Source organism: Streptomyces sp. NPDC032091 (genome assembly GCF_055580265.1).
This window is the reverse complement of sequence record NZ_JBVILR010000017.1, coordinates 74,922-128,864: the sequence shown is the minus strand read 5'-3', so window position 1 is coordinate 128,864 and position 53,943 is coordinate 74,922. Positions and strand designations below refer to the sequence as shown.

Annotated in this window: 54 protein-coding genes and 1 riboswitch (2 of these 55 running past the window's edge); of the genes, 28 read left to right on the top strand and 26 right to left on the bottom strand. The window is 74.2% G+C overall.

All coding sequences use genetic code 11. The annotated features are described in order from the left end of the window. Together cdgB and ACZ5NJ_RS25665 are read left to right on the top strand one after the other, a co-directional pair. Window positions 1-1,065 carry the 3' portion of a diguanylate cyclase CdgB gene (cdgB, locus tag ACZ5NJ_RS25670; protein WP_468767548.1) on the top strand. The gene continues 636 nt to the left of window position 1, outside the view, so the window shows 1,065 of its 1,701 coding nt (coding positions 637-1,701); its start codon lies beyond the left edge, outside the window; it ends in the stop codon at window positions 1,063-1,065. 68 nt (window positions 1,066-1,133) lie between these two features. Further along, a complete protein-coding gene (locus ACZ5NJ_RS25665; RefSeq protein WP_468767546.1) occupies window positions 1,134-2,156 on the top strand; it encodes a CBM35 domain-containing protein in 1,023 nt (340 codons plus the stop codon). A 9-nt stretch (window positions 2,157-2,165) separates the two neighbouring features. On the opposite strand, the gene ACZ5NJ_RS25660 is transcribed toward ACZ5NJ_RS25665, so the two are convergent. From ACZ5NJ_RS25660 to ACZ5NJ_RS25650, 3 genes are all read right to left on the bottom strand, one after another. Beyond that, on the bottom strand, window positions 2,166-3,098 hold the full coding sequence (locus ACZ5NJ_RS25660) for a 1-phosphofructokinase family hexose kinase (protein ID WP_468767544.1): 933 nt from the start codon (window positions 3,096-3,098) through the stop codon (window positions 2,166-2,168). A 104-nt stretch (window positions 3,099-3,202) separates the two neighbouring features. Continuing rightward, window positions 3,203-4,354 (bottom strand): N-acetylglucosamine-6-phosphate deacetylase, encoded by a 1,152-nt coding sequence (gene nagA, locus ACZ5NJ_RS25655; protein ID WP_468767543.1) that lies wholly within the window; start codon window positions 4,352-4,354, stop codon window positions 3,203-3,205. Then, window positions 4,354-5,286, bottom strand: coding sequence for an ROK family protein (locus ACZ5NJ_RS25650; RefSeq protein ID WP_468767649.1), 933 nt, complete (start codon window positions 5,284-5,286; stop codon window positions 4,354-4,356). The genes nagA and ACZ5NJ_RS25650 overlap by 1 nt, the downstream gene beginning before the upstream one ends. A gap of 219 nt (window positions 5,287-5,505) precedes the next feature. Between ACZ5NJ_RS25650 and ACZ5NJ_RS25645 the strand changes: the two genes are divergently transcribed. From ACZ5NJ_RS25645 to ACZ5NJ_RS25630, 4 genes are all read left to right on the top strand, one after another. Further along, the gene (locus tag ACZ5NJ_RS25645; protein ID WP_468767542.1) at window positions 5,506-6,810 is read left to right on the top strand and encodes an extracellular solute-binding protein; all 1,305 of its coding nucleotides are present in this window, start codon (window positions 5,506-5,508) and stop codon (window positions 6,808-6,810) included. A gap of 53 nt (window positions 6,811-6,863) precedes the next feature. Next, the gene (locus ACZ5NJ_RS25640; RefSeq protein ID WP_468767541.1) at window positions 6,864-7,145 is read left to right on the top strand and encodes a DUF3263 domain-containing protein; all 282 of its coding nucleotides are present in this window, start codon (window positions 6,864-6,866) and stop codon (window positions 7,143-7,145) included. 79 nt (window positions 7,146-7,224) lie between these two features. Beyond that, a complete protein-coding gene (otsB, locus tag ACZ5NJ_RS25635; RefSeq protein ID WP_468767540.1) occupies window positions 7,225-8,079 on the top strand; it encodes a trehalose-phosphatase in 855 nt (284 codons plus the stop codon). Between the two features lie 93 nt (window positions 8,080-8,172). Then, complete coding sequence (locus tag ACZ5NJ_RS25630) at window positions 8,173-8,709, top strand: GNAT family N-acetyltransferase (protein ID WP_468767539.1); 537 nt, start codon at window positions 8,173-8,175, stop codon at window positions 8,707-8,709. Here ACZ5NJ_RS25630 and ACZ5NJ_RS25625 read toward each other — a convergent pair. Then, on the bottom strand, window positions 8,706-10,163 hold the full coding sequence (locus tag ACZ5NJ_RS25625; RefSeq protein ID WP_468767538.1) for an alpha,alpha-trehalose-phosphate synthase (UDP-forming): 1,458 nt from the start codon (window positions 10,161-10,163) through the stop codon (window positions 8,706-8,708). The two genes, ACZ5NJ_RS25630 and ACZ5NJ_RS25625, sit on opposite strands and share 4 nt — an antisense overlap. A 96-nt stretch (window positions 10,164-10,259) precedes the next feature. Continuing rightward, on the bottom strand, window positions 10,260-11,210 hold the full coding sequence (locus tag ACZ5NJ_RS25620) for a glucosyl-3-phosphoglycerate synthase (protein ID WP_468767537.1): 951 nt from the start codon (window positions 11,208-11,210) through the stop codon (window positions 10,260-10,262). Window positions 11,211-11,411: 201 nt separating this feature from the next. Then, window positions 11,412-11,550: riboswitch (SAM riboswitch) on the top strand. Between ACZ5NJ_RS25620 and thrC the strand changes: the two genes are divergently transcribed. From thrC to groL, 4 genes are all read left to right on the top strand, one after another. Then, window positions 11,544-12,869, top strand: a complete 1,326-nt coding sequence (thrC, locus tag ACZ5NJ_RS25615; RefSeq protein ID WP_468767536.1) for a threonine synthase — start codon at window positions 11,544-11,546, stop codon at window positions 12,867-12,869. (Overlaps the previous riboswitch by 7 nt.) A 36-nt stretch (window positions 12,870-12,905) precedes the next feature. After that, window positions 12,906-13,184, top strand: coding sequence for a ubiquitin-like small modifier protein 1 (locus tag ACZ5NJ_RS25610; RefSeq protein WP_385874960.1), 279 nt, complete (start codon window positions 12,906-12,908; stop codon window positions 13,182-13,184). A 394-nt stretch (window positions 13,185-13,578) separates the two neighbouring features. Continuing rightward, window positions 13,579-13,785, top strand: coding sequence for a cold-shock protein (locus ACZ5NJ_RS25605; RefSeq protein ID WP_008743607.1), 207 nt, complete (start codon window positions 13,579-13,581; stop codon window positions 13,783-13,785). 321 nt (window positions 13,786-14,106) lie between these two features. After that, a complete protein-coding gene (gene groL, locus ACZ5NJ_RS25600; RefSeq protein WP_045950713.1) occupies window positions 14,107-15,726 on the top strand; it encodes a chaperonin GroEL in 1,620 nt (539 codons plus the stop codon). A gap of 93 nt (window positions 15,727-15,819) precedes the next feature. Here the strand turns inward: groL and ACZ5NJ_RS25595 are convergent, their stop codons facing one another. Continuing rightward, window positions 15,820-16,398: a Uma2 family endonuclease gene (locus ACZ5NJ_RS25595; protein ID WP_468767535.1), complete on the bottom strand. Its 579-nt coding sequence runs from the start codon at window positions 16,396-16,398 to the stop codon at window positions 15,820-15,822. A gap of 59 nt (window positions 16,399-16,457) precedes the next feature. Continuing rightward, window positions 16,458-17,354: a hypothetical protein gene (locus ACZ5NJ_RS25590; protein ID WP_468767534.1), complete on the bottom strand. Its 897-nt coding sequence runs from the start codon at window positions 17,352-17,354 to the stop codon at window positions 16,458-16,460. Between the two features lie 262 nt (window positions 17,355-17,616). Here ACZ5NJ_RS25590 and ACZ5NJ_RS25585 point away from each other — a divergent pair, with 262 nt between their 5' ends. The 3 genes from ACZ5NJ_RS25585 (at window position 17,617) to ACZ5NJ_RS25575 (ending at window position 20,159) form a co-directional block, all read left to right on the top strand. Further along, on the top strand, window positions 17,617-18,243 hold the full coding sequence (locus ACZ5NJ_RS25585) for a phosphoribosylanthranilate isomerase (protein WP_468767533.1): 627 nt from the start codon (window positions 17,617-17,619) through the stop codon (window positions 18,241-18,243). Window positions 18,244-18,285: 42 nt separating this feature from the next. Continuing rightward, window positions 18,286-19,026 carry a beta-glucanase gene (locus ACZ5NJ_RS25580; RefSeq protein ID WP_468767532.1) on the top strand — a complete coding sequence of 247 codons (741 nt, stop codon included), beginning with the start codon at window positions 18,286-18,288 and terminating at the stop codon, window positions 19,024-19,026. Between the two features lie 77 nt (window positions 19,027-19,103). Then, entirely contained in the window at window positions 19,104-20,159 is a 1,056-nt protein-coding gene (locus ACZ5NJ_RS25575; protein ID WP_468767531.1) for a hypothetical protein, read from the top strand. A 46-nt stretch (window positions 20,160-20,205) separates the two neighbouring features. On the opposite strand, the gene ACZ5NJ_RS25570 is transcribed toward ACZ5NJ_RS25575, so the two are convergent. Beyond that, complete coding sequence (locus tag ACZ5NJ_RS25570; RefSeq protein ID WP_468767530.1) at window positions 20,206-20,544, bottom strand: protease inhibitor I9 family protein; 339 nt, start codon at window positions 20,542-20,544, stop codon at window positions 20,206-20,208. A 398-nt stretch (window positions 20,545-20,942) separates the two neighbouring features. Here ACZ5NJ_RS25570 and ACZ5NJ_RS25565 point away from each other — a divergent pair, with 398 nt between their 5' ends. Further along, window positions 20,943-22,124: a S8 family peptidase gene (locus ACZ5NJ_RS25565; RefSeq protein ID WP_468767529.1), complete on the top strand. Its 1,182-nt coding sequence runs from the start codon at window positions 20,943-20,945 to the stop codon at window positions 22,122-22,124. A 49-nt stretch (window positions 22,125-22,173) separates the two neighbouring features. Here the strand turns inward: ACZ5NJ_RS25565 and ACZ5NJ_RS25560 are convergent, their stop codons facing one another. Continuing rightward, window positions 22,174-23,652 carry a PTS transporter subunit EIIC gene (locus ACZ5NJ_RS25560; RefSeq protein WP_468767528.1) on the bottom strand — a complete coding sequence of 493 codons (1,479 nt, stop codon included), beginning with the start codon at window positions 23,650-23,652 and terminating at the stop codon, window positions 22,174-22,176. 30 nt (window positions 23,653-23,682) lie between these two features. Then, a complete protein-coding gene (gene murQ / locus ACZ5NJ_RS25555) occupies window positions 23,683-24,606 on the bottom strand; it encodes an N-acetylmuramic acid 6-phosphate etherase (protein WP_468767527.1) in 924 nt (307 codons plus the stop codon). Window positions 24,607-24,767: 161 nt separating this feature from the next. Between murQ and ACZ5NJ_RS25550 the strand changes: the two genes are divergently transcribed. Both ACZ5NJ_RS25550 and ACZ5NJ_RS25545 read left to right on the top strand, forming a co-directional pair. After that, on the top strand, window positions 24,768-25,151 hold the full coding sequence (locus tag ACZ5NJ_RS25550) for a hypothetical protein (protein WP_468767526.1): 384 nt from the start codon (window positions 24,768-24,770) through the stop codon (window positions 25,149-25,151). A gap of 7 nt (window positions 25,152-25,158) precedes the next feature. Then, the gene (locus tag ACZ5NJ_RS25545) at window positions 25,159-25,428 is read left to right on the top strand and encodes a DUF4031 domain-containing protein (protein ID WP_468767525.1); all 270 of its coding nucleotides are present in this window, start codon (window positions 25,159-25,161) and stop codon (window positions 25,426-25,428) included. A gap of 56 nt (window positions 25,429-25,484) precedes the next feature. Here the strand turns inward: ACZ5NJ_RS25545 and ACZ5NJ_RS25540 are convergent, their stop codons facing one another. Together ACZ5NJ_RS25540 and ACZ5NJ_RS25535 are read right to left on the bottom strand one after the other, a co-directional pair. After that, window positions 25,485-26,708: a Cmx/CmrA family chloramphenicol efflux MFS transporter gene (locus ACZ5NJ_RS25540; RefSeq protein ID WP_468767647.1), complete on the bottom strand. Its 1,224-nt coding sequence runs from the start codon at window positions 26,706-26,708 to the stop codon at window positions 25,485-25,487. An 88-nt stretch (window positions 26,709-26,796) separates the two neighbouring features. Next, complete coding sequence (locus ACZ5NJ_RS25535; protein WP_468767524.1) at window positions 26,797-27,432, bottom strand: HD domain-containing protein; 636 nt, start codon at window positions 27,430-27,432, stop codon at window positions 26,797-26,799. A gap of 108 nt (window positions 27,433-27,540) precedes the next feature. On the opposite strand from ACZ5NJ_RS25535, the gene ACZ5NJ_RS25530 reads away from it, so the two are divergent. Beyond that, window positions 27,541-28,227, top strand: a complete 687-nt coding sequence (locus ACZ5NJ_RS25530) for a copper homeostasis protein CutC (protein WP_468767523.1) — start codon at window positions 27,541-27,543, stop codon at window positions 28,225-28,227. Between the two features lie 5 nt (window positions 28,228-28,232). On the opposite strand, the gene ACZ5NJ_RS25525 is transcribed toward ACZ5NJ_RS25530, so the two are convergent. Further along, window positions 28,233-30,215 (bottom strand): HelD family protein, encoded by a 1,983-nt coding sequence (locus ACZ5NJ_RS25525; RefSeq protein ID WP_468767646.1) that lies wholly within the window; start codon window positions 30,213-30,215, stop codon window positions 28,233-28,235. Between the two features lie 407 nt (window positions 30,216-30,622). Between ACZ5NJ_RS25525 and ACZ5NJ_RS25520 the strand changes: the two genes are divergently transcribed. Beyond that, a complete protein-coding gene (locus ACZ5NJ_RS25520) occupies window positions 30,623-30,808 on the top strand; it encodes a hypothetical protein (protein ID WP_468767522.1) in 186 nt (61 codons plus the stop codon). A gap of 90 nt (window positions 30,809-30,898) precedes the next feature. Next, window positions 30,899-31,753, top strand: a complete 855-nt coding sequence (locus ACZ5NJ_RS25515) for a glycosyltransferase 87 family protein (RefSeq protein WP_468767521.1) — start codon at window positions 30,899-30,901, stop codon at window positions 31,751-31,753. Here ACZ5NJ_RS25515 and ACZ5NJ_RS25510 read toward each other — a convergent pair. The 3 genes from ACZ5NJ_RS25510 to ACZ5NJ_RS25500 form a co-directional block, all read right to left on the bottom strand. Beyond that, on the bottom strand, window positions 31,719-33,362 hold the full coding sequence (locus ACZ5NJ_RS25510) for a DNA repair helicase XPB (protein ID WP_468767520.1): 1,644 nt from the start codon (window positions 33,360-33,362) through the stop codon (window positions 31,719-31,721). The genes ACZ5NJ_RS25515 and ACZ5NJ_RS25510 overlap by 35 nt on opposite strands. A 100-nt stretch (window positions 33,363-33,462) precedes the next feature. Then, a complete protein-coding gene (locus ACZ5NJ_RS25505) occupies window positions 33,463-34,062 on the bottom strand; it encodes a DUF4291 domain-containing protein (protein WP_468767519.1) in 600 nt (199 codons plus the stop codon). Window positions 34,063-34,123: 61 nt separating this feature from the next. Then, entirely contained in the window at window positions 34,124-36,523 is a 2,400-nt protein-coding gene (locus tag ACZ5NJ_RS25500; RefSeq protein WP_468767645.1) for a helicase-associated domain-containing protein, read from the bottom strand. A gap of 281 nt (window positions 36,524-36,804) precedes the next feature. On the opposite strand from ACZ5NJ_RS25500, the gene ACZ5NJ_RS25495 reads away from it, so the two are divergent. After that, a complete protein-coding gene (locus ACZ5NJ_RS25495) occupies window positions 36,805-37,815 on the top strand; it encodes a hypothetical protein (protein WP_468767518.1) in 1,011 nt (336 codons plus the stop codon). Window positions 37,816-37,935: 120 nt separating this feature from the next. Further along, a complete protein-coding gene (locus ACZ5NJ_RS25490; protein ID WP_468767517.1) occupies window positions 37,936-38,574 on the top strand; it encodes an HAD family hydrolase in 639 nt (212 codons plus the stop codon). A gap of 22 nt (window positions 38,575-38,596) precedes the next feature. On the opposite strand, the gene ACZ5NJ_RS25485 is transcribed toward ACZ5NJ_RS25490, so the two are convergent. Continuing rightward, complete coding sequence (locus ACZ5NJ_RS25485) at window positions 38,597-38,866, bottom strand: hypothetical protein (protein WP_468767516.1); 270 nt, start codon at window positions 38,864-38,866, stop codon at window positions 38,597-38,599. Between the two features lie 177 nt (window positions 38,867-39,043). Here ACZ5NJ_RS25485 and ACZ5NJ_RS25480 point away from each other — a divergent pair, with 177 nt between their 5' ends. Further along, window positions 39,044-39,427, top strand: coding sequence for a cold-shock protein (locus ACZ5NJ_RS25480; protein WP_351891093.1), 384 nt, complete (start codon window positions 39,044-39,046; stop codon window positions 39,425-39,427). Window positions 39,428-39,510: 83 nt separating this feature from the next. Here the strand turns inward: ACZ5NJ_RS25480 and ACZ5NJ_RS25475 are convergent, their stop codons facing one another. The 4 genes from ACZ5NJ_RS25475 to ACZ5NJ_RS25460 all read right to left on the bottom strand — a co-directional run bounded on the left by ACZ5NJ_RS25475 (window position 39,511) and on the right by ACZ5NJ_RS25460 (window position 43,142). Next, window positions 39,511-40,392: a 1,4-dihydroxy-6-naphthoate synthase gene (locus tag ACZ5NJ_RS25475; RefSeq protein ID WP_468767515.1), complete on the bottom strand. Its 882-nt coding sequence runs from the start codon at window positions 40,390-40,392 to the stop codon at window positions 39,511-39,513. Further along, entirely contained in the window at window positions 40,376-41,104 is a 729-nt protein-coding gene (locus ACZ5NJ_RS25470) for a futalosine hydrolase (RefSeq protein WP_468767514.1), read from the bottom strand. The genes ACZ5NJ_RS25475 and ACZ5NJ_RS25470 overlap by 17 nt, the downstream gene beginning before the upstream one ends. 16 nt (window positions 41,105-41,120) lie before the next feature. Next, window positions 41,121-41,624: a DUF2771 domain-containing protein gene (locus ACZ5NJ_RS25465; protein ID WP_468767513.1), complete on the bottom strand. Its 504-nt coding sequence runs from the start codon at window positions 41,622-41,624 to the stop codon at window positions 41,121-41,123. 135 nt (window positions 41,625-41,759) lie between these two features. Beyond that, window positions 41,760-43,142 carry an MFS transporter gene (locus ACZ5NJ_RS25460; protein ID WP_468767643.1) on the bottom strand — a complete coding sequence of 461 codons (1,383 nt, stop codon included), beginning with the start codon at window positions 43,140-43,142 and terminating at the stop codon, window positions 41,760-41,762. A gap of 337 nt (window positions 43,143-43,479) precedes the next feature. On the opposite strand from ACZ5NJ_RS25460, the gene ACZ5NJ_RS25455 reads away from it, so the two are divergent. From ACZ5NJ_RS25455 to ACZ5NJ_RS25445, 3 genes are all read left to right on the top strand, one after another. Further along, window positions 43,480-44,406 carry a DUF3027 domain-containing protein gene (locus ACZ5NJ_RS25455; protein WP_468767512.1) on the top strand — a complete coding sequence of 309 codons (927 nt, stop codon included), beginning with the start codon at window positions 43,480-43,482 and terminating at the stop codon, window positions 44,404-44,406. A gap of 39 nt (window positions 44,407-44,445) precedes the next feature. Further along, window positions 44,446-44,652 (top strand): hypothetical protein, encoded by a 207-nt coding sequence (locus tag ACZ5NJ_RS25450; protein WP_468767642.1) that lies wholly within the window; start codon window positions 44,446-44,448, stop codon window positions 44,650-44,652. Between the two features lie 133 nt (window positions 44,653-44,785). Further along, window positions 44,786-46,312, top strand: coding sequence for an SPFH domain-containing protein (locus tag ACZ5NJ_RS25445; protein ID WP_468767511.1), 1,527 nt, complete (start codon window positions 44,786-44,788; stop codon window positions 46,310-46,312). A 37-nt stretch (window positions 46,313-46,349) separates the two neighbouring features. On the opposite strand, the gene ACZ5NJ_RS25440 is transcribed toward ACZ5NJ_RS25445, so the two are convergent. After that, window positions 46,350-47,138 (bottom strand): helix-turn-helix domain-containing protein, encoded by a 789-nt coding sequence (locus ACZ5NJ_RS25440; protein WP_468767510.1) that lies wholly within the window; start codon window positions 47,136-47,138, stop codon window positions 46,350-46,352. Between the two features lie 121 nt (window positions 47,139-47,259). After that, complete coding sequence (locus ACZ5NJ_RS25435; protein ID WP_468767509.1) at window positions 47,260-48,312, bottom strand: WD40 repeat domain-containing protein; 1,053 nt, start codon at window positions 48,310-48,312, stop codon at window positions 47,260-47,262. 107 nt (window positions 48,313-48,419) lie between these two features. Between ACZ5NJ_RS25435 and ACZ5NJ_RS25430 the strand changes: the two genes are divergently transcribed. The 3 genes from ACZ5NJ_RS25430 (at window position 48,420) to ACZ5NJ_RS25420 (ending at window position 51,333) form a co-directional block, all read left to right on the top strand. Next, complete coding sequence (locus tag ACZ5NJ_RS25430) at window positions 48,420-49,115, top strand: GDSL-type esterase/lipase family protein (protein WP_468767508.1); 696 nt, start codon at window positions 48,420-48,422, stop codon at window positions 49,113-49,115. Between the two features lie 59 nt (window positions 49,116-49,174). Continuing rightward, window positions 49,175-50,173 (top strand): aldo/keto reductase, encoded by a 999-nt coding sequence (locus ACZ5NJ_RS25425; protein WP_468767507.1) that lies wholly within the window; start codon window positions 49,175-49,177, stop codon window positions 50,171-50,173. Between the two features lie 176 nt (window positions 50,174-50,349). Further along, a complete protein-coding gene (locus ACZ5NJ_RS25420; RefSeq protein ID WP_468767506.1) occupies window positions 50,350-51,333 on the top strand; it encodes an MmcQ/YjbR family DNA-binding protein in 984 nt (327 codons plus the stop codon). A gap of 61 nt (window positions 51,334-51,394) precedes the next feature. Here ACZ5NJ_RS25420 and ACZ5NJ_RS25415 read toward each other — a convergent pair whose 3' ends face one another. The 3 genes from ACZ5NJ_RS25415 to ACZ5NJ_RS25405 form a co-directional block, all read right to left on the bottom strand. Further along, window positions 51,395-52,138 carry a hypothetical protein gene (locus tag ACZ5NJ_RS25415; RefSeq protein WP_468767505.1) on the bottom strand — a complete coding sequence of 248 codons (744 nt, stop codon included), beginning with the start codon at window positions 52,136-52,138 and terminating at the stop codon, window positions 51,395-51,397. A gap of 159 nt (window positions 52,139-52,297) precedes the next feature. Then, window positions 52,298-52,858 (bottom strand): RNA 2',3'-cyclic phosphodiesterase, encoded by a 561-nt coding sequence (gene thpR / locus ACZ5NJ_RS25410; RefSeq protein WP_468767504.1) that lies wholly within the window; start codon window positions 52,856-52,858, stop codon window positions 52,298-52,300. 28 nt (window positions 52,859-52,886) lie between these two features. After that, on the bottom strand, window positions 52,887-53,943 hold the 3' end of the coding sequence (locus ACZ5NJ_RS25405; protein ID WP_468767503.1) for an HAD-IC family P-type ATPase. The gene runs 1,397 nt beyond the window's last position; 1,057 of the gene's 2,454 nt are visible here — the last part of the coding sequence; its start codon lies beyond the right edge, outside the window; the stop codon is at window positions 52,887-52,889.

Genomic DNA, 53,943 nt, shown 5'->3' with positions numbered 1-53,943 from the left:
CGGCAGGCCTTCGAGTACGCGCCCAGCGGCATGGCCATCGCCGAGATGGGCGGCGACCAGCACGGGCGGCTGCTGCGCACCAACGACGCCCTCTGCCGGCTGCTCGGGCGGCCCGCCTCCGTGCTGCGCCGCTACTCCTTCTCCGACCTCGTCCACCCCGAGGACATCGGCACCCTGCTGCGCACCTCCGCCGAGGGCGGCCGGGCCGAGCTGCGGCTGGGGCGGCGCGACGGGACGTACGTGTGGGTCTCGCTGCGCAACTCGGTCGTCGCCGACGCCGCCGACGGGCCCCGGTTCCTGCTCACGCACGTCGAGGACATCGAGGAGCGCAAGCGGCACGAACTCCAGCTCGCGCACCGCGCCAGCCACGACTCCCTCACCGGCCTGCCCAACAGCGCCGAGCTGCGCGCCCGGCTCGGCGCACGGCTGTGCCGGCGGCCCCAGTCCGTGCGGGCCGGCGCGGTGGAGGCGCTGGACGCGGCCTTCGAGGGCCGGCCGGAGGGTGTCGGCCCCGGCGAGCACGGCTACGACGGCTTCGCCGCCCCCGTGGCGGGACCGGCACCCGGCGAGGGCTTCGACTTCGCCCCCGGCTTCCCCGGACAGCCCGAGGGGCCGTACGACCACCACGTGCACACCGCGGCCCCCGCCTCGGACATCGACGACGGCACCAAGGGCCTCGCGGTGCTCTTCTGCGACCTCGACGGCTTCAAGTCGATCAACGACCGGTTCGGGCACCACACGGGCGACGCCGTCCTGATCGAGGTGGCCCGCCGGCTGACCACGTGCGTCCGGGACGGGGACACCGTCGCCCGGCTCGGCGGTGACGAGTTCGTCGTCCTCGCCGACGGCCTGGGCGCCGCCGACGCCGCCGACCTCGCCGTCCGGCTGCGCAACGCGATCATCCCGCCGATCCGGGTGGACGGGCGGGCCGTGCGCGTCGGGGCGAGTTTCGGCATCGGCTGGGCCAGCTGCGGGATGTCGGCGGACGAGGTGCTGCGCTCCGCCGACCAGCGGATGTACATCGAGAAGAGGTCCCGCTCCAAGGCCCACCGCCGGGCCGGGTGATCGGATCGGCCACCCGTGGGAGCACGTGTTCGGGGTAGGCTCCCGTGGGTCGAAAGGAGTGACCTGCGATGACGACGCCCGCGAACAACGGCCCGCACGGTGGGGCGAACCAGCCCGAGGACGACGACCCGTTCGGATACCTCTACGCGGACGGCCAGGCCGCCGGAGCCACCCCGCCCGGTCAGGGCGGCGGATACGGCTACCCCGGCCCCGCGGTCGGAGGGCAGCCCGGCGCGCAGCCCGGGGTCCCCCGCACCTCGTACAACCAGGTGCGCACGGTCGGCGAGCGGACCTACGGCGGCCAGCGCGGCGCCGTCCCGCAGCAGCAGCAGCCGCCGCAGGCCTACCAGGCCCAGTACCAGGCCCCCGAAGCCCTCCAGGCCAGCGGCTACGGCGTCCCCCAGCAGCCGGCCCCGCAGCACCAGACCCAGCAGATGACCCACCCGGGCGGCCGCGGTCGCGCGGGCGGCGGCGGGGGCTCCAGCCGCAAGGGCCTGCTGATCGCGGCGGTCGCGGTGGTGGCGGCGGTGGCGATCGGCATCGGAGCCGCGCTGACCTTCGGCAACAAGGACGACGACAAGAAGAACCAGACGAAGGGCCCGTCCCAGTCGGTCGCCCCCTCGCAGCCCGACGGTTCCCCGGAGCCGAGCGCCTCGCCGGAGCCTTCGCAGAGCCCGCTGCCGAAGGCGGACGCCTCGGGCGCCGGCATGGCGCTCACCGGTGGCGCGACGCTCCAGACGACCGTGCCGGGGGCGAAGAGCGCGGGCGGCCAGTACGTCGGCAACTTCAACCAGACGGGCGCGGCGGTCACCTGGACCCTGGACGTCCCCAAGGACGGCCAGTACAAGCTCAAGATGACCTACGCGGTGCCGGGCAAGGACGCGAGCACCACGCTGACCGTCAACGGCGACAAGCAGGACCGCCCGATAAACATGAAGAACTTCGCCCTGGCCAAGCCGGGCGAGTGGGGCTGGACGAACACCTACTCGCTGGTGCAGCTGAAGAAGGGCTCCAACACCGTCAAGATCTCGTGCGAGACGGGCAACCAGTGCGAGATCAACATCGACCAGCTCTGGCTGGAACGAGGCTGACCCGCCTGCTCACCGCCCGCCCGCCGGGACGGCCGTGACCTTCACCGACCCCCGTACCTCCGCGTAGGTGCGGGGGTCGAACTCTCCCGCCGTGGGGGCGTGGACCGTGGCCGTCGCGAGGGCCACCGCGCGGGTGAGGCGGTCCGGCCAGGGGAGGGCTTCCGTCAGGGCGGACAGCAGGCCCGCCACCGCCGAGTCGCCCGCGCCCGTCGGGTTGCCGCGCAGGGTGCGGGGCGGGGTTGCCTGCCAGGTGCCGTCGGGGGTGGCGGCCAGGAGGCCCTCGGGGCCCAGGGAGGTCACCACCGCGTGCGCGCCCCGGCGGCGGGCGTCGCGGGTGGCGGGGAGCGGGTCGCGCGAGCCCGTCAGCTCGGCCAGCTCCGCCGCGTTCGGCTTGATGATCTCCGGCCGGGCGGCGACCCCGCGGCGCAGGGCCTCGCCGCTGGTGTCGAGGAGGACGGGGGCGCCGGCCGCGCGGGCCGCCCGTACCAGGACCGCGTACGCCCCCACCGGCACGCCCGGCGGCAGGCTGCCGCACAGGGCCACCGCCCGGGCCCCGGAGACGAGTTCGGTGTACCGGCCGAGGAACGCCGTCCATTCGGCGGCCGTGATCTGCGGGCCCGGCTCGTTGAACTGGGTGGTGTCGCCGGAGCTTTCGTCGACGACGGCCAGCGTGCGCCGGGTGGTGCCGGCGCAGGGGACGAGGGCGTCCACCACGCCGCGGGAGCCGGCCAGCAGCTCCCGTACGAGCGCGCCCGACGGGCCGCCCGCGAAGCCCGTCGCCGTCACCTCGTGGCCGAGCGCGGCGAGGACCCGGGCCACGTTCAGCCCCTTGCCGCCCGCCCGTTCGGTGACGGCGGAGACCCGGTGGGAGGTGTGCGGCAGCAGTCGCGGCACCCGGTGGGTGACGTCGAGCGCGGTGTTGAGCGTGACGGTGAGGATCATGGCCAGTCCCGGTCTTGGTGTGTGCCGGGATCATGCCAAATGGAGGGCGGCCAGCCCAGTCCTCCGGGTCGGCCGCCGCGCGTCCGTACGGCTGAAAGGCCGGTTCAGCCCAGCGGGCTGACGACCCATTCGCCCCGTCGCATGACGCCCTTGACGTCGAACTCCGCATCCAGGACCACCAGGTCGGCGTACTTGCCGGGCTCCAACGAGCCCACCTCGTCGTAGAGGCCGAGCAGCTTCGCCGGGTTGGCGGAGATCGCCTGCACCACCGACTCGACGGGCAGTCGGTCGACGCTCACCGACCGCTTGAAGGCGGTGTCCAGGGTGAGCGTGGAGCCCGCGATGGAGCCGCCCTCCACCAGCCGGGCGACCCCCTCCTTGACCTCGACCTCCAGCGGGCCCAGGTGGTAGGTGCCGTCACCGAACCCGGCCGCGTCCATCGCGTCCGTGATCAGCGCGACCCGGTGGGCGCCCGCGTGGTGGAAGGCCAGCTCCAGCATCGCCGGGTGCAGGTGCGTGCCGTCGTTGATCAGCTCGACGGTGACCCGTTCGTCCTCCAGCAGCGCCGCGATCGGGCCGGGCGCGCGGTGTTCCAGGCGGGGCATCGCGTTGTAGAGGTGGGTGGCGACGGTCGCGCCCGCGTCGATGGCCTGGCGCGTCTGGTCGTACGTGGAGTCCGTGTGGCCGATCGCCGCGATGACGCCGTGCTCGGCGAGCAGGCGTACGGATTCCAGCCCGCCCGGGAGCTCGGTGGCGAGGGTGACCATGCGGGCGGCGCCGTGCGCGGCGTCGACCAGCTTGCGGACCTCGGCCGGGTCGGGGTCGCGCAGCAGGTCCTCCTTGTGCGCGCCCTTGCGGCAGGGGTTGATGAACGGGCCCTCGAAGTGGATGCCGGCGATCTCGCCCTGCTGCGTGAGCTCGGCGAGCAGCGCGGCGCGGCGGGCCAGCTCGTCGAGGTCGCCGGTGACGGTGGAGGCGACGAGGGTGGTGGTGCCGTGCTCGCGGTGCGTCCGTACGCCGGTGAGGACGTCCTCGGCGGTGCCGGAGGTGAAGGAGGCGCCGCCGCCGCCGTGGTTGTGCATGTCCACGAAGCCGGGGACGATCCAGTGCCCGGAGAGGTCCACCAGCGCGGAGTCCTCGTGGGCGCTGCCCGCGATCCGGGTGCCCTCGACGATGACGCGGCCGCCCGCCACGATGCCGGTCGGCAGCACCACCCTGGCGCCGGAGAGAACGGTGCTGTGTGCGCGTCCGGACATCAGGCAGGTACCTCCGTGGCGAGTAGGTCCCAGGCGAGCAGCCCTGCGCCCAGGCATCCGGCGGTGTCCCCGAGGGCGGCCGGAACGATCTCGGGCAGCCGCTGGAACGTCACGCGTTCCCCGACGGCCGTCCGCAGTGGTGTGAACAAGGTTTCCCCCGCCTCGGCGAGCCCGCCACCGATGATCAGCGTGCTCGGGTCCAGCAGGGTGAGCGCGGTGACGAGTCCGTCGGCGAGCGCGCCGATCGCGGCCAGCCAGACCTCCGCGGCGTGGGCGTCGCCGGACTCCACGGCCTTGGCGCAGTCGGCGGCGTCCGCGTCGGGATCGCCGGAGGCGGCCGCCCAGGCGCGGGAGACGGCGGACGCGGAGGCGAGGGTCTCCAGGCAGCCGTACTGGCCGCACCCGCAGGCGGGGCCGCCCGGGCGGACCACGATGTGGCCGATCTCCCCGGCGTAGCCGTGGGCGCCGGCCTCGATGCGGCCGGCGATGCCGATGGCGCCGGCGATGCCGGTGCCGAGGGGGACGAACAGGAAGCGGTCGGCGCCCTGGCCGGCGCCGATGCGGCCCTCGGCGAGCCCGCCCGTGCGGACGTCGTGGCCCAGGGCCACCGGGATGCCGCCGAGGCGCGCGCTGAGCAGCTCGCGCATCGGTACGTCGCGCCAGCCCAGGTTCGCGGCGTACACGGCGATGCCGCGCTCGGCGTCGACGATGCCGGGGACGGCCACCCCGGCGGCCGAGGCGGCCGTGCCGAAGCGCTCCCGGCCGAGGACGAGGAGCTCGGCGGCGAAGTCCAGGATCGTCTCGACGACGGCTTCGGCGCCCCGCTCGCGGCCGGTGGCGCGGCGCGCCTCGTGCAGCAGGGTGCCGTCCCCGGCGATGAGGGCGGCCTTCATCCCGGTGCCGCCCACATCGAGGGCGATGACGTGTTTCACGGGTTTCACAAAGACAGTCTCGCGTGCTTCGAGGGGAAAGGTCTAGTCCATTGGGCGGGATTGTTGAGCGGCCATACAAATCCGGAAGGCCGGTCGGGCCCCGCCCGGAGACGGTTTGGAAACAGTCCGCCCGCGAGGCCGCCGTCGATGTGGAGGAGCCGCCAAAGTGGTGTAGACCTTACGTGGATCGTACGTACAACCTGGGGTGGATCGAGAACTGTGAAGGGCCGTTACCTGAGGCTGGCCGCGTCCGGAGCCGCACTGTGGCTGACCGGCGTGACACTGACCGGCTGTGGAGCCGTGCCGGGCCTCTCCGGGGACAACGAGGTGACCCTCCGGGTCGTGGCGGCCGACTACGGAGACAATCCGCAGAACTCCTCCGCCGCCTACTGGAAGAACCTCGCCACCGCCTTCGAGAAGGACAACCCCGGCGTCAAGGTCGAGGTCAGCGTCTACTCCTGGTCGGAGGTCGACGCGAAGGTCGCCGCGATGGTCAAGGCCGGCAAGGCCCCCGACATCGCCCAGATCGGCGCCTACGCCGACTACGCCGAGGCCGGCAAGCTCTACACCGCCGACGAACTGCTGTCCGTCAAGACCGAGGCCGACTTCCTCGCCCCGCTCGCCGACGCCGGCAAGGTCCGCCGCGTCCAGTACGGCATGCCGTTCGTCGCCAGCACCCGGCTGCTCTTCTACAACACCAAGCTCCTCGGCGACGCCGGGATCATCCCCAAGGACGGCTCCACCCCCTGGCAGCCCAAGAGCTGGGCGGAGGTCGAGGCGGCCGCCAAGAAGCTCAAGGCCGCCGGCGTCCCCACCCCCTTCGCCCTGCCCCTGGGCCGCGAGGAGGCCCAGGCCGAGACGATGATGTGGATGCTCTCCGGCGGTGGCGGCTACACCGACAACGAAGAGGCGTACGCGATCGACTCCGCGGAGAACGTCAAGACCTTCGAGTTCCTCCGCGACCGGATGGTCGGCCAGGGCCTCACCGGCCCCGTCGAACCCGGCAAGCTCGACCGCCAGGCCGCCTTCGACGCCTTCACCCGGGGCGAGGTCGGCATGCTCAACGGCCACCCGACGCTGCTGAAGCAGGCGGCCGGCAAGGGCGTGAAGTTCGGCATGGTCGCCATGCCCACCGCCGACGGCACCGACCACTCCACGATGGGCGTCGCGGACTGGGTCATGGCCTTCAAGAACGGCCACAAGAAGGAGGCCGGCAAGTTCCTCGACCAGCTGTACTCGGCGAAGAACGTGACCACCTTCACCAACCAGTACGACCTCCTGCCCGTCACCACCAGCGGCTACCGCGCGATGGAGTCCGCGAACGGCGGCCCGGCCGCCCAGCTGCGCACCTTCCTCACCGCCCTGCCCAACTCCCGCCTCTACCCGGCGGGCAAGAAGTCCTGGGCGCAGGTCAGCGAGGACATCAAGCAGAACATCGGCAAGGCGGTCCAGCCGGGCGGCCAGCCGGCCAAGGTCCTCGAAGGCATAGCGGACTCGGCGCGCAAGGCGGACGGGGAGAAGTAGCCGGCCCCCGCACCGCGCCGGGCGGTGTCGGTGGGCCGCGTTAGTGTGGCGGTATGACAGACGGCGGCCAGGCGGGTGAGACGGGCGGGGCGGCAGAGCAGCCGGCCGAGGCCCGGCTGAGCGCCGCCGAGGCGGCCGTGCTCGCGTACGAGGGCCGCAGCTGGCCCGGCCCCGGTGCCAAGGAGCGCGCGATACGCGAGGGGCTCGGGCTGAGCCCCGTCCGGTACTACCAGCTGCTCAACGCCCTCATGGACGACCCCCGGGCCCTCGCCCACGCCCCCGGCACCGTCAACCGCCTCCGCCGCATCCGCGAGGCCCAGCGGGCCCGGCGGTAGGCCCCGCCGGGAGCCGGTGGTGGATCACGAGCGGAGGGGGTCTGGGCGGCGTCCCGGTGACGCCGGTAGGGTCGGTGCCATGGGGAGCCATCCGCAGCAGCCGCCGATGCCCGTGCCCGCCACCGCCGCCGGACGCGAGGGACTCGAAGCCCTCCTCCGCACACCCGGCAGAGCCGTCGTCGCCCTCGACTTCGACGGCACCCTCGCCGACATCGTCCCCGACCCCGACCAGGCCCGCGCCCACCCCGACGCCGTGCCCGCGCTCGCCGCACTCGCGCCCCGGGTGGAGGCCGTGGCCGTCGTCACCGGCCGGCCCGCCGGCGTCGCCGTGCGCCACGGCGGCTTCGCCGGGGTACCCGGGCTGGAGCACCTCGTCGTCCTCGGCCACTACGGGGCCGAGCGGTGGGACGCCGTCACCGGCGTCGTGCACGCCCCCGCCGAGCACCCCGGCGTCGCGGCGGTACGGGCCGAGCTGCCCGGCTTCCTCGACGCCATCGGGGCGTGGCGCGGGACCTGGATCGAGGAGAAGGGCCGCGCGCTGGCCGTCCACACCCGCCGCGCGGAAGACCCCGAGGCGGCGTTCGAGGCCCTGCGCGAACCCCTCGCGGAGCTCGCCGCCCGCCACGGGCTCATCGTCGAGCCGGGGCGCGCCGTACTGGAACTGCGCCCGCCGGGGATGGACAAGGGCGTCGCCCTGACGGAGTTCCTGCGGGAGCGGGACGCGGGGCCGGTCCTGTACGCGGGGGACGACCTGGGCGACCTCGCGGCGTACTCGGCGGTCGAAAAGCGCCGGGCGGAGGGCCTGCCGGGGCTCCTGGTGTGCAGCGGCTCGGCGGAAGTCCCGGAACTCGCCTCCCGAGCCGACCTGGTCCTCCCGGGCCCCGGCGCGGTGGCGGCGTTCCTGGGCCGGCTGGCGGTGGAGCTGCGGGGGTAGGGGCCGGGCGCTGGTCCGGGAGGGGGAGCCCGCAGGACGATGGCATCGTCATCCGGCGTACGCGGGACGACACACCGAGGAGAGAGCCCGGACATGATCGACATCAGCCGACTCGACGGTGCGGCCGTGACGGCCGCCGAGGACTCGTTCCGTCTGATCTACGCCGAGGTGTTCGGCGGCCCCCCGTACTACGAGACCGAGGAGAACGTCTTCGCCGCCTTCCAGCGCTTCCGTGCTCAGACCACCCTCGTCGCGGCCCTGGCCACCACCGCTGACGGCGAGCCGGTGGGCATGGCCTACGGGTGGTCGCTCCGCCCGGAGACGGACTGGTGGGACCGCTTCACCACGCCGGTTCCGGAGGACGTGCGCCGCGAGGACGGCCACCGCACCTTCGGCCTGATGGAACTCGCCGTGCGCGCTGCCTGGCGCCGGCAGGGCGTAGCGCGGCGCCTGCACGACGCCCTGCTCGCCTCCGTCGACAACGAACGCGTCCTGCTCAACGTCCACCCCGACAACCAGGCCGCCGTGACGGCCTACCGGGCCTGGGGGTACCGGAAGGTCGGTGACGCCCACCCGTGGCCCGGGGCTCCGCTGCACGACGTGATGCTGCTCGGGATGGTCGCCGGCTAGCCCAGGGCCTCCAGTTGGGCCGTGAACCAGAGCTTCGGGGGGAGGGCCGTGGCCGCCGCCGCCAGGCGCTTCGTGCGTTCCGTGCGTTCCGGTTCCGGCATCGACAGGGCCGTGTGGAGGGCTTCGGCCGTCGCCGTGACGTCGTACGGGTTGACCGTCAGGGCGTCCTGGCGGAGTTCCTCGTAGGCCCCCGCGCCCGTCGACAGGACCAGGACGCAGCCCGCCTCCGAGACCACGGGGATCTCCTTGGCGACCAGGTTCATGCCGTCCCGGACCGGGTTGATCAGGGCCACGTCCGCCATCCGGTACGCCGCCAGAGAGCGGGCGAAGTCGTCCTGGACGGAGAGCAGGACCGGTGCCCAGTCCCGCGTCCCGAACTCGGCGTTGATCTCCTCCGCCAGGGACCGGACCGCGGCCGTGTAGGTGCGGTAGACCTCCAGGTCCTGGCGGGAGGGGTAGGCGGAGGCCAGGTGGACGACGCGGCCCCGCCACTCGGGGTGGACGGTCAGCAGCTCCCGGTAGGCGGCCAGCCCGCGCAGGACGTTCTTCGACAGCTCGGTGCGGTCGACCCGCACGATCGTCCTGCGGTCCCCCACCTCGGCGCGCAGCGCGGCCAGCTTCTCGTCGACCTCCGGGCGGTGGGCCAGGGCCCGCAGGTCGTCGCCGTCGACGCCGAGCGGGTACTGGCCGACCCCGGTGAAGCGCACCTCCCCGTACCGGCCGTCCTGCGTCAGCCGGCGGTGGTGGACGCCGCCCTGGTGGTCCTCGCGGGGGACGAAGCCGTCCGCGACGCCGTGCACGTCGTCCACCGTGGCGCCGCTGATGAAGGCGGAGGCCCAGGCCGCGGTGTGGAAGCCCAGCTGGTCGGCGCCGAGCATGCCCCAGACCAGCCGGCTGCGGATGTCGTCCGGGAGCATGTGCAGGAAGTCCGGCGAGGCCCACGGGGTGTGGGTGAAGTGCGCGATCCGCAGGTCGGGGCGCAGCTCCCGCAGGGCCCCCGGCACGAGGGCCAGGTGGTAGTCCTGGACGAGGACGCGGGCGCCCGGCGCGGCCTCCTCGGCCAGTGCTTCGGCGAAGGCCTGGTTGTAGGCGGTGTACGAGTCCCAGCGCCGCCGGAACTCCGCGTCGAAGACGGGTTCGCGGGGGACGTCGTAGAGGTGGTGGTGGGTGAACCAGAGCACCGAGTTCGCGATGCCGTTGTACGCGTCGTCGTACACCGCGGGATCGATGTCCAGCATCCGCACCCCCGGCTCGGAGACCCCCCGCCGGACCGCTTCGCGGTCGGCGTCGGAGAGGGCGGCGCAGATCCACAGGGCCTCCGGCTGGGCCGCGAGGGCCGCGGACAGGCCGGAGACCAGACCGCCCCCGCCGCGCCGGGCGCTGAGCGCGCCGTCGGCGGCGAGGGCGTACGAGAGCGGGCCGCGGTTGGCGGCGACGAGTACCTGAGAAGCCATGCCGCGAACCTAGCCCGGGGCCCGCTCGCTCAAACGTCCGGGAATTGTCCGGTTCGTCACGTACGGACGGATGGCGCGCGGCGGGGCCGCCCCGCCTCAGGCCACGCGGCGGACCGCGTACTCCTCGATCTCCAGCATCGGCGGCCGCTCCTCCGTGTCCACGGGGTGGGTCCGCGGAACGAACCCGTCCGGCCCCCTCTCGAACTGGGTGAGGACGGGGCGTACGAGGTGCCCGCGCGAGAGCCGCAGCTGCGCGGTGCGGTAGATCGCCGCGGCCATCCGGCCCAGCGCCTGCCCGCTCTGGTGCTTGTGCAGCCGCACCCCGACGTCCACCTGGGCCATCGCGTCCAGCCCGACGGTGTGCAGCGCGTCGACCAGCAGGCCGAGTTCGACCCCGTACCCGACGGGGAAGGGCAGGCGTTCCAGCAGGGAGCGGCGTACGGCGTACTCACCGCCCAGGGGCTGGACGAAGCCGGCCAGCCGCGGCCAGTGGAGGTTGAGGAGCGGGCGCGCCACCAGCTCGGTCACCCGTCCGCCCTGGCCGGGGGCGTCCCCGAGCGGGCGGTCGTACATCGCCTTGACGAACTGCACCTGCGGGTCGGTGAGCAGCGGGCCGACGATGCCGGAGACGAAGGCGGACGAGAAGTCGCGCAGGTCGGCGTCGATGAAGCAGACGATCTCCCCGGTGGTGGCCAGCAGCGAGCGCCACAGCACCTCGCCCTTGCCGGGGACGGCGGGGATGCGGGGCAGGATCTCGTCCCGGTGGACCACGCGGGCGCCGGCCTTGGCCGCGACCTCGGCCGTACGGTCGGTCGAGCCGGAGTCGACCACGACGAGCTCGTCCACCAGGGGGACGGGCAGGCCGTCCATGAGGTCGCGCCGGATCACGGCCACGATCTCCCCGACGGTGGCCTCCTCGTCGAGGGCGGGGAGCACCACGCTCACGGTGGTCCCGGCCGCCCGTTTCCGGTCGAGCAGCTGGTCGAGCGGTCGGTCGGCGGCGGACCAGGAGCGGTCGGCCAGCCAGCGCTCCACCTCATCCAGCACTCTCGGTACTCCCTGGCTACTCGGCGGCGTCACACCCGGCGGATTTCGGCCGAATTGTGATCCATCTCGCGGTTCGGACGGCTGTCTCAACCCGCCGTCCCTTCGGTTACAGTCTTGAACAACGCGAAGGTCCGCCGCATGCCGGGGGGCCTCGTGACAAACGCACCGGCGCGCCATCGAGCGCGTGTGCCGGTGCCATACCGCTCATCCAGAGGGGCAGAGGGACACGGCCCGTTGAAGCCCCGGCAACCCTCCAGTCGGTTCTCGCTCGCGCGGGGCCCCGGCTAGGGAAGGTGCCAATTCCGTCTCATGGCGAAGTGCGCCATGGGGAAGATGAGGAGAAAGGGCCTCGCCATCATGGCTGCACAGTCTGTCGCCACCTCTGCCGCTCCGGGATCCGACACCGCCGGTTCCGTTGATCTCGGCCCCGCCACCGGCCTTTCCTGTCGTGAGTGCGGCACCCGTTTCGAGCTCGGCCCCATCTTCGCGTGCGTCGAGTGTTTCGGTCCGCTGGAGGTCGCCTACGAGCTGCCGACCGGTGACCCGCAGGCGCTGCGCGCGGCGATCGAGGCCGGCCCGAACAACATCTGGCGCTATGCGCCGCTGCTGCCCGTCCCCGCGGACGTGGCGTCCAAGCCGAGCCTGAACCCGGGCTTCACCAAGCTCGTGGACGCGCGGAACCTGGCCAAGGAGCTGGGCGTCACCGGCAAGCTCTACGTCAAGGACGACTCCGGCAACCCGACGCACTCCTTCAAGGACCGCGTCGTCGCCATCGCCGTCGAGGCCGCCCGCGCCTTCGGCTACACCACCCTCTCCTGCTCCTCCACCGGCAACCTCGCCGGCGCCGTCGGCGCCGCGGCCGCCCGGGCCGGTTTCCGCTCCTGCGTGTTCATCCCGCACGACCTGGAGCAGGGCAAGGTCGTCATGGCCGGTGTCTACGGTGGCGACCTGGTCGGCATCGAGGGCAACTACGACGACGTGAACCGCTTCTGCTCCGAGCTCATCGGCGACCCGCTGGGCGAGGGCTGGGGCTTCGTCAACGTCAACCTGCGCCCCTACTACGGCGAGGGCTCCAAGACGCTGGCCTACGAGATCTGCGAGCAGCTCGGCTGGCAGCTGCCCGACCAGCTCGTGATCCCGATCGCGTCCGGCTCGCAGCTGACGAAGATCGACAAGGGTCTGCAGGAGCTGATCAAGCTCGGTCTGGTCGAGGACAAGCCGTACAAGATCTTCGGCGCCCAGGCCGAGGGCTGTTCCCCGGTGTCCACCGCCTTCAAGGCCGGCCACGACGTGGTGCGCCCGCAGAAGCCGAACACGATCGCCAAGTCCCTGGCCATCGGCAACCCGGCGGACGGCCCGTACGTGCTCGACATCGCGCGCCGCACCGGCGGCTTCGTCGAGGACGTCAACGACGAGCAGGTCGTCGAGGCGATCCGGATCCTGGCGCAGACCGAGGGCATCTTCGCCGAGACCGCGGGCGGCGTGACCGTCGGCGTGACGAAGAAGCTCATCGAGAACGGGGTCCTGGACCCCTCGCTCACCACCGTCGTCCTGAACACCGGTGACGGCCTGAAGACCCTGGAGGCGGTGTCCGGCAGCGGCCAGACCGCCACCATCCGCCCGAGCCTGGACGCGTTCCGCGCCGCCGGCCTGGCCTGACCCTTCCCTCGCACTCCCCGGAAAGGCGGTAGCGCCATGAGCGTCAACGTCCGCATCCCCACCATCCTGCGCACCTACACCGGCGGCGCCGCCGAGGTCCCGGCCGAGGGCGCGACCCTCTCCGAGGTGATCGACTCCCTGGAGGCGAACCACCCGGGCATCGCCGCGCGCGTCCTGGACGACCAGGGCAAGCTGCGCCGCTTCGTGAACGTCTACGTCAACGACGACGACGTGCGCTTCGAGGGCGGCCTGCAGACGGCGACGCCGGACGGCGCCGGCGTCTCGATCATCCCGGCGGTCGCGGGCGGCTGCTGAGCCGGCCGACGTCCCGACCGAATCTGAATTGCCCCCTCCGCTAAAAGCGGAGGGGGCAATTCTGCTTGATTGGGCGCGGTAGAGTTGGGGAAGTCCCCTCCGTTGTTCTTGCCCGCCGCATATGAGCGGGCCGCGAGAGGGTTGACATTGAGTCAACATGCGCGTGCCTTTTGGGGCATTGGTGCGGCTTGTCTGGCCCGACTTGCCCAGGAATAGGACAACTTTTCAGCCCATTTCCTTGTTTGCGCGTGTCCAGATTTCTCGTCGGAATGACCTGTTGCAGACAGCAGCGGTGCAGATACATTCAGCCCCGGTCGAGGCGTTCCGGCGCAAGTTCTGACCCGGGTCCGCGAAGTGCGGACCTGCGCAAGGGCCAGTAATAGGGGAGTTAGGCATGGCTCAGGGCACCGTCAAGTGGTTCAACGCGGAGAAGGGCTACGGCTTCATCGCGGTCGACGGTGGTGCGGATGTGTTCGTCCACTACAGCGCCATCCAGATGGACGGGTACCGCACCCTTGAAGAGGGTCAGCGGGTCGAGTTCGAGATCTCGCAGGGCCAGAAGGGTCCGCAGGCGGACATGGTCAAGCTCGCGGCCGGCTGAGTCGAAGCGCGATCGGCCACCGACGCACGCACCAACACGTGAGGGGCCCACATCCTGGACTGGGATGCGGGCCCCTCACGTATGTGCCGCACCGGCGCGGCGCGCGCGGTGGCCCGGCATGACGCGAAGCCGCTTGCACTCGTGGGGGCCGAGTGCTAATCATTGGCGTTAGCACTCTCCGGGTGAGAGTGCTACAAGACGAGGACCGGGCCGGTGAGGCCCGCAGGGTCCGGCGGGAAGGAACCGCCGGGTCGGCAGGCCGTCCGTCGCGGGCGCGGGCGCGGTCCGGAGCAATCCACCCCTCCTGGAGGACCACTTCAGATGGCCAAGATCATTTCGTTCAACGAGGAGGCCCGGCGCGGCCTTGAGCGTGGCATGAACCAGCTCGCCGACGCCGTCAAGGTCACCCTTGGCCCCAAGGGTCGCAACGTCGTCCTTGAGAAGAAGTGGGGTGCGCCCACGATCACCAACGACGGCGTCTCCATCGCCAAGGAGATCGAGCTCGAGGACCCGTACGAGAAGATCGGCGCCGAGCTGGTCAAGGAAGTCGCCAAGAAGACGGACGACGTCGCCGGCGACGGTACGACCACCGCCACCGTCCTCGCCCAGGCGCTCGTCCGCGAGGGTCTGCGCAACGTGGCCGCCGGTGCCAACCCGATGGCGCTCAAGCGCGGTATCGAGAAGGCCGTCGAGGCCGTCTCCGCCGCCCTGCTCGCGCAGGCCAAGGATGTCGAGACCAAGGAGCAGATCGCTTCCACGGCCTCCATCTCCGCCGCCGACACCCAGATCGGCGAGCTCATCGCCGAGGCGATGGACAAGGTCGGCAAGGAAGGCGTCATCACCGTCGAGGAGTCCCAGACCTTCGGTCTGGAGCTTGAGCTCACCGAGGGCATGCGCTTCGACAAGGGCTACATCTCGGCGTACTTCGCCACCGACATGGAGCGTATGGAGGCGTCCCTCGACGACCCGTACATCCTGATCGTCAACTCCAAGATCGGCTCGGTCAAGGACCTGCTGCCGCTCCTGGAGAAGGTCATGCAGTCCGGCAAGCCGCTGCTGATCATCGCCGAGGACGTCGAGGGCGAGGCCCTGTCGACCCTGGTCGTCAACAAGATCCGCGGCACCTTCAAGTCCGTCGCCGTCAAGGCCCCGGGCTTCGGCGACCGCCGCAAGGCCATGCTCGGCGACATCGCCATCCTCACGGGCGGCACGGTCATCTCCGAGGAGGTCGGCCTCAAGCTGGAGAACGCCGGTCTCGACCTGCTCGGCCGCGCCCGCAAGGTCGTCATCACCAAGGACGAGACCACCATCGTCGACGGTGCCGGTGACAGCGACCAGGTCCAGGGCCGCGTCAACCAGATCCGCGCCGAGATCGAGAACTCCGACTCGGACTACGACCGCGAGAAGCTCCAGGAGCGCCTCGCGAAGCTGGCCGGCGGCGTGGCCGTCATCAAGGCCGGTGCCGCGACCGAGGTCGAGCTCAAGGAGCGCAAGCACCGCATCGAGGACGCCGTCCGCAACGCCAAGGCGGCCGTCGAAGAGGGCATCGTCGCCGGCGGTGGCGTGGCCCTGCTCCAGGCCTCCTCGGTCTTCGAGAAGCTGGAGCTCACCGGTGACGAGGCGACCGGCGCCAACGCCGTGAAGCTCGCGCTGGAGGCCCCGCTCAAGCAGATCGCCGTCAACGGTGGCCTTGAGGGTGGCGTCGTCGTGGAGAAGGTGCGCAACCTGGCCGTCGGCCACGGTCTGAACGCCGCCACGGGCGAGTACGTCGACATGATCGCCGAGGGCATCATCGACCCGGCGAAGGTCACGCGCTCCGCGCTGCAGAACGCCGCGTCCATCGCCGCGCTCTTCCTGACCACCGAGGCCGTCATCGCCGACAAGCCGGAGAAGGCCGCCGCCGCTCCGGGCGGCATGCCGGGCGGTGACATGGACTTCTGATCGGCCCCGCGCTGATCGGCTGTTCTCGAACGAGGGCGGCACCCCTTCCGGGCGGAGGGGGTGCCGCCCTCGGGCGTTTGCGGGGGCGGGGGGTCAGTGGGCGTAGTCCCTGAGCGCCTCGGTGGCGAGGGAGAACCCGACCGGCTGGGGAAGGGCGAGGGTTCCGCCGTAGGGGCAGGACTCCCGCCGACGGTAGCGTCCGTCTTCCGGCTTGCTGTAGACCGTGACGGTGTCGCAGTCGCGGTCGATCAGCAGGAACACGGGGATGCCCGCCTGCGCGTAACCGTCACGCTTCTCCCGCCTGTCGCGGGCCTCGGTGTCGTGGTCGTGCGACGTGACCTCGACGGTCATCAGCACCCCTGCGGGATCGGACCACTCGCCGTGCCCGGCGAAGTGCCGTTGCGGGGCGAGTGCACCATCGGGCCGGGCGCGGCCGTTGCGGTACTGCTCGGTGCGGAGCCCGCGCTCGCGGTACAGGCGCAGGTCGGGGCGGTGTGCCATGCACTGGTCCGCGACCCACATGATGATCTCGTCGTGGTCGCCGTCGGGCACCGACTTGACCTCCAGCTTTCCGTTGATGAATTCGAGCGTGACCGTCTCGGGTGCGCGGCGGGCCAGTGTCTCGAAGTCCGTCAGGGACATCTGGGCGTGCGCGGCGGTGCTGGGGGTCATGGGGTCGCCTCCTCGACTCCATGGTGCCCGTGTTCGGCGCCGGTGGAGCGGCGGACTGGTCATCGGCGGTTCCCTTCGCGGATGCGGGTCGCGTGGGCGCGGACCTCGGCCGGGGTGAGGGGCGGGGTGAAGACCGGCGGGCGGGGGTCTTCGGGGCGGCAGGCGCGGCAGCGGCCGTCGGTGAAGGCTGCGGGCGGGCCGGGCGCGCGGCATTCGGTGCACTCGGCGCGGGCCGGGGGTGGGGCTGCCGGGGCGGGGGCGGGTGGTGCGGCGGGGAGTTTGGACTCCAGGCGCTTGCGGAGCAGGGCCGCCGGGTGGTGGACGACCGGCGGCAGGCCGGCGGTCAGGGCGAGCCGGATGCGGTCGGGGGTGGCGCCCCGGGCCAGCCAGGGTACGAGGAGCGGGGCGAGGGCCGTGCAGTCGGCCTTGGAGAGCGCGAGGGCGGGGGCGGCGCGGCCGAGCGAGGCGAGGATGCCGTACGCGTCGGGGCGGACGTCCGCGTCGGCGTCGGCGTCGGCGGCGGGGGCCGGGGCCGGGGCCGGGGGTACCTGTGCGGGTGGCGGCGGGGCGGTCGGTGCGGGGGCATCCCTCTGGGTGAACCGGGCCCACCAGGCGCCGTCGCGGGGCGTGCGGGAGAAGAAGGTGCGGGTGACCCACCGGGTGGTCTCGCCGGGCAGCCGCTGCCGGACCCGGTGCAGGTGCCCGGCGGTGGCCAGCCGGTTGAGGGCGGTGCGCAGGGCGCACTGGCCCCACAGGGGCAGGACGGCGGCGAGGGTCTTCACGCTGATGTCGGCGCCGTCCGGCAGCCGGTCGACGTACCCGGCGACGGCCGCCTCCCGGGCCGGGAGGTGCGCGAAGTCGCGGGCGGTGCGGGGTGCCTGCTCCGGTGCGGTGATTTTGCCGTAGCCGGGCTTGGCGAGGGGGTGCGGGGCAGCACTAAGCTGAACGTCATCCATGGGGATCGATGTTTCCGATCTCTTTTGGTCAGGCCCTCGTTCGGTGTTGGCGCACCGGCGGGGGCCGATTTTCGTTTCCAGCCGCAAGGTAGGGCTTCATGCCCCTGTGTGGCAAGCCGGTCACGGATCGTCATCACGGCTGGTATGGGCGGCGGTTGGGGAGGGTGGTGGGTGGTGGTGGGCTCCGCCCACCACCCTTTCCACAGACAGAGCGCTCGGACCCTCGGGACTTGAGCTCCGGGCGGGGTGGTTGACTGGCGGTATGAGCGACGGGAAGAGCGTGTTCGTCAAGATCTGCGGGCTCAAGGCGCCCGAGGACGTCGACGTGGCGGTGGAGGCGGGCGCCCACGCCGTCGGGTTCGTGCTCGCGCCGAACAGCCCCCGTACCGTCGGCGGCGCGCGGGCGCGCGAGCTCGCCGCGCGGGTGCCGGAGCGGGTGCTCACCGTCGGGGTGTTCCGGGGGCAGTCCCTGGAGGAGGTGCGCCGGCTCACCGAGGAGAGCGGCGTGCGCGGGGTGCAGCTCCACGGCGACGAGGGCCCCGAGTTCTACGACGCGCTGCGCGCGCCCGGCCGGACCCTGCTGCGGGCCACCGCCGAACACGTGGCGCGCTGCGGGGAGTACGGCGAGGACCTGCTGCTGATCGACGCCCCCGACCCCGGCTCCGGCAAGCCCTGGAACTGGGGATCCGCGCAGTTCACGGCCCCGGAGGGGCGCTGGCTGCTGGCCGGCGGGCTCGGCCCGGCCAACGTCCGCGAGGCCGTCCGGGCCACCGGCGCCTGGGGCGTGGACGTCTCCAGCGGCGTCGAGCGCGAGCGCGGGGTGAAGTCCCCGGAGCTCATCCGGGCCTTCATCGACGCCGCCACGCAATCATACGATTACTCTGAGTGAGAACATGGGGGTGGCGGCCCGTACGGCGGGCAGGACACTCCCATGGAATCGGACCACCCCGGATGGCTGCGCCGCCTGACCCGCCGCCTCCTCCCCGCGGCCGGCGGCGGGGGCCTGCCGGTGTTCACGCCGCGCGGCGCCCCCGTCTTCACCGCCGACTTCGCCTCCCCCGCCCAGTGGGTGGCCGGCCGCTCCTGGGCCTATCCCGACGGCGGCCCGGTCAACCCGGGCGACAACAAGCTCGACCACCTCGTCACCGACCCCGCCTACAGCCGCGGCGGCACTTTCCGGGCGACCCGCCGCCCCGACGGCAACTGGGACACCGGACTGCTCACGACGGAGGGCAGCGACCAGGGGTTCACCGTCCGCACCGGTGACGTCCTGGAGGCCCGGGTCCGCCTGCCCACCGAGACCGGAGCCTGGCCCGCGATCTGGACCTGGCGCGACGGCGGCCAGGAGATCGACGTCTTCGAGTACCACCCCGACAACCCGGACCTGCTGGAACTGTCCAACCACGTCCGCGAGGCCCACCGCTACTACCGCGACCCCACCATCCGGCCCGGGGCCTGGGTCGACCTCAGGATCGAGTTCGGCAAACGGTCGGTGGTCTGGTGGGTCAACGGGTCCCGCGCCTTCTCCGACGGGCGGGGCGTGGGGCGCGGCTGGCGCGCGTACCTCATCGTCAACCTGTCCGTCTCCGCGGGCCGGTACCACCCGGCGCCGGGGCCGGAGCAGACGGAGATGTCGTACGAGGTGTCGGAGCTGCGCGTCTATCGGGCCTAGGCACCCCGGTCCGGGGTCCGGGCCGGCCCGTCCGGCTCCCCGGGCGGCGGTCGGCCCGGCCGCCGATAATGGGTGCCGTGGACTCGCCGCACAGGTCGACCCGGGCGAAGGCCACGGCCCGCCCGACGGGGTCCGGCCTGGCGTTCTGGCCGTTCGGCGTACGGACGGCCGTGGTGCTGGTGCCCGTCCTGCTGGCTGTCCTGGCCGTGGCCTGGGGTGTCGGGCGGACCGCGCTGGGCCTGGCGTCCGTGCCCGCCGGATGGGCGCTGCTGGTCATCGTCGCGCTGAGTCTGCTGCCCGTCCTGCTGGTGGTGCTCAGCGGGCTCGCGCCGGGCGGGACGGGGGTCGAACCGGCCGCCGTGAAGGCCGCCCTGACGGCGGCGGCCGCGTCCCGGCGCGGCCTGGCGGTCCCCCGCAACGTGGTCCCCGAACGGGGCGTCACCCCGGCCGGCTCCGGTGCGGCCGAGGCCGTCACCTCGCTGCGGGGCCTGCGCGGGGCCGAGGTGGTGGTCGTCGACCTGGAGGACGGCCACGCCTGGTGGGAGCACCGGCTGCTGCTCCTGTGCGCCGCGGCCGCCCGGCTCGCCCGGCCCGCGGTGGTCGTCTTCACCGCCCAGCGGCAGGGCCGGCCCGGCCGGTTCGTGGGCTGGGCGGCCCCGGCCGACCTGCTGCGGTGCCTCCAGGACGCCGACCCGGGGCTGCGCAAGGCCTGCCTGGAGGCCTCCGGTCAGGCCGCCGGGGTGCGTCTCGCCGAGGCGTCGGGGCCGGGGCCGTCGGCGCGGCTGATGAAGGAGCTCGGGCTGGAGGGCATGCGCCGCCTGACCCACCCGCCGCCCCGCGAGGCCCTCCACCCGTTCCTGGAGGAACAACTGCTGGCCCGGTGCGTGGACCGGTTCGACGGTTCGCCCGACGAGATCGACGTGACCCGCCTCCAGCAGTTGTTCACCCCTGTCCTGCACACGCGGGCGCTGGAGCACGACGACGAGGACGCGGCCTGGCTCCGCGCGGCCCTGCGCGACGAGGGCGACCACATCGCCTTCACCGAAGCGGGCCGCTACACGGGCATCCTTCCGTCCGCAGCCGTGGCCCGGGCGGCGCTGCTCGCCCTGCTCCCGCCGGACCCGGGGACGTAGGGGAGCGCAAGGGCCGTGCCGCCGGGGCTCGGGGGCCGGGGCCGCGTCAGGCGGGTCCCGCCGAACCGTCGGCCTCCACCGCCAGGACGCCCGGCAGCGCGGCCACGTCGGCGACCTGCTCCGGGCTGAGCCGGGCCGCGAAGCCGTTCAGCGCGTGGTGGAAGTAGCGGTCGGGGCGTACGCCGCCGACCTGCGCGGCGACGGCGGCCGGATCGACACCCCGGCGCACGGTGACGATGTACGAGGGCCAGTCGGCCGGAGCGGTCCGCGATGCGGCGGCAGCGGGGGCGGGTGCGGTGGCGGCGGCGGACAGGGGCGGGACGGCGGCGACGGCGGCCAGGACGGCGACGGTCACGGACAGGGCTCGGCTCACACGGGCGGTCATGCGGCGAGGCCATCACGCAGACGGGGGCCGGTCAACGACGTCCCGGGGTGTGGCGGGGGCACGGGGCGTCCCGCACGCGCGCTCCCCGAAGTGGTGGCGGGCCGTACGGGTGGTCTCGCCGCCCGGCCCGTGACCCGGCGGCCGGCACGGCGGGCGCGGCGGGCGGCCGCGGGCCCCGGCGCCCCAAGGCGGCGGCTCCCCGGCGGTGCGGGCGGCGCCGTCCCGCGGCACGGCCGCACGGCGACTGGGCCGGGCGGGTGCCCGGCGGTCAAGCCGCGCCGGCCCGCCGCCCGATGGAAGGGAGGGCAGCCGTCCCGCCCGGAGGATCCCCCGCGCGGGAGCGGCCCGCTCGTGCCGACCGTCGCCGTCCCCGCCCCCGCTTCCAGGGAGTCTCCTCCATGCGCCTGCTCGTCCGCCTGGCCGCCGCCGCCCTCCTCACCGCCACCCCGGTCACGGCCGGCACGGCCGTGGCCGCCGGCCCCGAACCGACCCCCGTACCGCTGTACACCGCGGCGGACGCCGTGCCCGGCCGGTACATCGTGACCCTGGAGAAGGGGGTGGACGCGGCCAAGGCGGCGCAGAAGCTGGGCCTCAAGCCCTCGTTCGTCTACACCTCGGCGATGAACGGCTTCGCGGTCCCGATGACCGCGGCCCAGCTGGCGGCCGTGCGCAGCAGCGCGGGGGTGAAGTCGGTGGAGCAGGACGGGCGGGTGGCGTCCGTGCCGGTGCCGTCCGCGCCCGCGGGGGTGCGGGCACCGGCCGCGTCGTGGGGCCTGGACCGGATCGACCAGCGGCGGCTGCCCCTCGACAACGACTTCACCACCGGGGGCAACGGCGCCGGGGTGACCGCGTACGTCCTGGACACGGGCATCGACTACGAGCACCCCGAGTTCGGCGGCCGGGCCGTACCGGGCTTCGACGCGATCGGAGACGGACGCAACGGCCTGGACTGCCAGGGCCACGGCACGCACGTGGCGGGCACGGTGGCGGGTGCGACGTACGGGGTGGCGCGCAAGGCGAACCTGGTCAGCGTCCGGGTCCTCGGCTGCGACGGCAGGGGCGCCTGGTCGGGCATCATCGCGGGCATGGACTGGGTGGCGCAGAACGCCCGGCAGCCGGCCGTGCTGAACGCCTCGCTGGGCGGCGACCGGTCGGAGGCGGTGAACGCGGCCGCCACCGCGCTGTCCGACGCGGGCGTCCTGCCGGTCGTCGCGGCGGGCAACTCCGCGGCGGACGCCTGCAACGTCTCGCCCGCCTCGGCCCCGCGCGTGACGACGGTCGGGGCGACCGACCGGTGGGACCAGGAGACGAGCTTCTCCAACTACGGGCCCTGCCTGAGCCTTTACGCCCCCGGCCAGGACATCGTCTCGGCGAAGCTCGGCGGCGGCAGCGTCGCCCTGAACGGTACGTCGATGGCCGCACCGCACGTCGCCGGTGTCGCCGCCCTCTACAAGGCGGCGCACCCGAAGGCGGACCCGGCGGAGGTCCGCGGGTACCTGGAGGCCGCGTCCACCAAGGACGTCCTGAGCAGCCTCGGCAACGGCAGCCCGAACCGGCTGCTCTTCACCGGCGGGCTGTGACCGCCCGGACCGTCGGACCGGACGGGCAGCGACCCGTCCGGTCCGGGGGTCAGGGTCGGGCCAGTGCCGGTTCCCCGGCGCTCTGGCCGGGGGCGGCCGGCCCCGCCGGTTCGGGCGCGGCGTTCAGCTCGTCGAGCATCGCGCGGGTGAAACCGAAGAAGTACGTCGCGGCGAACCCCGTCACATAGCCCGTGAGCAGGCCGCCCGCATAGACGGCGAGGGCCGCGGCCATCCCCCGCGTGCCCTCCAGCAGGGGGAACAGGGCCCAGCCGGAGGGGCCGATGGCGGTGGAGCCGAAGGCGACGCCCAGCTGGTGGAACAGGCCGATGAACGCCCCGCCCGCCGCGCCGCCGACGCAGGCGGTGACGAACGGGCGGCCCAGCGGCAGCGAGACCCCGTAGATCAGCGGCTCGCCGACGCCCAGCAGGCCGGCCGGGAGCGCGGAGCGGATCGTCGCGCGCAGGGACGGGTTGCGGGGGAGGCGGCAGTAGACGGCCAGGGCCGCGCCGACCTGGCCGGCGCCCGCCATCGCGAGGATGGGGAGGAGGACGGTGTAGCCGGTCTGGTCGATGAGGGTGGTGTGGAGCGGGATCAGGGCCTGGTGCAGGCCGAGCATCACCAGCGGGAGGAACAGGCCGCCCAGGACCATCCCGGCGAAGGCGCCGCCGGTGGCGAGGAGCCGGTCGGCGAAGGTGCCGATGCCGGAGGAGACGGCCCCCGCGACGAACATCAGCCCGTAGAGGGTGACCAGGCCGGGGACGAGCACGGTGAGGGTCGGGGTCACCAGTACGTCGAGGGCCTCGGGGACCCGGCGCCGGCACCAGCGCTCCACGCGGACGGCGAGCAGGGCGGCGGCGAGGGCGCCGAGGACCCCGCCCTGGCCGGGGGAGAGGTGCTGCCCGAAGGCGTCGATCTTCGCGACGCCCGGGAAGACGATGACGGCCGCGACCGCCCCGCCGAGGACGGGCGTGCCGCCGAACTCCTTGGCGGTGTTGTGGCCGACGAACACGGCGATCAGGGACATGAACCCGGAGCCGATCGCGGTTAGCGCCGGGACCAGGGCGGGGACCCAGCCGAGGTTGGCGAGGAGCCCGCCCAGGCCGGCGATGATCCCGCAGCCGATGAGGGCGGGGATCAGCGGGACGAAGACGTTCGCGATCCGGCGCAGGAACAGCTTGAAGGGGGTGGCGTTGCGGGCCTTGCGGGCGTCCTTGAGGGCCGCGCCCCGGGCTGCCAGCGCCTCCGCCGTGACGGGCGGCGCCGTACGGGCTTCGGCGACGAGGGCCTCGAACGCGGGAGTGACGCGGGCGACGGCGCCCGGCCCGAGCACGATCTGGCAGGTGGCGGCGTCCTCCACCACGCCGAGGACCCCGGGGACGGCCCGCAGGGCGGCTTCGTCGACGAGGGAGCGGTCGTGCAGGCCGATCCGCAGGCGGGTCATGCAGTGCGCGATCGAGCCGATGTTGTCCGGGCCGCCGACCAGGGGCAGGATCGCGGCGGCGGTGGCGCGGTTCTTGTCTGTGGACATGCGGTCGCCTTGCTGTGGGGGGCCGGGGTGTCAGCGGGCGGCGGCGAGCGCCTCGCGCAGGTGGCCCCGCGCGGCGGTGAGGAGGGCGGCGGCGGTGGGGCCGTCGACCCCGCCGAGGAGGACCAGGACGGCGTCCTTGACCTCGCCGCCGGTGGCGGTGAGCGCGGCCTCGATCTCCGCGTCGGGTGCGCCGGTGGCCAGGGCGAGGATGCGGCGGGAGCGGGCGCGCAGCTTCTCGTTGGTGGCGCGGACGTCGACCATGAGGTTCCCGTACGTCTTGCCGAGGCGGATCATCGTCACCGTCGAGATCAGGTTCAGTACGAGTTTCTGCGCGGTGCCGGCCTTCAGGCGGGTGGAGCCGGTGAGCAGTTCGGGGCCGACGACCACCTCGATGCCGTGGTCGGCGGCCGCGGCGAGGGCGGAGCCGGCGTTGCAGGACAGTCCTACGGTGAGCGCGCCGCGGGTGCGGGCGTACTCGACGGCGCCGACCGCGTAGGGGGTGCGGCCGGAGGCGGAGACGCCGACGACGGTGTCCTCGGTGGTCAGCGCGAGGGCGGTGAGGTCCTCGGCGGCCAGTTCCCGGGAGTCCTCGGCGCCTTCGACGGCCTGGAGGACGGCGCTCGGGCCGCCCGCGATCAGGCCGACGACCTGCCGGGGGTCGGTGTTGAAGGTGGGCGGGCATTCGCTGGCGTCCAGGACGCCGAGCCGGCCGGCGGTGCCGGCGCCCGCGTAGACGAGCCGGCCGCCGCGGGCCATCCGTGCGGCGATGGCGTCGACGGCGGCGGCGATCGGCTCCAGCTGCGCGGCGACGGCGGCCGGGACGGTGGCGTCCTCGGCGTTCATCAGCCGGACGATCTCCACGGTCGGGAGCCGGTCGATCTCGGCCAGCTCGGGGCGGAAGGCCTCGGTGGTGAGGGTGTCGAGCTGGGCGCGGAGGTCGGGGTGCGCGGTCATGGGCGGCTCCTGCGGGCGGGCGGTGGCTCGGCGGGCCGGGGCTTCCCGGCTTCCCGGTGGGAGCCATGGTGGCACCGGCGGCGACCGGGGGCCGGTGCGCCGGGCCGGGCGGGCGAGGCATCCCCTCCCCTTTTGCGGGGGTGAGGGTCCAGAATGACCCCATGGACCACGCGACCCCCCTGGAACAGGCGCTGCATGTCGCCCGTGCACTGGTTCTCGCCGATCTCGCCGCCGGTGAGGTCGCCGATGCCGATGTCGTCTCCCTCGTCGAGGACTCGGTCACGCACCGCCGGTGGTGGGTGGAGCAGTGGCCGGAGGGGGTCGACTACCTCGCCGGACTCGTCGCGCAGGACGTGAAGGACGCCCTGCTGGAGAAGTACGGGCGCTGGCCGCTGTGTCCGGTGTGCGGGCAGGGGGAGCCGCACGCGCTGGACGTGGAGCCGGAGCTGGGTCCCGATCCGCACTGGGTGTGCTCGGAGGCCGGGGTGAAGGTGGCGGCGGTGGGCGGTCTCGGCCCCGTCTTCCACCCGGGCCCGGGCCGGTGAGCCGCCGGTGACGGTGTACATCGACCCGCCGGTCTGGCCGGGGCACGGGCGGATGTGGTCGCACATGGTCAGTGACGTCTCCTACGAGGAGCTGCACGCCTTCGCGGCGGCCATCGGCTGTCCGCCGCGGGCGTTCGAGCGGGACCACTACGACGTGCCGTCGCACCGGTACGCGGACGCGGTGGGGGCGGGGGCGGTGGAGATCGGCAGCAAGGAGCTGGTCCGTCGCCTGACCGAGGCGGGCCTTCGCCGCCCGAAGGGCCGCCCGGCGGCGTAGGCCGCGGCCGCGTAGGCCGCGCGGCGGACCCGGGCCGGCCGCGCGGCGGAGCCGGGCTAGCAGGACGCCGGCTGGGCCTCGGACGGGGCCGGGGCGGCGCCCGAGCCGGTGACGACGCGGGTCGTGTCGGTGCCCGAGCGGCGGTCGAGGCGGAGGGCGACGACCGTCAGGGCGAGCGCGGTGACGGTCATCGCCGCCCCCGCCCACGCCGTCGCGGCGTAGCCGTGGCCCGCGTCGATCACGGCGCCGCCCAGCCACGGGCCGCCGGTGTTGCCGAGGTTGAACGCGGCGGTGGTGGTGGCCCCCGCGAGGGTCGGCGCGGCGCCGGCGAGGTTGAACATGCGGGCGTTGAGCGCCGGGGCGGTGAAGAACGCCGAGACGCCGAGCAGGAAGGACAGGGCGACGGCCGCCACCTGGACCGAGGCCAGCAGGGCCAGGGCCGTGAGGAAGCCGGTGGAGGCGGTGATGCCCCAGACCATCACCCCGAAGAGGCGGCCGTCGGCGATCCGCCCGCCCACCGTGGTGCCGACCAGCGCGCCGACGCCGAAGAGGGCCAGGACCCACGGCACCCACGCCGCGTCCAGTCCGGCCACGTCGGTGAGCAGCGGCGACAGGTAGCTGAAGGTGCAGAACACGCCGCCCGCGGCGAGGGCGGTGACGGCCACGGCCAGCCACACCTGCCGTTCGCCGTAGAGGGTGATCTCGCGCCGCAGGCGGGGCTTCTCGGCGGGCAGCGGGATCTTGGGGATGAGCGCCAGGATGCCCGCGAGGGCGAGCGCGGAGGCGGCGCCGACCGACCAGAACGCGGAGCGCCAGCCGAACTGCTCGCCGAGGAAGGCGCCGGCGGGCACGCCGAGGACGTTGGCGATGGACAGGCCGCCGATCATGACGGACATGGCGCGGGCGCGCTGGTCCCGGTCGACCATGGCGATGGCGACGGCCGCGCCGACGGCCCAGAACCCGGCGCAGGCGAGGGCGGAGACCACGCGGGAGGCGAAGAGGAATCCGTACGAGGGGGCCAGCGCGCCCGCGACCTGTCCGAGCCCGAAGAGACTGATGAGCGCGATGAGGGTGGTGCGGCGCGGGAGGCGCAGGGTGGCGACGGCCAGCAGCGGCGCTCCGACGACCATGCCGATCGCGAAGGCGGATATCAGCAGGCCCGCCCGCGGGATGGAGACGTGCATGTCCTCGGCGATGGGCGGCAGGAGCCCGGACAGCATGAACTCGCTGGTGCCGAGCGCGAAGACGGACAGGCCGAGGACGTAGACGGCGACGGGCATGCGGGACGGGGCGTTCGCTGAGGCTGGGGACATGTCTTTCCCGAACCGGGACGGAGCGGGTCGCATTCCCGGCGCGGCGCCCGGTACGTCAGGTCAGGGCGGCGAGCTCGGCGGCGAGGTTGCGGCGGGCGGGGGCCTCCCAGTGGGCGGCGCCGTACGGGGTGCGGAAGAGGCGGGGCAGGCCGAGGAGCTGGCGCAGCACGGCGGCGCGGCCGGTGCGGAAGGCCTCGTCGGGGACGAAGGCGTACTCGGCGCGGACGGCGGCGGCGTAGGCGGCGTACGCGCCGGGGTCGTCGGGGTGGCCCGCGAGGACGGCGAGGTCGGCGTCGCAGAGGGCTTCGCCGTTGGTGTCGCCGGGGGCGGGGTCGTGGGTGACGGTGAGCCGGACCAGGCGGGCGACCTCGGCGGTGCGGGCGGCGTCGATGCCGAGCTCGGGGAGGGCGCGCTCGGCGAGGGCGGCGCTGCGCTCCTCGTTCTCGGAGCGGTCGGGGCGGTAGACGGCGTCGTGGAACCAGGCGGCGAGCTCGACGGCGGCGGGGTCGGCGGCGTGCGGGGCGAGGACGTCGATCCGCGCGAGGACGTCGGCCAGGTGGGCGGTGGTGTGGTAGCGGCGCTGGGGCTCGGCCCAGGCGGCGAGGAGGCGGTCGGCGTAGGGGGCGGGGTCCCGGTCGGCCCCCGCGGCGGCGGTGGTGGCGGCCCAGCGGCTGCGCAGCGCGGTGTCCATGCGGACATTGTGCGGGGTGGCCTGATGGTGCTGGTGGCGGGTGGGCCGGGCCCGTACCCTGATATTGGACTAGACCTATTTTCCCTATGTTCCGAAGGATGGGATCACATGAGCAACCGTGCGCTCCTGGAGGTGATCGCTCTCGACGTGGAGGACGCGGTCGCCGCCCAGGCGGGTGGGGCGGACCGACTCGAACTGGTCACCGACATGGCCGCCGACGGGCTCACCCCGTCGCGCGAGACCTTCGCGGCGATCCGTTCCTCGGTCGACATCCCGCTGCGCGTGATGCTCCGTCTGACGGACGGGTTCGCGGCGGGCGACGTCGCAGGGCTGGCCAGGGCGGCGCGGGAGCTCCGGGCGGAGGGGGCGCGGGAGTTCGTCCTCGGGTTCCTGCACCCGGACGGCAGCCCCGACCTGGCCGCGGTCGAGGCGGTACTGGCGGAGCTGGACGGCTGCCGCTGGACCTTCCACCGGGCCATCGACCGCGCGGCGGACCGGGACGGGCTGCGCAAGGCGCTGGCCGACCTGCCGGGGCTGGACACGTACCTGACGGCCGGCTCGGCCGCCGGGGTCCCGGAGGGGCTCCCGGTCCTGCTGGCGGAGGCCGCGCGGCGGGGCGAGCCGGGGTACGGGCCGCGGATCCTGGTCGGAGGCGGGCTGGCGCTGTCGCACGTACCGGTGCTGAGGGCCGCCGGTATCGACGGCTTCCACATCGGCGGCGCGGCCCGTCCCTCGGGGTGGGGCCGCCCGGTCTCCGCGGCGGCGGTCGCCCAGTGGCGCGCGGCGGTGGGGTAGCGCGTTCACCCGGCCAGGGCCGCCGGGAGGGGGGCGGCGTGGAGGGCCGTGAGGCCCGAGACGGCTCGGGTGAGGCAGACGTACAGGCGGCGCAGCCCCGTCCGCTCGTCCGGCTCGCCGTCCACGACCGCCGCCGGCTCGTCCAGCACCACGTAGTCGTACTCCAGGCCCTTGGCGAGGGACGCCGGCACCAGCGTGAGGCGCGACTGCGCCGTCGTCTCCTCGCCCGGCGCCAGGTACGCCAGCCCCGCCGCGTCCAGCGCCTCCGCCAGCACCGGGATCCGCGCGTCGGCCGCGATCAGCCCGATCGAGCCCTCGTGCGCGAGGAAGGCCCGGCACGCGGCGAGCACGTCGTCCGTCAGGGAGTCCGCCGACGAGGGCGTCACCAGCAGCGACCCCGGCGTCTCACGCACCGAGGACACCGGCGCCAGCCCCGGCGAGATCTCCGGCAGCAGCCGCGACGCGTACGCGATCACCTCGCGCGGCACGCGGAAGCCCGCCGTCAGCTCCTCCAGCACCGCCTCCGGCTTCCCCAGGTGCCCCAGCGCCTCAGCCCAGCTGCGCGTGGCCCACGGGGTGGTGCCCTGCGCGAGGTCGCCCAGGACCGTCGCCGAACCCGTCGTGCAGCGCCGCCCCACCGCCCGGTACTGCATCGGGGACAGGTCCTGCGCCTCGTCGACGACGACGTGCCCGAGCGAGTGCGTCCGCTCCACCAGGTCCGCGGCCTCGTCGATCAGCACCAGGTCCGCCGCCGACCACTTCGCCGACTTCACGCTGCGGAACGGCTTCGGCCACAGCAGCAGCTTCTGCTCCTCCTGCGTCAGGACCCCCTCGGCGTGCTCCGCCAGGAACTCCGGGTCCGACAGCAGCCGCAGCACCAGCTTCGCCGGCTCGATCTGCGGCCAGACCGCCTTGACCGCCGCCTTCACCGCCGGGTTGCGGGCCACCGCGTCCTGCACCCGGTCGTCGGGGGCCTCGCCCGCCTGCTCCATGCGGACGAGGACGGCGTGCGCGATCCGCTGCGGCAGCGCGTCGCGGGCGGCGCCGTAGCGGATGTCGCGGTTCTGGAGCTCGGTGACGATCTCCTCCAGCTCGTACGCCGGCACCCGCCAGCGGCGCGAGCCGCGGACCACCATCAGGGGCTCGGCGGGCGCCGTGACGTGCGAGCGGACCGCACGGCGCAGCACCTGCGCCATCCGGGCGTCGCCCTTGACCACGGCGGTCGCGGCGGCGTCGGCGGCGCGCACCTCCAGACCCGGGCGGGCGACGAGGTCGTCGACGGTGGCCTGCTGGACCTCCAGCTCGCCCAGGGCCGGCAGGACCTGCTCGATGTAGTGCAGGAAGGAACGGTTCGGCCCGATGACCAGCGTGCCGGTGCGGGCGAGCCGCTCGCGGTGCGCGTACAGCAGGTACGCGACCCGGTGCAGGCCGACGGCCGTCTTCCCGGTGCCGGGACCGCCCTGCACGCACACCGAACCGGACAGGCCGGAGCGGACGATCTCGTCCTGCTCGGGCTGGATCGTGGCGACGATGTCGCGCATCGGGCCGACGCGCGGACGCTCGATCTCCTGCTGGAGCAGCTTGCTGACGGCCGCCGCCTCCGCCGGGTCGGAGAGGTGCTCGTCCTCGTAGGCGGTGAGCTCGCCGCCGGTGTAGCCGAAGCGGCGGCGCAGGGCGATGTCCTGTGGGTCCGCCTTGGAGGCGCGGTAGAACGGCTGGGAGACGGGCGCGCGCCAGTCGATGACCATCGGGTCGCCGTCGGCGTCGTGGACGTGGCGGCGGCCGATGTAGAACTGCTCGCCGCCCGCGCCCTCGGCGAGGTCGGCGCCCGGGGCGTGGAGGTAGTCGAGGCGGCCGAAGAACAGCGGGGTGTGCGCGAGGTCGGCCAGCGCCTTGATCCGGTCGTCGATCTGCGCCTGGAGGACGACGGCGTTGACCCAGTTCGCGGTGACGTCGCGGATGTCGAGCGCCTCGACGTCCTCGCGCATCGCGCGCAGGGCGGCCCGGGAGGCGGCCAGGTGGGCGCGCTCGCGGCCGAGGAGATCGACGGTGTCGGGCGTGGTGTCGGGGGCGTGCGCGGGCACGGGACGGCCTCCAGCGGCTTCGGTGCGGAACGGAAACCCACCGGTTGCCGTGCGGTGGGGGGCTCTCCCCGTTACGGCGGTGGGAGGCGGCAAGAGCGGCGATTGTAGTCAGCGGGCGCGGGCGGCGCGAATGGATTTACGGGACGGAGGTCCCGGCGGCTCGGTACCCCCGAACGGGTGTCATACCCGGGGGTGTCAGACCTTCGGCAGAGCCCTGGGGGAGGCCATGGGACGTGAGGAGGACCCGGGGGCCCGTGAGGTTGGCTCTCCAGACCGATGTGCGGGACCGGCGGAGAACGCACCATGGATGCATGAGCACCGCAACCTTCACCCCGATCCAGGGCGGCCGCCCTCGCGGCGCCACCGCCACCGCCTCCCACCACCCCCGCCACCGCGTCGGCGACGCCCTGCGCGCCGTGAAGGTCTTCGCGGCCGCCGTCGTGAGCGTCGCCGTCCTCGGCGAGTACTCCGAGGACGCGGGCGTCATACGCCGCTGACCACACCGGCGGGCACGCCGCTGACCTGCGGCCCCGACGCGTGGCCTGATCCCGGCGGAGGCCGTGCGTTGATCCACTAGGGTCACGCGCGTGACCCGCAGCCCCGCTCCCGACCGCTCGCCGTCGCCCCTCGCCGGCCTGCCGGTCACAGGGGCGCTGCTCGCCCTCGGCGTCCTGTGCGTGGCCCTGCGCGTCCCGGCCGCCGACGCCGTCCTCAGCGGCTTCTCCGCCGCCGACTGGCACCCGCCCGCCGGCTATCCGCCGTTCGCCGCGATCCTGTTCACGCCCGCCGCCTGGCTGCCGGCCGGTGTGCTGAAGGCCGTCCTCGTCCTCGGGAGCGGCGGCCTGCTCGCCCTGCTGGTCCTGCTCTCCTGCCGCCTCGCCGGGGTACGGGCCCGGCCGGGCCCCGTCCTGGCCGCCACCATCGCCGGGCTGTGGCTGGAGCCCCTGTTCCAGAGCCCGCTGCCCGGCCAGATCAACCTGGCCCTGGCCTGCCTGGCCCTGTGGGACCTGGGTCGGCCGCGCGCCGCGCTCGGCAAGGGCTTCGCGCTGGGCACCGCCGCCGGGATCACCCTCACCCCGGCGGTGTTCGTCCCGTACCTGCTGCTCACCGGGCGGGTCCGGGCCGGACTGACCGCCCTGGCCGGCTTCACCGGCACCGCCCTGCTCGGCGCGCTGGTCCTGCCGGAGGCATCCGCCGACTTCTGGACCCACCGCCCGCCCGCGGCCGGCGGGGCCCCGCTGCTGCACTGGGAGCACCTGTGGGTGTGGGCCGTCCCGCCGCTCACAGCCCTCGCGGCCAGGGCGGCGGCCGCCCTCCGCGGCCGCCGCCACCGCGCGCCGGCGGCCCGGATCCCCGCCCCGAGGTCACCCCTGGGACGGTCGGCGGCGGCACCGGACACCGGCCGGGTCAGTCACCCGCCAGCAGCTCGTCGGCGTCCATGATCCGGTAGGCGTAGCCCTGTTCCGCCAGGAAGCGCTGGCGGTGGGCGGCGAAGTCCTGGTCGATCGTGTCGCGCGCCACGACCGAGTAGAACCGGGCCTCGTGCCCGTCCGCCTTCGGCCGCAGCACCCGGCCCAGGCGCTGCGCCTCCTCCTGCCGGGACCCGAAGGTGCCCGACACCTGGATGGCGACGGTGGCCTCGGGCAGGTCGATGGAGAAGTTCGCGACCTTCGACACGACCAGCACGTTGATCTCGCCCTCGCGGAAGGCGTCGAAGAGCTTCTCGCGCTGCGCGTTGGAGGTCTCGCCCTTGATGACCGGCGCGTCCAGGTGCTCGCCCAGCTCGTCGAGCTGGTCGATGTACTGCCCGATGACCAGCGTCTGCTCGCCCTGGTGCTTGCGCACCAGCGCCTCGGTGACCTTCCGCTTCGTCGCGGTGGTCGCGCAGAAGCGGTACTTCTCCTCCGTCTCGGCCGTCGCGTACGCCAGCCGCTCCGACTCGGTGAGGTTGACCCGCACCTCGACGCAGTCGGCGGGCGCGATGTAGCCCTGCGCCTCGATCTCCTTCCACGGCGCGTCGAACCGCTTCGGCCCGATCAGCGAGAACACGTCCGACTCCCGGCCGTCCTCGCGCACCAGCGTCGCCGTCAGCCCCAGCCGGCGACGGGCCTGGAGGTCTGCGGTGAACTTGAAGACGGGCGCCGGCAGCAGGTGCACCTCGTCGTAGAGGATCAGCCCCCAGTCCCGCGAGTCGAACAGCTCCAGGTGCGGATAGACGCCCTTCCGCTTGGTGGTGAGGACCTGGTAGGTGGCGATCGTGACGGGACGGATCTCCTTGCGCGTCCCCGAGTACTCGCCGATCTCCTCCTCCGTCAGCGAGGTCCGCTTCACCAGCTCGTGCTTCCACTGCCGCGCGGAGACCGTGTTCGTCACCAGGATCAGCGTGGTCGCCTTGGCCTTCGCCATCGCCCCGGCCCCGACCAGCGTCTTGCCCGCGCCACAGGGCAGCACGACCACCCCGGACCCGCCGTGCCAGAACCCCTCGACGGCCTGCGCCTGGTACGGTCGCAGCGCCCAGCCGTTCTCCTCCAGCTCGATCGGGTGCGCCTCGCCGTCCACGTACCCGGCGAGGTCCTCGGCCGGCCAGCCCAGCTTGAGCAGCGTCTGCTTGATCTGCCCGCGCTCCGACGGGTGCACGGCCACCGTGTCGGCGTCGAGCCGCGCCCCGACCAGCGGGGTGATCCGCTTCGAGCGCAGGATCTCCTCCAGCACGGGCCGGTCCGTGCTGGTCAGCACCAGCCCGTGGACGGGGTGCTTGGAGAGGGTGAGCCGCCCGTAGCGGGCCATCGTCTCGGCCACGTCGACGAGCAGCGCGTGCGGGACGGGATAGCGGGAGAACTCCACGAGCGCGTCGACGACCTGCTCGGCGTCGTGGCCGGCGGCCCGCGCGTTCCACAGCCCCAGCGGGGTGATCCGGTACGTGTGGATGTGCTCGGGCGCCCGCTCCAGTTCGGCGAAGGGCGCGATGGCCCGGCGCGCGGCACCGGCGAGCTCGTGGTCGACCTCCAGGAGGAGGGTTTTGTCGCTCTGGACGATGAGAGGCCCGTTCACGCCTGGTCCCTTTCCGGCGGGGTGGCGGCCGCCCGGGCGCGGGCGGCCAAACCTCCAGTCTGCCGTACCGCCGGGGATCCGCGGGTCCCGCGCCGGTCGCCTACGCCCCGAGGTGGGGCAGCGGGCCCGACGGGTACGGGGTCTCCACCGGGAGCAGGGCGCGGGCCGCGTCGGTGTCGCCGGCGCGCAGCAGGCCGTGGATCTCGCGGACCAGCGGGGTGACGTCGCGGATGGCGACCGTCCATTCGTCGGCGTAGGCCCGCGACGCCGGGCCCGACAGGCCCAGCTGGAGGGACCGGTGGGGCAGCGGGTTCAGGTGCGGGTCGCGCTCGGGGTCCCACTGGACGCGGACCGGGGAGCGGGACAGGGTCCTCTTCCAGGTCGCGCGGTCGGTGTGCACGCCCGGTGCGTAGTGCGACAGGCAGGCCTGCGCCAGGGCCCCGTCGAAGCCCTCGCGGCTGATCTCGACGGCCAGCACCGTCTCCTGGCCCTCCTTCGCGGCCCAGCCGCAGCGGTACATCATCCACAGGAACGAGGGCTTGATCCACGTCATCCGCTCCCGCTTCCACGCGGGCGGGAAGCGGCCGTCGCGGGCCGCCGGCAGGCCGAGGGCGGGGGAGTACGCCTGGTACACCGTCAGGGTGGTGGCGGTGTGCGCGGCGCGGATCTGGCGCGTGGGGGTCTGCCCGGTTTCCTGCATGCGGTCAGGGTGCGGCGCGCGCACCCCGTCCCGCCAGCCGTTTTTCCTCTGCGAGGCGCCGCTAGACCTGGTCCTCCGCCAGTTCCGCCACGCCCGTGATCCGGTGCAGGGCGTACGTGCGGACCTCGTCGGCCGTGTGGTCGTAGCCGGTGACGAAGCCGCCCTCCACCCGCACCGGGGCGATGACCCGCTGGCTCGCCCCGCCCTCGGCGTTGACGTACCCGATCCACACCGCCGACCCGGTCAGCGCGGCCGCCTGCACGGTCGCCAGGGTCTCCGCCGCGCTGGTGCGCGGCAGCTCGCCCGGCGCCGGCGCGGCCGACGGCCCGGCCGGCTCCTTGCGGACCGCCGTCGCCGCCAGGTCGCCCGCGCGGACCGCCCGTACCGCCGCGCCCAGCAGGGTCGCGTCCGGCACCGGCGGCCCGTCCGGGACCGGCACCGGCGCCGTGCGCTCCGGGGTGCGGTACGCGGCCGCCCGCGCCACCAGCACGTCACCCGTACGGGACTCCGCCGCCGGGGCGTAGCCCATGGCCCGCAGCCCGTCGAGCAGCGCGCCCGGTTCGGCCTGCGCCGCCAGCACCGTCGGGGCGAGCCGGCGCAGCCCCAGGCCCGCCGAGCGCTTGTCGGCCAGGATCTCGCCGAGCATGGCGTCGTCGTCGCAGCGCACGTACGAGGAGGCCGCGCCCACGCGCAGGTGCCCGTGCCGCCGGGCCACGTCGTCGATCAGGTACGCCAGCGGCTGCGGCACCGGGGTGCGGCTGTGCTCGGCGAGGAAGGCGTGCAGGTCGGAGGCGGTCTGCCCGGAGTCCAGGGCCCGGCGCACCGAACCCGGGGTGAACCGGTACACCGTCGCCCCGCCCTTGGACTCCACGTCGGCCAGCACGGCCAGGACGTCGCCCAGCGGGCGGCGCAGCGGCCCGGGCGCCACCGCCGTCAGGTCGGCCTGGAGCAGGACGTGGTCCACCGGCTCCGGCAGCAGCGGTGCCAGCAGCGGTGCCGGGTCGCGGCCCTCCAGCAGGGCCCGGCCGAACGCGCTGAGCGCGCCCCGGCCGGTGACGCCCAGTACCTCCGCGTCGTGCAGGGTCCAGTGCGCGAGGCGGGCCCGCAGGTCGCTCGTACCGCGCTCCGGGCGCTCCCACGCGAGCCGGTCCAGCAGCGCGTCCGGGTCGGGGGCGCCGCCCTCGGGGAGGGCGGCGAGGAGGGTGAGGACCCGGCGGCGCACCTCGGGCGCGGGCGAACGGTCCAGGTCGGGGCCGAGCGCCGACAGGGTGCGGCCCTTGGCGTCCTGTTCGCCGACCATCCCGGCGGTGCGGGTGGCGGCCAGCCAGGCCGAGGCCAGCTCCGACCAGCGGGCGGCGGGCGGCAGTTCGCACCAGTCGTCGAAGGCGGGGGTGGGCGCGTACCGCTCGTCGGGCTCGCCGTCGCTGGCCAGCAGCCCGGCGGCGTAGGCGAGTTCGATCCAGAACGCGGCCGCCTGCTCGGTGGTGTCCAGGACGGACGCCGCCCGCTTGAGGTCGCGTACGGCCAGCCCGCCGGCCCGCAGCACCAACGGGCCGGTGTGTTCCCAGGACTTCACCAGTTCCTCGACCGTGGCCAGCGCGGCGAGCGCCTGCCCGGCGGCGTTGGCGTCCACAAGCTGTGGACGGTGCTCGCGGTGCACGCCGACTGGCGGCGGGACCGGCTCGGTCCGCCGGTGCGCCAGCCCGCCCCGCAGGTGCAGGGCCACTTCGCGGGGCAGTACGACGGTGCGCGCGGAGGCCGGCAGCAGCAGCCCGCGGTCGCGCAGCCAGCGCACCGGCGGCGCCGGGTTCGGGGTCACCTCCCCGTACGGCGGCCCCCACACGAGCCGCCCCAGCACCTGGTGCGCCTCCGCCGGGGCCTGGTCCAGCAGCGCCGACATCCGCACCGGGTCGGTGAACAGCCCGGTGAGGGCGGCCACCGCCGAGACGGGGTCATGGGTGGCCGGCAGCCCGGCGGCCGCGACGATCTCCTGGATCCGGGTCGGGGACATCCCCGCCGTGGCCTCGGCGACGGTCGGGCCGAGCCCGGTCGGGGAGGGCCGCTGCGCGGAGGGGGCGAGCAGTTCCCGGGCGGTGCGGACCAGGCGCAGCCGTTCGTCGTCGCCCCACACCAGGGCCTGGTCGCGCAGGGTGCCCAGGGCGCGGGGGAGGGCCTCGCGGGCCGCGCGCGCCGTGCCGCCTTCCGTGCCCTCGCCGCCGGTGCCGCCGCCGGTGCCGGTGAGGAGTTCCTCCAGCACCGGGTACGGGCACGGGTCGGGGGCGACCGCGAGGGCCTCGGCCGTCTGGAGCGCGAACCGGTCGAGGCGGTCCAGGGCGCGGACCACGGAGGCCCGGGTGCCGGCGCGGGTGGCCAGCTGCGTGATGTCGCCGGGGACCGGGTTCAGCAGGTCGGGGCGGGCGTGCAGCAGTGCGGCGAGCGCGGCGTCGTCGCGGGCGCGCAGTGCCTCGGCGAGGGAGCGGGCGGGCTGGGGGGCGGGGCCGCCGGGCGCGGGACCGGCGGGGGCTTCCGCGCCGGCGTCCGCGCGGCCGTCCGCGTGGCCGTCCGCGCGGCCGTCCGCGCCGCCTTCGGTGATGCCTTCCGCGGCGCTTCCCTGTGGACTTCCCTCGGGCACGGTGCTCGCCTCCTGGTCACGTCGGCCGGTCGTCGGCCGGTCCCCATCCGGGCAACGGTATCCGTTGCGCCGACGGCAGCTCCACGCGTGCACGCGCTACCTTCTGGGGCGTGGGGATCGAGAGCGACCATCTGGTCTACGCATACCTGAGCCGGGTCGGGGACTTGGCGCAGCAGCGGCAGCTGTCGTCGGGGGACCGGATGCGGCTCGTGTCGGGGCTGCGCGACGAGATCGACCGGCGGCGGGCACGGTTCGAGCCGGAGACGCCGGAGGCGGTACGGGCCGTCCTGCGGCGGCTCGGCACGCCGGAGGAGGTCCTGGAGGAGGCGGCGCGGCGCGGCGCGGCGGAGGCCGCCCCCGCTCCCGTCCCCGAGCCGCCGGTCGCGGTGCCGCAGCAGCGCGGGAACCGGCGGCGGGCCGGCGCGAAGCCCGCTTCGGCCCCGGAGCCGCGGAACGTGCCGCCGCACCTGGCGGGGCTGGACGAGCTCGGCGGGTCCTCCGCGGACGGCGAACCCGACTGGTGGCGGCTGCCGTCGACCGGGCGCGGGCCGCAGGTCGAGGGGTTCGCGGGCGGGATCGAGATCCCGGAGCTGCTGGGCCTGCCGGGGGAGGAGGAGGCCGGAGCGGGGGCCGCCGAGCCGCCCGGGGCGCCCTCGGCCGGCGGGGCCGGTGGTGGTCTGCTGCGCCACCTGCGGCAGCGGCGCGAGCGGCGGGCGCAGGCGGGGGCGCAGGACCCCGCGCGGAAGGACGCCGCCGCCAAGGCCGCCGGGCCGGCCAAGGGATCGCGCCCCCGCCCGCACGGCTTCCTCCTGCTGGCGGCGGTGCTGCTGGCGGTGGGGGCGCTCACCGGGTACTGGCTGCTGCTCGGGGCGGGCGCGCTGCTGGCGTACGCGTCGCGCGTGCTCGGGCCGCTGGAGCGCAAGTGGGTGGTCCTCGGCGTGCCCGCCGGGGTGTTCACCGCGGGGGTGCTGTGGCTGTGGGGCCGGAGCACGGGCCGCTGGGGCGAGGCGCTGGCGGCCGCGCAGGTGGGGCCGGCCTTCCAGTCGATGTGGCCCGCCCTGGCCCGTGCGGCGGGCGCCGCCCTGGCGGTCTACCTGATGTGGCGCGGCCGGCGGAGGTGAAAAGGCAAACGGGTGCCCGCAAATAGGGCGATAGCTGACATTTCGCCAAATCTCCCTAAGGGACCAGCCAACGTCCCCTCAGGTTCACCCAGTCGGCTGGAGCCTCGGCACAATGGCGCTATGACCTCCCACATCTCCCCGCAGCTCACCGTCGGCTTCGACCTCGACATGACGCTCATCGACTCCCGCCCCGGCATCAAGGCGGCGTGGCAGGCGGTCTCCGCGAAGACCGGGGCGTTCATCGACGCCGACCTGGCGATCACGCGGCTCGGCCCCCCGCTGGAGGAGGAGCTCGCCTACTGGTTCCCGCAGGAGGAGATCCCCGCGATGGCGGACCTCTACCGCGAGGTGTATCCGGCGCACGCCATCGAGCGGACGCCCGCGATGACCGGTGCCCGCGAGGCGGTCAAGGCCGTCCAGGCGCTCGGCGGCCGGGCCATCGTCGTCACGGCGAAGAACGAGCCCAACGCCCGCCAGCACCTCGACCACCTCGGGATAGAGGCCGACGCCGTCATCGGCTGGCTGTGGGCCGAGGCCAAGGCCAAGGCGCTGCAGGAGTACGGCGCGCAGGTGTACGTCGGCGACCACATCGGCGACGTACGCGGCGCGCGGACGGCCGGCGCCCTGTCGGTCGCCGTGGCCACCGGCCCGTGCGCGGCGTCGGAGCTGCGCGAGGCCGGCGCCGACGTGGTGCTGGACGACCTCACCGCGCTGCCCCAGTGGCTGGAAGCGTACGTCCGCACCCGCGACGCGGCCTGACCCCGGTCCGGCTACGGGGGCGTCAGGCGGCCTGGGACGCCCGGGCCGCCCGGCGCTGGGCCGCCACCGAGCGGAGCACGCCCGCCGCGGAGACCGCGAAGCCGACGCCCATGAGCATGCACACCGCCCACGCGTACGACGGGAACGGGTCGGTGCCCAGGAACAGCGGAGCCATCGTCACGAGCGTCGCCACGGCGCCGACGATGAAGACGACGCCGCCGGCCTTGACCAGTCCGTCGCCGGGCCGTGCCTCGTCGGGCCGTGCTTCGTCGGGGTGAGGAGTAACAGTCACGCCACCAGGGTAGTTCCCTGGCCGAAGCGGTCCAGCGCGAAGGACCGGGGAACGTCTTGTCACCCGTTTCAGGACCATTAGCCTGGAGGAGGCGGGTCGAAGGACCCGCTGTACTGCTATCCGGAGCCGTTCACCTCGGCACACCGGACCCGACGAGCACAAGGACAGAGGACGGACGTGCCTACCGGCAAGGTCAAGTGGTTCAACAGCGAGAAGGGCTTCGGCTTTCTCTCCCGCGACGACGGCGGAGACGTCTTCGTGCACTCGTCGGTGCTCCCCGATGGAGTCGACGCGCTCAAGCCCGGGCAGCGCGTCGAGTTCGGCGTCGTCGCGGGGCAGCGCGGTGACCAGGCGCTTTCGGTGGTCGTGCTGGAGCCGACGCCTTCCGTGGCGGCCGCGCAGCGGCGCAAGCCCGACGAGCTCGCCTCGATCGTGCAGGACCTGACGACCCTGCTGGAGAACATCACGCCCATGCTGGAACGCGGCCGCTACCCCGACCGGGCGCACGGCGCGAAGATCGCCGGCCTGCTGCGCGCGGTGGCCGACCAGCTCGACGTCTGACCGTCCGACCGTTTCCCCGCGCGTACGCCGGTGCCCCGCCGCTCGCCCGAGCGACGGGGCACCGGCGCGTGCGGGGCGCGCGGCTACGGGAAGGCCAGCGCGTCCGGTCCGATGGCCGGAACCAGACCCTCGGCCGCGGCCCTGGTGAGCAGCCCGCGCACGGCCGCGTAGCCGGCCTCGCCCAGGTCGGCCGTGAACTCGTTGACATACAGCCCGATGTGCTGGTCGGCGACCTTCGGGTCCAGCTCCTGCGCGTGCGCCCGGACGTACGGCCGGGACGCCTCGGGGTCCTCCCACGCCATCCGCACCGACGTACGGGCCGCCTCGGCCAGCGCCCGCAGCACGTCCGCGCCCAGCGAGCGCTTGGCGATGATCGCGCCCAGCGGGATCGGCAGGCCGGTGGTGGACTCCCAGTGCTCGCCCATGTCGGCCAGGCAGTGCAGCCCGTACTCCTGATAGGTGAACCGGGCCTCGTGGATGACCAGCCCGGCGTCCACCCGCCGGTCACGCACCGCCGGCATGATCTCGTGGAACGGCAGGACGACGACCTCGCCGACCCCCTCGGGCAGCACGTCCGCCGCCCACAGCCGGAACAGCAGGTAGGCGGTGGAGCGCTCGCTCGGCACCGCGACCGTCTTCCCCGTCAGGTCCAGCCCCGGCTCCCGGGTCAGCACCAGCGGGCCGCAGCCGCGCCCCAGCGCCCCGCCGCAGGGCAGCAGCGCGTACTCCTCCAGCACCCACGGCAGCACCGCGTACGACACCTTCAGCACGTCCAGCTCGCCGCGCTCGGCCATCCCGTTGGTGACGTCGATGTCGGCGAAGGTCACATCGAGGGCGGGCGCCCCCGGGACGCGGCCGTGCGCCCAGGCGTCGAAGACGAACGTGTCGTTCGGGCAGGGCGAGTAGGCGATGTCGAGGGTGATCGGCGGGGTGCGGTCGGGCGTGCGGTCAGCGGTCGCGGTCATGGCGTTCTCCCCAGGTGACGAGTACAGGGCCCAGCGCGCGGAACCCGTCGGCGAGGGCGGCCAGCGCGTCCCCGATCCGCCAGGCGGCCCGGTCGCGCGGCCCGACGGCGTTGGACACGGCGCGGATCTCCAGCACCGGCAGCCCGTGCGCGGCGGCCGCCTCCGCGACCCCGAAACCCTCCATCGCCTCGGCCCCCGCGAGCGGGTGCCGGGCGGCGAGCTCGGCGGCGCGGGCGGCGCTGCCGGTGACGGTGGAGACGGTGAGGACGGGCGCGAGCAGCGCCCCGGTGGCCTCCGCGGCCACGGCGGCCAGGTCGGCGGGCGGAAGGTGCACGCTGCGGCCGAAGCCGAGCTCCTGCACGGGGACGAAGCCCTCGGCGGTCTCGGCCCCCAGGTCGGCGGCGACGAGCGCGTCGGCGACCACGAGCGAACCGAGCGGGGCGGCGGGGGCGAACCCGCCGCCGATGCCGGCGGAGATGACGAGCGAGTAGTCGGCCAGCGCGAGCGCGGTGGCCGTGGCGGCCGCGGCGGAGGCCGGGCCGACACCGCCGACGAGCACGTCGGCGGCGAGGCCGGGCAGGTCCCGGCGGGTGATGAGGTACCCCCCGGGCAGGGTGCGCGGCTCGGGCGTGACCGGGTCCTGATGAGGGGTGAGCCCGGAGGCCGCGGACTCGGCCTCCGCGGCCACCGCGGTCACGATCAGCGCGCGCACGCTGCGCCGCCGCCGCTTACTTCTTGAGCTTGAGCTTGAAGGACCAGACGGCGAGCGGCTTGCCGTCCTCGCCGACCTGCACGAAGCTCAGCATCTTCGACTGGGGCGCCTCGCCCTGGCCGCCGGTCGCGAAGACGTCGGCGCCCGCGAAGCTGCGGTAGGTGTTCGCGGAGGGCTCGGTGATCGGCTGGCCGTCGAGGACCGCCTGCCACTTCTTGCCGTCCTCGACGACCTTCGGCTCGACGCCGAGGCGCAGCGTGTCGCCGCGGCCGTACTCGATGGTCTTGGCGTCCTTGCGGCCGGTGAGGCACTCCTGGACCTTGTCCATGGAGAGCTCCTTGCCGTTGTCGCCGTTGTCGGCGCGGCACGCGGACTCGGCGGACACCGACGAGCTGCCGACGGTCACGGTCGCGAGCGGCGTCGGCTTGTCGCAGGCGGACAGGAGGAGGAGGCCGGCGGACACGGCTCCGAGGGCCGCGACGCTGCGGCGGGCCCTACCCGGGAAAAGCGGTGCGGTCATGAGCCGAAGGCTATCTGGCCGGTGGGCCGCGTCGCCGCACGGGGGGTACGGGGCGGCGTGCCCTTGCGCTCCGCGGGGGGCGGGGGGCTGCCGGGCGGGGTCGCACGGGGGCTCCGCCCCCGGACCCCCGGCGCCTCAAACGCCGGCGGGGCTGGAACGCGCGGAGCCGCGGGGGTGGCGGGCGGTGAGGAAGCCGCGGAGGGCGATCGCCGTGCCCAGGGCGACCATGGCGGACGCCACCGCCATGCCCAGGACGCCGTTCAGGGGGAGGGCGATGCCGATCCCGCCGCCCAGTACCCACGCCATCTGCAGCAGCGTCTCCGAGCGGGCGAAGGCCGACGTGCGGACGGCCTCCGGGACGTCGCGCTGGATCATCGCGTCCAGGGACAGCTTCGCCAGCGCCTGGCAGAAGCCCGCCGTGCCGGCCAGGACCGCCATGAGCGGGCCGCTGAAGAGCAGCGCCGCGAGGACCGCCACCCCCAGGGTGGCGGCCAGGACCGCCGCCACGATCGCCTCGGGGGCCCGGGCCCGCAGCCACGCCCCCACCGCCGTGCCGCACGCGTTGCCCACACCCGCCGTGGCGCCCACGATGCCGAGCGAGACCGCCGCGCTCTGGCCGCCCAGCGGGTGCTCGCGCAGCAGGAACGCCAGGAAGAAGATCAGGAACCCGGACAGTGCCCGCATCGCCGCGTTCGCCAGCAGCCCGCACAGCACCGGGCGGCTCACCGTCCGCAGCCCGGGCCGCTTCGAGTGCGCCTCGTGGGTGGACAGGCGGGCCCGCCGCTCGCCCTTGGCGTCGTCCACCTTGTGCGGCAGCTGGAACGCCGCGAACGTCCCCCCCACGAAGACCGCGCAGGCCCCGTACAGCGGCCACGGCGGCCCGAGCGCGTGCAGCCCGGCCCCCACCGGCGCCGCCGCGCCCGTCGCGAGGAGGCCGGCCAGGGTGACCCGGGAGTTCGCCTTGACGAGGGAGAACCCCGCCGGCAGGAGGCGCGGGACCACGGCGCTGCGTACGACGCCGTACGCCTTGGAGGCGACCAGGACGCCCAGCGCCGCCGGGTACAGCTCCAGGCCGCCCGTCGCCACCGCGCCCGACATCATCACCGCGAGCAGCGCCCGTGTCAGCATCGCGCCCGCCATCGCCGCCCGCCGCCCGTGCGGCAGCCGGTCCAGGAGGGGGCCGATCACCGGGGCCAGCAGGGTGAAGGGGGCCATGGTGATGGCCAGGTAGAGCGCCACCCGTCCGCGTGCCTCGTCCGTGGGAACGGAGAAGAAGACGGTGGAGGCGAGCGCGACCGTGATCATGACGTCGCCGGCGCCGTTGATCGCGTGCAGCTCGATCAGCCGGCCGAGCCCCGATTCCCCGGCCCCGTGGGCGTGCGTGACGCGCCGGATCCCGCGCGCCGTACCGGTGAACGGGAGGTGCAGGGCACGCCCGACAGCCCGGCCGGCCCGCCTGGCCGGTCCCGAGCCGTCTGCGGACGACCGTGCGGGAGCCACCTGGCCATAGTGCCCCAGACCGCCCGCCGGGACCCGTCCCGGCGCGTCCGGAGGGTCGTCGGGGGGTGGTCCGGGTGCTCCCGATGTCCGCGAATCGGACCTTGCATGTGGGCCGAAGGCGTCGGAGGAGGTAGCGTGCGTAGCGCGCCACCGGCGGTTGCTCTTGGCCGCGCGCCTCTTCGCGATCCCGCAGAATGGATCACATGGGGTGCGCCCGAGGCCGATCGGGGCGCGGACGTCGACGCGGCCCTCTGGTCCGCTCCGCCCGCGCTACGTACGGACGAGACCGACGGGTCGTTGTGGACGACAGTACGGACGGCGCACTCGTGAGACGGCGTAGGAGAGAACGAGACCTGTGAGTGCTGCGACGACGCGAAGCCGTACCCCGCGTACCCCCGCCCCCGACCGCCTGTGCGCCGAGGCCGTGGAGCTCGCCCGCGAGGCGGCCGAGGAGGCCGCCTACCCCGGAGCGGTGGGCGAGCACGTCTCCGTCGTAGCGGAGGGCGACCGGGTCGTCACCCACTTCTTCGAGTGCGAGGAAGCGGGCTACCGGGGCTGGCGCTGGGCCGTCACCGTCACCCGTGCGTCGCGCGCCAAGAACGTCACCCTGGACGAAACGGTGCTGCTGCCGGGTGACGACGCCCTGCTCGCGCCGGAGTGGGTGCCGTGGAGCGAGCGGCTGCGTCCGGGGGACATGGGTCCGGGCGACCTGCTCCCGACGGACGCCGAGGACCTGCGGCTGGAGCCCGGGTACACCGGCGAGGACGCGGCCCCGCCGAACTCGATGGTCTCGGCGGAGATGGCCGAACTGGTGGAGGCGGAGGACGCCGACGTCACCGACCGGGCCGTCGTGCCCGCCCGCGGGTCGATCACGGCCGTGGCGGAAGAGCTGGGCATGCGGCGTGCGCGGGTGCTGTCCCGGTACGGGCTGCACACGGCCGCCGACCGCTGGGACGAGTCCTTCGGGGCGAAGACGCCCATGGCGCAGGCCGCGCCGGCGTCGTGCGTGTCCTGCGGCTTCCTGGTGGCCATCGGGGGGTCGCTGGGGCAGGCGTTCGGGGTCTGCGCGAACGAGTTCGGTCCCGCGGACGGGCGGCTGGTGTCGCTCTCGTACGGGTGCGGCGGGCATTCGGAGGCGGCGGTGATGCCGAAGCCGCCGAGGCCGGCGGAGCCGGTGCTGGACTCCATGGCCCTGGACGAGTTCCCGCTGCGGCCGGCCGCCGGCACCGGCTCGGTGCCGGAGCCGTCCGACGTCCCGTCCGAGGACCTCGGCCACTCGTAGCGACGCGCGGCGGTGCGCACGTACGCTCGGGGCATGGACATGGTGGGGATGACCGGGCGGGTGACCGGGGCCGTCGGGCCGGGGCTCGTCGGGGAGGTCATCGTGCACATCCGCGGCGGCGCCGAGCACTTCCTCGCGCATCCCGCCCCGGGGGAGAGCGCCCGGATCGGGGTCGGGGCCGTCGTCACGATCGTCGAGCACCAGCCCCCGCGCACCGTCTACGTGATGGCGGTCTACGAGGACTGACGCCGAGGACTGACGGCCGCCCTCGTATCAAGATGGCGACAAGAATGATCCAGCCACTTCTCCACCACCCCCCGACGGGCGCACACTCACCCCCGTCGGTGCCGAACGGCACCGCGATAAGGGGGCGTTGCCGATGGCTGTCGGCGTCGTGGCGGGAGTCGTTCTCGCCGCACTCATTGCCTTGATCGGCCTGTTCAAGCTCATGTGGCGGGTGGCCGAACCGAACGAGGCGCTCGTCATCTCCGGCTCCACGCACAAGACCGAGGGCATCGGCGAGGGCATGGGCTTCCGGATCGTCACCGGCCGCGGCACCCTCGTGGTGCCCGGTGTGCAGGCGGTGCGCAAGCTGTCGCTGGACCTCAACGAGACGCAGCTGAACGTGGACTGCGTGACCCACCAGGGCATCCCGCTGCGGGTCAAGGGCGTCGTGATCTTCAAGATCGGCGACGACTACGTGTCCATCGCCAACGCGGCGCGCCGTTTCCTGGACCAGCAGAAGATGATGCCCGAGCGCGTGCACATCGTCTTCGCCGGCCATCTGCGCTCCATCGTCGGCGGGCTGACGGTCGAGGACATGATCCGCGACCGGGAGAAGCTGACCGGGCAGACCCGGGCGGCCTGCGGGACCGAGATGGAGAAGCTCGGGCTGATCGTGGACTCGCTCCAGATCCACGAGATCGAGGACCCGACCGGGTACATCAAGAACCTCGCCATGCCGCACGCGGCCGCCGTCCAGCGCGACGCCCGCATCGCGCAGGCCGAGGCCAACCGGCTGGCGACCGAGGCCGAGCAGACGGCCTTCGCCCGGATGGCCGAGGCCACCCGGGACAGCGAGATCCTCCAGGCCGGCTACCAGGCCGAACGGGACAAGGCCGCGGCCACCGCCCGGCAGGCGGGCCCGCTGTCCGAGGCGGCCGCCCGCCAGGAGGTCGTCGTCCAGGAGACCCGGGTCGCGGAGCTGGAGGCGCACCGGCGGGAGCAGCAGCTCCAGGCGGACGTGCGCAAGCCCGCGGACGCGGCCGCCTACCAGACGAGGACGCTCGCCGAGGCGGAGCGCGACGCCCGCATCTCGGCGGCGCAGGCCAAGGCGAAGGAGACCGAGCTGGCGGCGGCCGCCGAGGCGACCCGGGTCAAGACGGCCGCGGCCGCCGAGGCCCAGGCCACCGAGGCGCGCGGGCACGCGGCGGCCACCGCCACCCGCGTCAGCGGTGAGGCGGAGGCGGCGGCCACCCAGGCCAAGGGCCTCGCGGCGGCCGAGTCGGCGCGGGCGAACGGTCTCGCGCAGGCGGAGGCGGCGAAGGCCAAGGGTCTGGCCGAGGCGGAGGCGATCAAGGCGCGGGCCGCGGCGCTCGCGGAGAACCAGGAGGCGGTGGTCGCCCAGCAGCTCGCCGAGAACTGGCCGGCGATCGTCGAGGCGGGCGCGGGCGCCTTCGGCAACGTCGAGCACATGGTGCTGCTCAACGGGGCCGAGGGGATGTCGGAGATGTTCGCGAAGGCCCTGACGATGGGCGGTACGGGGCTGGGGGTGGCCCGTCAGCTGCTGGCGTCGATGGCCGACCGGCAGAAGGGGGAGGGGGAGGAGAAGGCCTCTGCCGTCACCCCCGTGAACGGCAGAGGCCCCGGCCGGACGCAGATCCCGATCGACGAGGACCGGGCCTGACCGGCGGCAGGTGCCGGCTGATGGCCGAAAGGCGATCTTAGGCCGGTGCCGCTCGGCGGCATGTGCGTTGCGCGCAAGGATCGTTGACCTTGCGCGCAACGCGTTTGCGGCGCAGTTCCGTCGGGCTGGTCCCGTAGGCCTGGCGGAACGCGCGGCTGAAGACGGCGGCGCTGCTGAAGCCCCAGCGGGCGGCGATCGAGTGCACCGGGCGGCGGTTGAGGTCGGGGCGGAGCAGGTCGGCGCGGGCGGCGGCCAGGCGGCGGACGCGGATGGTGGCGGCGACGCCGGCGGGGCGACCCTGGAAGAGCAGGTGCAGGCGGCGCAGGGAGATGTGGTGGCGGGCGGCCACGGCGCCGGGGGTGAGTTCCGGGTCGCCGAGGTTGTGCTCGATGTAGGCGTCGATCTGCCGCAGCAGGGCTTCCTCGCGGGCCTCGGCGGGGAGGTCGTCGTACACGTCGAGGCGTTCGGCGAGGCAGGCGGTGGCGAGGCCGAGGGCGGCGGAGCCGAGGCGGGCCAGTTCGCGTTCGCCGCAGCCGCGGGCGTGGGCGCCGACGCTGCCGAGGAACTGGGCCAGGGCGGCGCCGGTGCCGCGGGTGGCGGGGATCCGCTGGGCGAGCAGCCGGTCGACCCGTTCCGGGCGGAAGGGGAGGGCGGCGCGGGGGAGTTGGAGCACCACCGTGCGGGGTGGCGGGGCGCCGGGGCCGTAGGGGTGGGAGGTGTCGCAGAGGACGAGGTCACCGGTGACGAGGGCCAGTTGGTAGCGCTCGGGGTCGGGGGTGCGGGGGGTCGTGGACACGCGGACGGGGCCCAGCTCCAGGTCCGCCATGTCCCTCCGCCCCCCGCTGCGTGTCACGTCGTGTCCGGCATGGGCATGCCATGCCATCGGTGTTCGTGGGCAGTGACGCGGCTGTGCTCCCCGGTGGTTCCGGAGGGCGGGGCGGGGAGCGTCAACTCCTCGGACGGCGGCGCCTCAGGGCTCGCTTCGCCGCCAGGGCCAGGGCCGTGGCCGCCGCGAGGAGGAGGGCGGCCTTCGTGAAGGTGCCGCCCTCCGCGGTGGTCGCCGGGCCCTTCTCCGCGGCCGCGCCGGGAGCGGGGTGCGCCGGGCCGGAGGGGGCCGGGCCGGAGGCGGCCGGGGTGGCGGCGGGAGCCACGGGGACGGCCACCACGCGGCTGTTGGCGCCCTCCGCGCCGAACAGCAGCGTCCGGCCGTCCGGTGAGTACGTCACCGACTCCGCCTGCCCCTGCCACGGCGCGTCGACCCGTTCGCCCTCCCCCTGCGGCCGGCCGTCCTTCCACGGGTAGGTCCGCGCCGTGAAGTACCCGCGCAGGGTCAGCCGGGTGCCGTCCGGGGAGAAGGCCCCGTCCGTCACCCACGGCACCTCCGCGACCCGCCGGAACACGTTGCGCCCGTCCGCCGACAGCGTTTCCGGACCCTCGTACAGGCCGCCGCCCTTCTCGTTCTTGCTCGCGATGTACACCCGGCCGGTCACCGGATGCACCATCAGCGCCTCCGCGTTGCGCGGCCCGTCCGCGTACACCACCGTGAACTGCTCGGCCGTGACCGTCGCGTCGTGGAGTTCCCTCGGTTCCGGGAACCGGTAGATCCACACGTGGTCCCAGGTGCCGTCCCGGTTGTCGCCGATGTCCCCGACGTAGAGGTTCCCGTCCGGGCCCAGCGAGATGGCCTCCGCGTCGCGCGGGGTGCCGATGCCGGCCATCGTCACGCGGGCCACCGTCTTCCCCGTCGCCGAGTCGACCGCGTACACGTACGGGCCGTCGTCGCTGTCGTTGTGCGTCCAGTACACGCCCGGGTGGATCCGGCTCGCGGCCAGCCCGCTCGACTCCGTGATCCGCGGGTCGCCGATCGTGAACCCCGACGCGGTGGGGGCCGGACTGCCGGTGGCCGGGGCGGCGCCGCCGGCCGCGGCGGGAGCCGCCAGCAGCAGGCCCAGGGCGAGGGCGGCGGGAACGGCGGTCGTCGGCACGGTCAGCAGGCGCATCCCCCCAGCCTGCCAGGACCGGGCCGGTCGGGGGCCGTGCCCCGTACCACCCCCGGCGTGTCCGGCATCACAGGGGTTCCGGCGGCGTGATCCGCGATGATGACCGGATGCGTTTCATGTTCGTCGGCGACTCCATGACCATCGGACGCGCCGGCGACTTCACCTGGCGCTACCGGATGTGGCAGCACCTGCGCGCCACCCTCGGCGAGGGCTCCTTCGAGATCGTCGGCCCGCGCAGCGCGCTCTACGACACCGCCGGCGACACCCCCTCCAGCGACGCCTACGCCGACCCCGGCTTCCCCGCGCCCGCCCGCCGCCACCTGGCCGGCTGGGGCGAGGGCTGGCAGCACATGGCCCCGCTCATCGGGCCCGCCGTCCGCGAGGCCCGCGCCGACGTCCTGCTGGTCTCCCTCGGCCTGATCGACCTCGGCTTCTACACCAAGGCCGACCAGACCGCCGTCAACGCCCGCGCCTTCGTCACGGCCGCCCGCGAGGCCCGCCCCGGCATCCGGATGGTCCTCCTGCCGGTCATACCCAACGTCCGCGCCGAGGAGGACGCCCCCTTCGCCGCCGAGGTCGTCCGCTTCAACGAGCTGCTCGCCAAGGCCGTCGCCGACCTCGCCGACGCCGCCTCGCCCCTCCTGCTCGCCGCGCGCCCGGACGCGTACGACATCCACCGCGACACCTACGACGGCACGCACCCCAACGCCTCCGGCGAACACCGCCTGGCCGGCGAGTTCGCGGCCGTCCTCCACCAGGCCTGGGGCGTCGGCGGCCCCTACCGCCCGGCGGCCGACGCGTAACACGCCCGTGGCGCGGGGGACTTGCTTCGAGCGCACTCGAAGCAGTTGGCTTGGCCCCCATGAAGTACACGCAGCTCGGACGCACCGGACTCAAGGTCAGCCGACTCGTACTCGGCACCATGAACTTCGGTCCGCAGACCGACGAACCCACCAGTCACGCGATCATGGACGCCGCGCTCGACGCCGGCGTCAACTTCTTCGACACGGCCAACGTCTACGGCTGGGGTGAGAACAAGGGCCGCACCGAGGAGATCATCGGCACCTGGTTCGCCCAGGGCGGCGGCCGCCGCGACAAGACGGTCCTCGCCACCAAGGTCTACGGCTCGATGGCCCCCGAGGGGCAGCCCTGGCCCAACTACGACCGGCTCTCCGCCCTCAACATCCGCCGCGCCGTGGACGCCAGCCTCAAGCGGCTCCAGACGGACCACATCGACGTCTACCAGTTCCACCACGTCGACCGGCGGACCCCCTTCGAGGAGATCTGGCAGGCCGTCGAGGTCCTGGTCCAGCAGGGCAAGATCCTCTACGCCGGCTCGTCCAACTTCCCCGGCTGGAAGATCGCCCAGGCCAACGAGACCGCCGCGCGCTCCGGCCGGCTCGGGCTCGTCAGCGAGCAGTGCCTCTACAACCTCGCCGAGCGCCGCGCCGAGATGGAGGTCATCCCGGCCGCGCAGGAGTACGGGCTCGGCGTCATCCCCTGGTCGCCGCTGCACGGGGGCCTGCTCGGCGGGGCGATCCGCAAGCAGGCCGCCGGCGGGGGCACGGGCCGCAGCTCCTCCGGCCGTACCGCGGACGCGCTCGCCAACAGTGCGGTACGGGCGCAGGTGCAGGCGTACGAGGACCTGCTCGACAAGCACGGCCTGGAGCCCGGTGACACGGCGCTGGCCTGGCTGCTGACCCGGCCCGGGGTCACCGGCCCGATCGTCGGCCCGCGCACGCGGGAGCAGCTCGCGTCCGCGCTGCGGGCGGTGGAGCTGGAACTGTCGCAGGAGGTCCTGGACGGACTGGACGAGATCTTCCCCGGCCCGGGTGCCGCGCCGGAGGCCTTCGCCTGGTAGGCGCGGGCCGGGGCGGCCGCGGCGGCGCTACTGGCCGACCGCGGCCGCCACGGCGACGACGACGAACATCAGCACGAGCACACCGGCCATGACACGGTTTCTGGTCTTCGGATCCACCCGTCGAGACTAACGCGACGGCCGTACGCCCCCGTGCCAGGGGCTGCGAGACTTCCGTCATGGTCACAGTCGACGACGTACGGCGGCTGGCGCTCGCGCTGCCGCGCACCGAGGAACACCTCATCCGCGACCGGGTGAAATTCCGGATAGGCCGGATCGTCTACCTCGCCCTCTCCCGGGACGAGACCGAGCTCGGCTTCGCCTTCCCCAAGGAGGAACGGGCCGCGCTCGTCGCCGCCGAGCCGGAGAAGTTTTTCCTGCCCGGAGCCGGAGACATGCGCTACCACTGGGTGGAGGCGCGGATGGCGGCCCTCGACGCGGCGGAGCTGGAGGAGCTGGTCACCGACGCCTGGCGGATGTGCGTACCGGCCAAGGTGGCCCGTGCGCACCTGGAGGGCGGGGCCGGGGGCGGCCTGCCGCCCGCACCCGGGCTGGCCCGGCTGCGGGCCGCGGCGGAGGTGTTCGGCGCGTTCCCCGGGGTGGACCGCAGCTGGCTGGCGCTGTGCGCGGACACCGCGCCCGGGCTCGACCTGTCGGGCGCCGCGCACCGCGCCGCCCTGCACCGCTGGCTCAACGCGTGGGGCTGCCGCATCCGCTACCCGCGCGAGGGCGAGCCCGACCTGTTCGGGGAGGGGCTGGCGCTGTGGTGGTCCCGGCACGGCGGCCTGCCCGGCACCCGGCTGGCGGCCCTGTCCGACCGGGAGATCGGCCGGCTGGCCGCCGCGTACGGGGAGCTGGCCGCGCTGCCCGTCGGGCGGCGGAGCCTCGGTCCGACGGCCGCCGCCAAGGCGCTGTTCGCGCTGCGGCCCGACACGGTGATGCCCTGGGACGCGGCGATCGCGCAGCGGCTGTGGGGGGCCCGGGACGAGGCGGCGTTCGCCCGGCACCTGACGGCCGGCCGGGCCTGGGCGCGGGCCGCGCTCGCGGAGAGCGGCGGCCTGGACGAGGCCGCGCTGGCCGCCGAGCTGGGCCGGCCGGGGCTGCCGCTGGCCAAGCTGCTGGACGAGTACCTGTACGTGACGATCACCTACCAGGGGTCCTGAGGCGCCCGCGCGGCGGTGCCGCCCCCTCGCGGGGCGGGGGCGGTGCCGGGGCGGCGGTCCGTCAGGCCTTGCCCTTGAGGTTGCCGACCAGCTGGTTCGTCAGCTTGGTGGCGCCCGCCAGGCCCTTGTCGGTGCTGCTGCTGACCAGCACGGTCACCACCGAGTGGCCGACCCGCGCGGCGACCAGGGTGGTGCCGCCCTGCCAGGCGGGGCTGGTCTCGGTGATGGCCCAGGCGCCGTCGCCGACGCCGGCGAGGGGCTTCTCGGTGACGGTCACGGTGCTGTGGGTGGCCTCGTCGGAGTAGCTCGGGCAGGCCTTGGAGAGCATGCCGAGGGCGCCGAGGACGGTCGTCGAGGTGGTGCCCTGGTAGACGTCGATCTCCTGGGCGTACTCCTCGGAGGTGTTCTTGTTGACGTACGCGTTCTGCGCGAACGAGACGCCGGTGATGCCGGTGATCTCCGTCCAGGCGGTCCCGCCGAGCTTGGTGCAGTCGGGGGTGGGGACGTCGGCGGTGACCGGCGGCCGGTAGGTGGGGCCGGTGTCGCGGGCGTCGGCGGGGTCGGCGGTGTAGCCCGACGCGAAGAAGGAGGCGGGTGCGAGCGCGGCCTTGAGCTGCGTGCCCGTCAGGAGGCCCTTGTTCGGGCCGTCGGCGGCCGGGGCCGCGTCGGCGGCCTTCGGGGCAGCCGGGGAGGCGGCCTTGGGCGCCGGGCTCGGGGCGGCCTTGGGGGTGGCGGAGCAGGCGGTCAGCGCGAGCGGAAGGGTCGCGACGGCGAAGAGGGTCGCGACGGGGGATATCTGACGCACGGTGTGGTTCGACCTCGTTGTTCGGATGCTCTGCTGACATGCAGCGACAGGACTCGCGCATCACATCGGGCCGTGGTCGGTGCGGCAAGGGTTCGGCGGATCCTTTGCCTCCGGATGTGAAAGCCTTTCCCAAAACCCTGCACAGGTGCCCGAATAGTGCTAATGGCCGGTCAGGGGCCATGTGCCGACGACCTCGTAGCGGGGCTGCTCGCCGGGGACACCGGAGACGGGCAGGTCGCTGCGGACGAGGCTGAGCGTGTCCACCTGCCAGGGCGTGCCCTCGAAGCCGGCCAGGGCGTCGAGACAGGGCCGCAGGTCGACGCCGTCGTGGCGGGCGCGGGCGAGGGTGAGGTGGGGGGTGTAACGGCGGTGCTGCTCCATCGGGATCCCGGCCCGGCGGGCGGCGGCGTCGGCCCGCTCGGCGAGCAGGCGCAGCGCGTCGAGCCCGCCGGCGGCGCCGATCCACAGCGCCCGGTGGCCGAAGTGGCCGGCGCCGTGGAGGCGGAGGGGGAAGGGGGCGGTGTGGGCCGCCGCCCGGGCGAGGCGGGTGTGCAGCTCGGGGAGGTGGTCGTCCGGGACCTCGCCCATGAAGGCGAGGGTGAAGTGCCACCCGGCTTCCCCGGTCCAGCGGAGGTCCTCGGTGCGCGGCACCACCCGGACCGCGTCCCGCAGCTCGGCGGTGGCCTCGGAGCTCGGCAGCACGGCGGCGAACAGCCTCATGCCCCGACGATATCCGCCTCCCCCGGGGTTACGCCGGGAAGCGGCGGTCGACCCAGCGGAAGGCGGCTTCGATGAGGGCCGACGCCGCGGCGGCGATCGCGACGGCGATCCACGGCATCGTGACCCCCTCCAGCTTCAGCTGGAAGAAGTGCTGCAGCCAGGGGACGACCAGGACGACGAGGAACGCCGCCCCCATCGCCGCCACCAGCGCCACCCGCCACCACGTGTACGGCCGGGCGATGATCGCCAGGACCCACAGCGAGGTCAGGAACAGCGTCAGCGTCGCCGCGCTGGTCTGCGAGGTCAGCGCGTCCGGGCCGCTGTAGTGGGCCCGGGCGATCAGGTACGAGGCGAAGGTGGCGGCCGCCGCGACCGCCCCGCCGGGGACCGCGTACCGCATGACCCGTCGGACGAAGTGCGGCCGCGCCCGCTCCTTGTTCGGGGCCAGTGCCAGGAAGAACGCGGGGACGCCGATGGTGAGGGTGGACAGCAGGGTCAGGTGGCGGGGGAGGAAGGGGTACTCCACCCGGGAGCAGACCACCAGGATCGCCAGCAGCACCGAGTAGACCGTCTTGACGAGGAACAGGGTCGCCACGCGCGTGATGTTGCCGATGACCCGGCGGCCCTCGGCCACCACCGACGGCAGGGTGGAGAAGCTGTTGTTCAGGAGGACGATCTGGGCGACCGCCCGCGTGGCCTCGGAGCCCGAGCCCATGGAGACGCCGATGTCGGCGTCCTTGAGGGCGAGGACGTCGTTGACGCCGTCGCCGGTCATGGCGACGGTGTGCCCGCGGGACTGGAGGGCGCCGACCATGTCCCGCTTCTGCTGCGGGGTGACCCGGCCGAAGACGGCGTTGCCGTCGAGGACCTCGGCCATCGCGTCCCGCTCGGCCGGCAGGTGCCGGGCGTCGACGGTGCCGGCGGCGCCGGGCAGGCCCAGCTTGCCGGCGACCGCGCCGACGGAGACGGCGTTGTCGCCGGAGATGACCTTCGCCTTGACGTCCTGGTCGTCGAAGTAGCGCAGGGTGTCGGCGGCGTCGGGCCGCAGCCGCTGTTCGAGGACGACGAGGGCGGTCGGCCTGACC

Excerpts from the sequence above, each read along its gene's own strand:
- ACZ5NJ_RS25665 (WP_468767546.1), top strand. The coding sequence starts at position 1,134 with ATGACGACGCCCGCGAACAACGGCCCGCACGGTGGGGCGAACCAGCCC.
- ACZ5NJ_RS25660 (WP_468767544.1), bottom strand. The coding sequence starts at position 3,098 with ATGATCCTCACCGTCACGCTCAACACCGCGCTCGACGTCACCCACCGG.
- nagA (WP_468767543.1), bottom strand. The coding sequence starts at position 4,354 with ATGTCCGGACGCGCACACAGCACCGTTCTCTCCGGCGCCAGGGTGGTG.
- ACZ5NJ_RS25640 (WP_468767541.1), top strand. The coding sequence starts at position 6,864 with ATGACAGACGGCGGCCAGGCGGGTGAGACGGGCGGGGCGGCAGAGCAG.
- otsB (WP_468767540.1), top strand. The coding sequence starts at position 7,225 with ATGGGGAGCCATCCGCAGCAGCCGCCGATGCCCGTGCCCGCCACCGCC.
- ACZ5NJ_RS25630 (WP_468767539.1), top strand. The coding sequence starts at position 8,173 with ATGATCGACATCAGCCGACTCGACGGTGCGGCCGTGACGGCCGCCGAG.
- ACZ5NJ_RS25625 (WP_468767538.1), bottom strand. The coding sequence starts at position 10,163 with ATGGCTTCTCAGGTACTCGTCGCCGCCAACCGCGGCCCGCTCTCGTAC.
- thrC (WP_468767536.1), top strand. The coding sequence starts at position 11,544 with ATGAGGAGAAAGGGCCTCGCCATCATGGCTGCACAGTCTGTCGCCACC.
- ACZ5NJ_RS25610 (WP_385874960.1), top strand. The coding sequence starts at position 12,906 with ATGAGCGTCAACGTCCGCATCCCCACCATCCTGCGCACCTACACCGGC.
- ACZ5NJ_RS25605 (WP_008743607.1), top strand. The coding sequence starts at position 13,579 with ATGGCTCAGGGCACCGTCAAGTGGTTCAACGCGGAGAAGGGCTACGGC.
- groL (WP_045950713.1), top strand. The coding sequence starts at position 14,107 with ATGGCCAAGATCATTTCGTTCAACGAGGAGGCCCGGCGCGGCCTTGAG.
- ACZ5NJ_RS25595 (WP_468767535.1), bottom strand. The coding sequence starts at position 16,398 with ATGACCCCCAGCACCGCCGCGCACGCCCAGATGTCCCTGACGGACTTC.
- ACZ5NJ_RS25590 (WP_468767534.1), bottom strand. The coding sequence starts at position 17,354 with ATGGATGACGTTCAGCTTAGTGCTGCCCCGCACCCCCTCGCCAAGCCC.
- ACZ5NJ_RS25585 (WP_468767533.1), top strand. The coding sequence starts at position 17,617 with ATGAGCGACGGGAAGAGCGTGTTCGTCAAGATCTGCGGGCTCAAGGCG.
- ACZ5NJ_RS25580 (WP_468767532.1), top strand. The coding sequence starts at position 18,286 with ATGGAATCGGACCACCCCGGATGGCTGCGCCGCCTGACCCGCCGCCTC.
- ACZ5NJ_RS25570 (WP_468767530.1), bottom strand. The coding sequence starts at position 20,544 with ATGACCGCCCGTGTGAGCCGAGCCCTGTCCGTGACCGTCGCCGTCCTG.
- ACZ5NJ_RS25565 (WP_468767529.1), top strand. The coding sequence starts at position 20,943 with ATGCGCCTGCTCGTCCGCCTGGCCGCCGCCGCCCTCCTCACCGCCACC.
- ACZ5NJ_RS25560 (WP_468767528.1), bottom strand. The coding sequence starts at position 23,652 with ATGTCCACAGACAAGAACCGCGCCACCGCCGCCGCGATCCTGCCCCTG.
- murQ (WP_468767527.1), bottom strand. The coding sequence starts at position 24,606 with ATGACCGCGCACCCCGACCTCCGCGCCCAGCTCGACACCCTCACCACC.
- ACZ5NJ_RS25550 (WP_468767526.1), top strand. The coding sequence starts at position 24,768 with ATGGACCACGCGACCCCCCTGGAACAGGCGCTGCATGTCGCCCGTGCA.
- ACZ5NJ_RS25540 (WP_468767647.1), bottom strand. The coding sequence starts at position 26,708 with ATGCCCGTCGCCGTCTACGTCCTCGGCCTGTCCGTCTTCGCGCTCGGC.
- ACZ5NJ_RS25535 (WP_468767524.1), bottom strand. The coding sequence starts at position 27,432 with ATGGACACCGCGCTGCGCAGCCGCTGGGCCGCCACCACCGCCGCCGCG.
- ACZ5NJ_RS25530 (WP_468767523.1), top strand. The coding sequence starts at position 27,541 with ATGAGCAACCGTGCGCTCCTGGAGGTGATCGCTCTCGACGTGGAGGAC.
- ACZ5NJ_RS25525 (WP_468767646.1), bottom strand. The coding sequence starts at position 30,215 with ATGCGCGAGGACGTCGAGGCGCTCGACATCCGCGACGTCACCGCGAAC.
- ACZ5NJ_RS25520 (WP_468767522.1), top strand. The coding sequence starts at position 30,623 with ATGAGCACCGCAACCTTCACCCCGATCCAGGGCGGCCGCCCTCGCGGC.
- ACZ5NJ_RS25505 (WP_468767519.1), bottom strand. The coding sequence starts at position 34,062 with ATGCAGGAAACCGGGCAGACCCCCACGCGCCAGATCCGCGCCGCGCAC.
- ACZ5NJ_RS25490 (WP_468767517.1), top strand. The coding sequence starts at position 37,936 with ATGACCTCCCACATCTCCCCGCAGCTCACCGTCGGCTTCGACCTCGAC.
- ACZ5NJ_RS25475 (WP_468767515.1), bottom strand. The coding sequence starts at position 40,392 with ATGACCGCGACCGCTGACCGCACGCCCGACCGCACCCCGCCGATCACC.
- ACZ5NJ_RS25465 (WP_468767513.1), bottom strand. The coding sequence starts at position 41,624 with ATGACCGCACCGCTTTTCCCGGGTAGGGCCCGCCGCAGCGTCGCGGCC.
- ACZ5NJ_RS25450 (WP_468767642.1), top strand. The coding sequence starts at position 44,446 with ATGGTGGGGATGACCGGGCGGGTGACCGGGGCCGTCGGGCCGGGGCTC.
- ACZ5NJ_RS25445 (WP_468767511.1), top strand. The coding sequence starts at position 44,786 with ATGGCTGTCGGCGTCGTGGCGGGAGTCGTTCTCGCCGCACTCATTGCC.
- ACZ5NJ_RS25440 (WP_468767510.1), bottom strand. The coding sequence starts at position 47,138 with ATGGCGGACCTGGAGCTGGGCCCCGTCCGCGTGTCCACGACCCCCCGC.
- ACZ5NJ_RS25435 (WP_468767509.1), bottom strand. The coding sequence starts at position 48,312 with ATGCGCCTGCTGACCGTGCCGACGACCGCCGTTCCCGCCGCCCTCGCC.
- ACZ5NJ_RS25430 (WP_468767508.1), top strand. The coding sequence starts at position 48,420 with ATGCGTTTCATGTTCGTCGGCGACTCCATGACCATCGGACGCGCCGGC.
- ACZ5NJ_RS25425 (WP_468767507.1), top strand. The coding sequence starts at position 49,175 with ATGAAGTACACGCAGCTCGGACGCACCGGACTCAAGGTCAGCCGACTC.
- ACZ5NJ_RS25420 (WP_468767506.1), top strand. The coding sequence starts at position 50,350 with ATGGTCACAGTCGACGACGTACGGCGGCTGGCGCTCGCGCTGCCGCGC.
- thpR (WP_468767504.1), bottom strand. The coding sequence starts at position 52,858 with ATGAGGCTGTTCGCCGCCGTGCTGCCGAGCTCCGAGGCCACCGCCGAG.